Source organism: Leptospira sp. GIMC2001, from assembly GCF_028462125.1.
Lineage (GTDB): Bacteria > Spirochaetota > Leptospiria > Leptospirales > Leptospiraceae.
The window spans coordinates 1,771,768-1,828,483 of the sequence record NZ_CP115468.1 but is presented as its reverse complement, the minus strand read 5'-3'; the positions used below and the strand labels follow the sequence as shown (position 1 = coordinate 1,828,483).

At 36.7% G+C, this 56,716-nt stretch carries 71 protein-coding genes and 2 tRNA genes (1 of these 73 cut by a window edge); 26 read left to right on the top strand and 47 right to left on the bottom strand.

The genetic code is table 11. The features are described from left to right. Positions 1-138 precede the first annotated feature (138 nt). The 45 genes from rplQ to O4O04_RS09700 all read right to left on the bottom strand — a co-directional run bounded on the left by rplQ (position 139) and on the right by O4O04_RS09700 (position 30,699). Positions 139-633: a 50S ribosomal protein L17 gene (gene rplQ / locus O4O04_RS09920; protein ID WP_272535762.1), complete on the bottom strand. Its 495-nt coding sequence runs from the start codon at positions 631-633 to the stop codon at positions 139-141. A gap of 1 nt (position 634) precedes the next feature. Further along, positions 635-1,612 (bottom strand): DNA-directed RNA polymerase subunit alpha, encoded by a 978-nt coding sequence (locus O4O04_RS09915; protein WP_272535760.1) that lies wholly within the window; start codon positions 1,610-1,612, stop codon positions 635-637. 27 nt (positions 1,613-1,639) lie between these two features. After that, positions 1,640-2,272 carry a 30S ribosomal protein S4 gene (gene rpsD, locus O4O04_RS09910; protein WP_272535759.1) on the bottom strand — a complete coding sequence of 211 codons (633 nt, stop codon included), beginning with the start codon at positions 2,270-2,272 and terminating at the stop codon, positions 1,640-1,642. Positions 2,273-2,277: 5 nt separating this feature from the next. Continuing rightward, complete coding sequence (gene rpsK, locus O4O04_RS09905) at positions 2,278-2,685, bottom strand: 30S ribosomal protein S11 (RefSeq protein WP_272535758.1); 408 nt, start codon at positions 2,683-2,685, stop codon at positions 2,278-2,280. Positions 2,686-2,697: 12 nt separating this feature from the next. Beyond that, on the bottom strand, positions 2,698-3,078 hold the full coding sequence (gene rpsM / locus O4O04_RS09900) for a 30S ribosomal protein S13 (protein ID WP_272535757.1): 381 nt from the start codon (positions 3,076-3,078) through the stop codon (positions 2,698-2,700). Positions 3,079-3,081: 3 nt separating this feature from the next. Beyond that, positions 3,082-3,195, bottom strand: a complete 114-nt coding sequence (gene rpmJ / locus O4O04_RS09895) for a 50S ribosomal protein L36 (protein ID WP_272535755.1) — start codon at positions 3,193-3,195, stop codon at positions 3,082-3,084. Positions 3,196-3,204: 9 nt separating this feature from the next. Further along, a complete protein-coding gene (gene infA / locus O4O04_RS09890) occupies positions 3,205-3,423 on the bottom strand; it encodes a translation initiation factor IF-1 (protein ID WP_272535754.1) in 219 nt (72 codons plus the stop codon). A 3-nt stretch (positions 3,424-3,426) separates the two neighbouring features. Continuing rightward, positions 3,427-3,990, bottom strand: a complete 564-nt coding sequence (locus tag O4O04_RS09885; RefSeq protein ID WP_272536059.1) for an adenylate kinase — start codon at positions 3,988-3,990, stop codon at positions 3,427-3,429. 3 nt (positions 3,991-3,993) lie between these two features. After that, positions 3,994-5,370 carry a preprotein translocase subunit SecY gene (gene secY, locus O4O04_RS09880; RefSeq protein WP_272535753.1) on the bottom strand — a complete coding sequence of 459 codons (1,377 nt, stop codon included), beginning with the start codon at positions 5,368-5,370 and terminating at the stop codon, positions 3,994-3,996. A gap of 11 nt (positions 5,371-5,381) precedes the next feature. Then, positions 5,382-5,915 carry a 50S ribosomal protein L15 gene (rplO, locus tag O4O04_RS09875; protein ID WP_272535752.1) on the bottom strand — a complete coding sequence of 178 codons (534 nt, stop codon included), beginning with the start codon at positions 5,913-5,915 and terminating at the stop codon, positions 5,382-5,384. Between the two features lies 1 nt (position 5,916). Then, positions 5,917-6,099, bottom strand: coding sequence for a 50S ribosomal protein L30 (rpmD, locus tag O4O04_RS09870; RefSeq protein ID WP_272535750.1), 183 nt, complete (start codon positions 6,097-6,099; stop codon positions 5,917-5,919). Between the two features lie 3 nt (positions 6,100-6,102). After that, positions 6,103-6,606 carry a 30S ribosomal protein S5 gene (rpsE, locus tag O4O04_RS09865; protein WP_272535749.1) on the bottom strand — a complete coding sequence of 168 codons (504 nt, stop codon included), beginning with the start codon at positions 6,604-6,606 and terminating at the stop codon, positions 6,103-6,105. A gap of 1 nt (position 6,607) precedes the next feature. Next, complete coding sequence (gene rplR, locus O4O04_RS09860) at positions 6,608-6,976, bottom strand: 50S ribosomal protein L18 (RefSeq protein WP_272535748.1); 369 nt, start codon at positions 6,974-6,976, stop codon at positions 6,608-6,610. 3 nt (positions 6,977-6,979) lie between these two features. Then, positions 6,980-7,519, bottom strand: coding sequence for a 50S ribosomal protein L6 (gene rplF / locus O4O04_RS09855; protein ID WP_272535746.1), 540 nt, complete (start codon positions 7,517-7,519; stop codon positions 6,980-6,982). A 20-nt stretch (positions 7,520-7,539) separates the two neighbouring features. Then, a complete protein-coding gene (rpsH, locus tag O4O04_RS09850; protein ID WP_272535744.1) occupies positions 7,540-7,938 on the bottom strand; it encodes a 30S ribosomal protein S8 in 399 nt (132 codons plus the stop codon). A gap of 19 nt (positions 7,939-7,957) precedes the next feature. Then, positions 7,958-8,143, bottom strand: a complete 186-nt coding sequence (locus O4O04_RS09845; protein ID WP_272535742.1) for a type Z 30S ribosomal protein S14 — start codon at positions 8,141-8,143, stop codon at positions 7,958-7,960. A gap of 12 nt (positions 8,144-8,155) precedes the next feature. Continuing rightward, on the bottom strand, positions 8,156-8,707 hold the full coding sequence (gene rplE, locus O4O04_RS09840) for a 50S ribosomal protein L5 (RefSeq protein ID WP_272535741.1): 552 nt from the start codon (positions 8,705-8,707) through the stop codon (positions 8,156-8,158). 1 nt (position 8,708) lies between these two features. Then, on the bottom strand, positions 8,709-9,065 hold the full coding sequence (gene rplX / locus O4O04_RS09835) for a 50S ribosomal protein L24 (protein ID WP_272535740.1): 357 nt from the start codon (positions 9,063-9,065) through the stop codon (positions 8,709-8,711). Continuing rightward, on the bottom strand, positions 9,065-9,457 hold the full coding sequence (rplN, locus tag O4O04_RS09830) for a 50S ribosomal protein L14 (RefSeq protein WP_272535739.1): 393 nt from the start codon (positions 9,455-9,457) through the stop codon (positions 9,065-9,067). Before rplN ends, rplX begins: the two co-directional genes overlap by 1 nt. Then, positions 9,454-9,723, bottom strand: a complete 270-nt coding sequence (gene rpsQ, locus O4O04_RS09825) for a 30S ribosomal protein S17 (protein WP_272535738.1) — start codon at positions 9,721-9,723, stop codon at positions 9,454-9,456. Before rpsQ ends, rplN begins: the two co-directional genes overlap by 4 nt. Before the next feature lie 5 nt (positions 9,724-9,728). Then, positions 9,729-9,935: a 50S ribosomal protein L29 gene (rpmC, locus tag O4O04_RS09820; protein ID WP_272535737.1), complete on the bottom strand. Its 207-nt coding sequence runs from the start codon at positions 9,933-9,935 to the stop codon at positions 9,729-9,731. Beyond that, a complete protein-coding gene (gene rplP / locus O4O04_RS09815) occupies positions 9,932-10,345 on the bottom strand; it encodes a 50S ribosomal protein L16 (RefSeq protein WP_272535735.1) in 414 nt (137 codons plus the stop codon). Before rplP ends, rpmC begins: the two co-directional genes overlap by 4 nt. A gap of 12 nt (positions 10,346-10,357) precedes the next feature. Next, a complete protein-coding gene (gene rpsC / locus O4O04_RS09810) occupies positions 10,358-11,035 on the bottom strand; it encodes a 30S ribosomal protein S3 (RefSeq protein WP_272535734.1) in 678 nt (225 codons plus the stop codon). A gap of 1 nt (position 11,036) precedes the next feature. Further along, positions 11,037-11,393, bottom strand: coding sequence for a 50S ribosomal protein L22 (gene rplV / locus O4O04_RS09805; RefSeq protein ID WP_272535732.1), 357 nt, complete (start codon positions 11,391-11,393; stop codon positions 11,037-11,039). Positions 11,394-11,399: 6 nt separating this feature from the next. Further along, positions 11,400-11,678: a 30S ribosomal protein S19 gene (gene rpsS / locus O4O04_RS09800; protein WP_272535731.1), complete on the bottom strand. Its 279-nt coding sequence runs from the start codon at positions 11,676-11,678 to the stop codon at positions 11,400-11,402. Between the two features lie 10 nt (positions 11,679-11,688). Continuing rightward, positions 11,689-12,525, bottom strand: a complete 837-nt coding sequence (gene rplB / locus O4O04_RS09795) for a 50S ribosomal protein L2 (protein ID WP_272535730.1) — start codon at positions 12,523-12,525, stop codon at positions 11,689-11,691. Between the two features lie 2 nt (positions 12,526-12,527). Beyond that, positions 12,528-12,869, bottom strand: a complete 342-nt coding sequence (rplW, locus tag O4O04_RS09790) for a 50S ribosomal protein L23 (protein WP_272535728.1) — start codon at positions 12,867-12,869, stop codon at positions 12,528-12,530. Further along, a complete protein-coding gene (gene rplD / locus O4O04_RS09785) occupies positions 12,869-13,510 on the bottom strand; it encodes a 50S ribosomal protein L4 (RefSeq protein ID WP_272535727.1) in 642 nt (213 codons plus the stop codon). The genes rplW and rplD overlap by 1 nt, the downstream gene beginning before the upstream one ends. Before the next feature lie 12 nt (positions 13,511-13,522). After that, a complete protein-coding gene (gene rplC, locus O4O04_RS09780; protein ID WP_272535726.1) occupies positions 13,523-14,146 on the bottom strand; it encodes a 50S ribosomal protein L3 in 624 nt (207 codons plus the stop codon). Positions 14,147-14,157: 11 nt separating this feature from the next. Further along, positions 14,158-14,466, bottom strand: a complete 309-nt coding sequence (gene rpsJ / locus O4O04_RS09775) for a 30S ribosomal protein S10 (RefSeq protein ID WP_272535725.1) — start codon at positions 14,464-14,466, stop codon at positions 14,158-14,160. A 9-nt stretch (positions 14,467-14,475) separates the two neighbouring features. Continuing rightward, positions 14,476-15,681, bottom strand: coding sequence for an elongation factor Tu (gene tuf / locus O4O04_RS09770; RefSeq protein WP_272535723.1), 1,206 nt, complete (start codon positions 15,679-15,681; stop codon positions 14,476-14,478). Between the two features lie 35 nt (positions 15,682-15,716). Then, positions 15,717-17,555: a GTP-binding protein gene (locus O4O04_RS09765; protein ID WP_272535721.1), complete on the bottom strand. Its 1,839-nt coding sequence runs from the start codon at positions 17,553-17,555 to the stop codon at positions 15,717-15,719. 107 nt (positions 17,556-17,662) lie between these two features. Next, positions 17,663-18,136, bottom strand: a complete 474-nt coding sequence (gene rpsG / locus O4O04_RS09760; RefSeq protein WP_272535719.1) for a 30S ribosomal protein S7 — start codon at positions 18,134-18,136, stop codon at positions 17,663-17,665. A gap of 11 nt (positions 18,137-18,147) precedes the next feature. Beyond that, the gene (gene rpsL, locus O4O04_RS09755; RefSeq protein WP_272535717.1) at positions 18,148-18,522 is read right to left on the bottom strand and encodes a 30S ribosomal protein S12; all 375 of its coding nucleotides are present in this window, start codon (positions 18,520-18,522) and stop codon (positions 18,148-18,150) included. A gap of 78 nt (positions 18,523-18,600) precedes the next feature. Continuing rightward, a complete protein-coding gene (gene rpoC, locus O4O04_RS09750) occupies positions 18,601-22,965 on the bottom strand; it encodes a DNA-directed RNA polymerase subunit beta' (RefSeq protein ID WP_272535714.1) in 4,365 nt (1,454 codons plus the stop codon). Positions 22,966-22,975: 10 nt separating this feature from the next. Then, on the bottom strand, positions 22,976-26,653 hold the full coding sequence (gene rpoB / locus O4O04_RS09745) for a DNA-directed RNA polymerase subunit beta (protein WP_272535712.1): 3,678 nt from the start codon (positions 26,651-26,653) through the stop codon (positions 22,976-22,978). 130 nt (positions 26,654-26,783) lie between these two features. Then, the gene (gene rplL, locus O4O04_RS09740) at positions 26,784-27,155 is read right to left on the bottom strand and encodes a 50S ribosomal protein L7/L12 (RefSeq protein WP_272535711.1); all 372 of its coding nucleotides are present in this window, start codon (positions 27,153-27,155) and stop codon (positions 26,784-26,786) included. Between the two features lie 71 nt (positions 27,156-27,226). Then, positions 27,227-27,757, bottom strand: coding sequence for a 50S ribosomal protein L10 (rplJ, locus tag O4O04_RS09735; protein WP_272535709.1), 531 nt, complete (start codon positions 27,755-27,757; stop codon positions 27,227-27,229). 12 nt (positions 27,758-27,769) lie between these two features. Next, complete coding sequence (rplA, locus tag O4O04_RS09730) at positions 27,770-28,462, bottom strand: 50S ribosomal protein L1 (RefSeq protein ID WP_272535707.1); 693 nt, start codon at positions 28,460-28,462, stop codon at positions 27,770-27,772. 1 nt (position 28,463) lies between these two features. Then, on the bottom strand, positions 28,464-28,895 hold the full coding sequence (gene rplK / locus O4O04_RS09725) for a 50S ribosomal protein L11 (protein WP_272535705.1): 432 nt from the start codon (positions 28,893-28,895) through the stop codon (positions 28,464-28,466). Positions 28,896-28,935: 40 nt separating this feature from the next. Beyond that, on the bottom strand, positions 28,936-29,487 hold the full coding sequence (gene nusG / locus O4O04_RS09720) for a transcription termination/antitermination protein NusG (RefSeq protein ID WP_272535704.1): 552 nt from the start codon (positions 29,485-29,487) through the stop codon (positions 28,936-28,938). Between the two features lie 6 nt (positions 29,488-29,493). Next, complete coding sequence (gene secE / locus O4O04_RS09715; RefSeq protein ID WP_272535702.1) at positions 29,494-29,682, bottom strand: preprotein translocase subunit SecE; 189 nt, start codon at positions 29,680-29,682, stop codon at positions 29,494-29,496. Between the two features lie 47 nt (positions 29,683-29,729). Beyond that, positions 29,730-29,803: transfer RNA gene (locus tag O4O04_RS09710), tRNA-Trp, on the bottom strand. Between the two features lie 8 nt (positions 29,804-29,811). After that, positions 29,812-29,883: transfer RNA gene (locus tag O4O04_RS09705), tRNA-Thr, on the bottom strand. A gap of 48 nt (positions 29,884-29,931) precedes the next feature. After that, on the bottom strand, positions 29,932-30,699 hold the full coding sequence (locus tag O4O04_RS09700; RefSeq protein WP_272535700.1) for an HAD-IA family hydrolase: 768 nt from the start codon (positions 30,697-30,699) through the stop codon (positions 29,932-29,934). A 44-nt stretch (positions 30,700-30,743) separates the two neighbouring features. Here O4O04_RS09700 and O4O04_RS09695 point away from each other — a divergent pair, with 44 nt between their 5' ends. The 3 genes from O4O04_RS09695 (at position 30,744) to O4O04_RS09685 (ending at position 32,640) form a co-directional block, all read left to right on the top strand. Continuing rightward, positions 30,744-31,451, top strand: a complete 708-nt coding sequence (locus tag O4O04_RS09695; RefSeq protein ID WP_272535699.1) for a histidine kinase — start codon at positions 30,744-30,746, stop codon at positions 31,449-31,451. Continuing rightward, a complete protein-coding gene (locus O4O04_RS09690; RefSeq protein WP_272535697.1) occupies positions 31,448-32,215 on the top strand; it encodes an SDR family NAD(P)-dependent oxidoreductase in 768 nt (255 codons plus the stop codon). Before O4O04_RS09695 ends, O4O04_RS09690 begins: the two co-directional genes overlap by 4 nt. Before the next feature lie 125 nt (positions 32,216-32,340). Further along, complete coding sequence (locus O4O04_RS09685) at positions 32,341-32,640, top strand: ArsR/SmtB family transcription factor (RefSeq protein WP_272535695.1); 300 nt, start codon at positions 32,341-32,343, stop codon at positions 32,638-32,640. Between the two features lie 53 nt (positions 32,641-32,693). On the opposite strand, the gene O4O04_RS09680 is transcribed toward O4O04_RS09685, so the two are convergent. Both O4O04_RS09680 and O4O04_RS09675 read right to left on the bottom strand, forming a co-directional pair. Beyond that, on the bottom strand, positions 32,694-33,185 hold the full coding sequence (locus tag O4O04_RS09680) for a VOC family protein (protein ID WP_336297498.1): 492 nt from the start codon (positions 33,183-33,185) through the stop codon (positions 32,694-32,696). Continuing rightward, positions 33,161-34,510: a transposase gene (locus O4O04_RS09675; RefSeq protein WP_272535693.1), complete on the bottom strand. Its 1,350-nt coding sequence runs from the start codon at positions 34,508-34,510 to the stop codon at positions 33,161-33,163. The genes O4O04_RS09680 and O4O04_RS09675 overlap by 25 nt, the downstream gene beginning before the upstream one ends. 518 nt (positions 34,511-35,028) lie before the next feature. Here O4O04_RS09675 and O4O04_RS09670 point away from each other — a divergent pair. The 23 genes from O4O04_RS09670 to O4O04_RS09560 form a co-directional block, all read left to right on the top strand. Further along, positions 35,029-36,042: a tyrosine-type recombinase/integrase gene (locus O4O04_RS09670; protein ID WP_272535692.1), complete on the top strand. Its 1,014-nt coding sequence runs from the start codon at positions 35,029-35,031 to the stop codon at positions 36,040-36,042. A 176-nt stretch (positions 36,043-36,218) separates the two neighbouring features. Then, the gene (locus O4O04_RS09665) at positions 36,219-37,109 is read left to right on the top strand and encodes a hypothetical protein (RefSeq protein ID WP_272535691.1); all 891 of its coding nucleotides are present in this window, start codon (positions 36,219-36,221) and stop codon (positions 37,107-37,109) included. 212 nt (positions 37,110-37,321) lie between these two features. After that, complete coding sequence (locus O4O04_RS09660; RefSeq protein ID WP_272535690.1) at positions 37,322-38,215, top strand: hypothetical protein; 894 nt, start codon at positions 37,322-37,324, stop codon at positions 38,213-38,215. A 196-nt stretch (positions 38,216-38,411) separates the two neighbouring features. Beyond that, complete coding sequence (locus tag O4O04_RS09655) at positions 38,412-39,377, top strand: hypothetical protein (RefSeq protein WP_272535688.1); 966 nt, start codon at positions 38,412-38,414, stop codon at positions 39,375-39,377. A 229-nt stretch (positions 39,378-39,606) separates the two neighbouring features. Then, the gene (locus tag O4O04_RS09650) at positions 39,607-40,386 is read left to right on the top strand and encodes a DUF2971 domain-containing protein (protein WP_272535687.1); all 780 of its coding nucleotides are present in this window, start codon (positions 39,607-39,609) and stop codon (positions 40,384-40,386) included. A gap of 277 nt (positions 40,387-40,663) precedes the next feature. After that, a complete protein-coding gene (locus tag O4O04_RS09645; protein WP_272535686.1) occupies positions 40,664-41,056 on the top strand; it encodes a type II toxin-antitoxin system RelE/ParE family toxin in 393 nt (130 codons plus the stop codon). Then, positions 41,016-41,345 (top strand): helix-turn-helix domain-containing protein, encoded by a 330-nt coding sequence (locus tag O4O04_RS09640; protein ID WP_272535685.1) that lies wholly within the window; start codon positions 41,016-41,018, stop codon positions 41,343-41,345. The genes O4O04_RS09645 and O4O04_RS09640 overlap by 41 nt, the downstream gene beginning before the upstream one ends. A 447-nt stretch (positions 41,346-41,792) precedes the next feature. Then, positions 41,793-42,032, top strand: coding sequence for a type II toxin-antitoxin system Phd/YefM family antitoxin (locus tag O4O04_RS09635; RefSeq protein ID WP_272535259.1), 240 nt, complete (start codon positions 41,793-41,795; stop codon positions 42,030-42,032). Between the two features lie 7 nt (positions 42,033-42,039). Continuing rightward, entirely contained in the window at positions 42,040-42,438 is a 399-nt protein-coding gene (locus O4O04_RS09630) for a type II toxin-antitoxin system VapC family toxin (protein WP_272535258.1), read from the top strand. 327 nt (positions 42,439-42,765) lie between these two features. Beyond that, positions 42,766-43,422 carry a hypothetical protein gene (locus tag O4O04_RS09625; RefSeq protein ID WP_272535684.1) on the top strand — a complete coding sequence of 219 codons (657 nt, stop codon included), beginning with the start codon at positions 42,766-42,768 and terminating at the stop codon, positions 43,420-43,422. A 290-nt stretch (positions 43,423-43,712) separates the two neighbouring features. Then, on the top strand, positions 43,713-44,030 hold the full coding sequence (locus tag O4O04_RS09620; RefSeq protein WP_272535234.1) for a type II toxin-antitoxin system MqsR family toxin: 318 nt from the start codon (positions 43,713-43,715) through the stop codon (positions 44,028-44,030). Then, positions 44,020-44,409 (top strand): hypothetical protein, encoded by a 390-nt coding sequence (locus O4O04_RS09615; RefSeq protein ID WP_272535233.1) that lies wholly within the window; start codon positions 44,020-44,022, stop codon positions 44,407-44,409. The genes O4O04_RS09620 and O4O04_RS09615 overlap by 11 nt, the downstream gene beginning before the upstream one ends. A 524-nt stretch (positions 44,410-44,933) precedes the next feature. Continuing rightward, the gene (locus tag O4O04_RS09610; protein WP_272535683.1) at positions 44,934-46,166 is read left to right on the top strand and encodes a DUF5677 domain-containing protein; all 1,233 of its coding nucleotides are present in this window, start codon (positions 44,934-44,936) and stop codon (positions 46,164-46,166) included. A gap of 312 nt (positions 46,167-46,478) precedes the next feature. Further along, the gene (locus O4O04_RS09605; protein WP_272535682.1) at positions 46,479-47,357 is read left to right on the top strand and encodes a DNA-methyltransferase; all 879 of its coding nucleotides are present in this window, start codon (positions 46,479-46,481) and stop codon (positions 47,355-47,357) included. Between the two features lies 1 nt (position 47,358). Continuing rightward, complete coding sequence (locus tag O4O04_RS09600; protein WP_272535680.1) at positions 47,359-47,967, top strand: BglII/BstYI family type II restriction endonuclease; 609 nt, start codon at positions 47,359-47,361, stop codon at positions 47,965-47,967. A 208-nt stretch (positions 47,968-48,175) separates the two neighbouring features. Continuing rightward, a complete protein-coding gene (locus O4O04_RS09595; RefSeq protein ID WP_272535679.1) occupies positions 48,176-49,156 on the top strand; it encodes an FRG domain-containing protein in 981 nt (326 codons plus the stop codon). Positions 49,157-49,506: 350 nt separating this feature from the next. Further along, entirely contained in the window at positions 49,507-50,280 is a 774-nt protein-coding gene (locus O4O04_RS09590; RefSeq protein ID WP_272535678.1) for a hypothetical protein, read from the top strand. Positions 50,281-50,517: 237 nt separating this feature from the next. Continuing rightward, the gene (locus O4O04_RS09585; protein WP_272535677.1) at positions 50,518-50,970 is read left to right on the top strand and encodes a DUF6678 family protein; all 453 of its coding nucleotides are present in this window, start codon (positions 50,518-50,520) and stop codon (positions 50,968-50,970) included. A gap of 779 nt (positions 50,971-51,749) precedes the next feature. Continuing rightward, the gene (locus O4O04_RS09580; protein WP_272535676.1) at positions 51,750-52,271 is read left to right on the top strand and encodes an Imm63 family immunity protein; all 522 of its coding nucleotides are present in this window, start codon (positions 51,750-51,752) and stop codon (positions 52,269-52,271) included. Between the two features lie 1,239 nt (positions 52,272-53,510). Next, positions 53,511-54,056, top strand: a complete 546-nt coding sequence (locus O4O04_RS09575) for a hypothetical protein (protein WP_272535674.1) — start codon at positions 53,511-53,513, stop codon at positions 54,054-54,056. 492 nt (positions 54,057-54,548) lie between these two features. After that, a complete protein-coding gene (locus tag O4O04_RS09570; RefSeq protein WP_272535673.1) occupies positions 54,549-55,379 on the top strand; it encodes an SH3 domain-containing protein in 831 nt (276 codons plus the stop codon). 262 nt (positions 55,380-55,641) lie between these two features. Beyond that, positions 55,642-56,208: a hypothetical protein gene (locus O4O04_RS09565; RefSeq protein WP_272535672.1), complete on the top strand. Its 567-nt coding sequence runs from the start codon at positions 55,642-55,644 to the stop codon at positions 56,206-56,208. Between the two features lie 196 nt (positions 56,209-56,404). Continuing rightward, positions 56,405-56,716, top strand: the 5' portion of a protein-coding gene (locus tag O4O04_RS09560; RefSeq protein WP_272535671.1) for a hypothetical protein. It continues 405 nt past the right edge of the window; only the first 312 of its 717 coding nucleotides appear in the window; the start codon lies at positions 56,405-56,407; the stop codon falls past the right edge of the window.

Below are 56,716 nucleotides of genomic sequence, written 5' to 3'. Positions count from 1 at the left end.
ATAATAAAAGTGATAAATTTCTAAATTTTCTACTAAAGTAAGAATGTAAAGGAAAGATATCTCTCCTTTACATTCATCTTACCTTTACTTTAAGAAATTAATTGAATAAAAAAAATGAAAAATACTCAAGAAGTCGGATTATTTGCTTTTCTTTTCTTTCTTTTCCTTTTTCTCTTTAGAATCTTTTGCAGGAGCTGCCTTTTTAGGTTTTCTCTTCGCAATAGCCTCTTCTTTTAGAACCGCTTTTTCTTTCTTCTCAACCAATTCTAAAATAGACATCTCGGAGTTGTCAGACTGTCTGTTAACAAGTTTATAAATTCTTGTATATCCACCTGCTCTTTCAGAGAAGCGACCCGCAATATCATCGATGAGCTTATCAACAACCATAGGGTTCGTGATTTTTTTCATTATCTCTCTTCTGTTATGAAGTTTAGATTCTGGCTTCGCATCAGGTGCCAAATTCTTCTTAGCACGAGTGATAAGTTTCTCAGCAAAAGACCTTGCAACTTTAATTTTTGCACTAGTAGATTCAATTCTCTCGTGCATAAAAAAACTAGTAACAAGATTGTTGATCATAGAGTTTCTGTGATCTGCAGCTTTATTTAAATGTTTAACTTTATTTCTTTTATTCATTTTAGAAATCTCTCATCCCGAAATTCAAACCAAGTGTATTCAGTTTTTGTTTCATTTCTTCCAAAGACTGATCACTATAGTGTTTGGACTTGGTCATCTCATCTTCAGTTCTTTTTACCAGATCACCCACAAAGTCAATTTCTAGACTTCTCAGCACATTCAAAGAACGAACAGAGAGTTCTAATTCTTCTACATGTCTAGACAATGATGCTTTGAGTTTTTCATCTGCTTCATCAAGTTCATCCACTTCTTCTTCCACTTCTTCTTCGAAGTTAATGAATACAGTTAGATGTTCTTTGAGAATTTTTGCAGCTTGAGCGAGCGCATCTTCCGGAGAGATTGAACCATCAGTCCAAATTTCCATTGTTAGCTTCTCATAATCAGATCGTTGTCCGATTCTTGCTTCACCAATATCAAATATTACTCGTTTAACAGGAGAAAAAATTGAGTCTAGAGGAATTGTTCCCAAAACTTCTATATCTTTTTTCTTATCTTCTGCAGGGATAAAACCTTTTCCTCGTTGAATCTCAAGATCCATGACAAGGTTTGCATCTTCATTCAAAGTCGCAATATGAAGATCAGGATTCATTACTTCTATCGAAGAATCAACGGCTAGATCGCCTGCTTTGAAATAACCCGCTCCTTTCATTTCGAAATGGATTACTTTATTTTGATCTTTATCTTCTGGTTCATATTTGATACGAACTTGTTTTAAATTCAAAATAATCCGAGTTACGTCTTCAACAACCCCTTCAATATAAGAAAACTCATGGTTCACACCCTCGATTCGAATCGCAGATATAGCCGCGCCTTCAATTGAGGACATTAGTGTTCTACGAAGAGCATTACCTAAAGTAGTACCGAAGCCTCTTTCAAAAGGCTCAGCAACAAACTTTCCGTAGTTTGGATTGTTGACTTCAGTTACGAAATCGATTTTTTTAGGTCTTTTAAAACCTTTTAGCAGATTCTTCGGAGACAATGCCTTATCCTTACCTTCAAAATTTGGTTACTTAGAATACAATTCCACAATGACTTGTTCTTTCACTGGGATTTCTATATCCTCTCTTGCCGGCATGCCGGTAATTTCCCCTGTCAAATTGGCAAAATCCACATTCAACCAAGCAGGAGTTCTATTCAATGATTGAGCTAATTTAATATTTTCTTCCAAGAAAGAAGAGCTACGAAATTTATCGCGGATCTCAATTTTGTCACCAATACTAACTCTGTAAGAAGGAATATCCACTCTCACACCATTGACTAGAATATGTCTATGAGCGATAAAATTTCTAGCCTGACGTCTAGTCACTGCGAATCCTAGACGATAGACAACACTGTCCAATCTTCTCTCTAGGAATTGCAAAAGAGTCTCCCCTGTTATACCAGGAACTCTGTTTGCTTCTTCAAAATATCTACGAAATTGCTTTTCTAGAACACCATAGACTCTTTTAACTTTTTGTTTCTCTCTGAGCTGCACACCGTATTCAGAAAGTTTTGGCTTTCTTTTGGGTGGTGGACCAGGGGGATATTTTCTTTTCTCAAAACTAGATTTCTCTTTGTTAAAATTATGACTTGATTTTAAAAGAAGGTTAACCCCTTCTCTTCTACTGAGCTTTACAACCGGACCGCGATATCTTGCCATTTAGGTTAAACTCTCCTTCTCTTTCTAGGTCTACAGCCATTGTGTGGCAATGGAGTAACATCTTTTATAAATTTCACGTTTAAACCCTTTGCAGCTAGTGAACGAATCGCTGATTCACGACCAATTCCTGGACCTGATACCAATACATCAATTTCAGCTAAGCCAGCAATTTCGATTGCCTTTTCTGCAGCATTGGATGCAGCAATTTGAGCCGCATAAGGTGTAGATTTTTTAGAACCACGAAATCCCATCATTCCGGATGACGACCAAGAGATCACATTTCCAGCCATATCTGTAATAGAAACAATCGTATTATTGAAAGAAGCCTGAATGTAAACTTTTCCTTTCGGAATATTCTTTTTCTCTTTCTTTTTTTGCTTCTTTTCTTTCTTGTTTTTAGAGTCTTTTTCCATTATATACTAATCCTACTTGGTAGCTTTCTTCTTGTTAGCCACAGTTTTCTTTCCACCCTTTCTGGTTCTTGCATTCGTTTTCGTTTTTTGACCACGAACGGGAAGTCCTTTTCTGTGACGTAAACCACGATAGCAGCCAATATCCATCAAACGCTTGATATTCAGGTTTACTTCTCCACGAAGATCTCCTTCCACTCTTACGTTTTCTTCATCAATCACTCGACGAATTGCTGCTTCTTGGTCATCAGAAATATCTTTTACTCGAATGGTTTCATCAATTCCAGCAGTAGCCAGAATTTTTTTAGAAGTCGCTGGTCCAATTCCGAATACATAAGTTAAACCTACGATGATTCTTTTTTCTTTAGGAAGATCTACTCCCGCAATACGTGCCATATATTATCTCTGCCTCTGTTTATGCTTCGGATTGGTGCAAATCACTCGGATAACGCCTTTTCTGCGGATCACCTTGCAACTGGAACAAATTTTCTTAACTGAACTGCGTACTTTCATCTGATTCCTTTATTTCTTTCTGTAAGTAATTCGACCTTTGGAAAGATCATACGGAGAAAGTTCTACTGTTACTTTATCTCCCGGTAGAATTCGAATGTAATGCATTCTCATCTTTCCGGAAATGTGAGCGAGAACCTTGTGGCCATTCTCTAACTCTACCTTAAACATCGCGTTTGGTAGAGGTTCAATTACCACTCCGTCAATCGTAATAGCTTCTTCCTTAGCCAAATATTACCCCAATATTCCCATTATTTCTTTTGTTATATCATCCATTGAACCAACCCCGTTTACTTCTTTGAGGATTCCCTCTTTTTTATAGTAATCAATTAGGGGGTAAGTCTTGGAATTATAATTCGATAGACGATTCTTAATCGTCTCCTCATTATCGTCCGCTCTTCCTTCTTTTTCCGCTCTTTTGAGAAGTCGTCCAACAAGTTCTGCGTCTGGAACAGCCAAATTCACAACGGCGTCCAATTCCATATGCATTTCTTTGAGAATTTTATCCAAAGCCCCAGCCTGCTCAACAGTTCTAGGAAATCCGTCTAAAATAAAACCCTTTGCACAGTCCGCTTCCGCTAAACGGTCGCGAATAATACCTATAACTACAACATCTGGAACGAGGTCCCCGGCGTCCATGAATTTTTTAGCTTCTAAACCCATTGCAGTAGAATTTTTTACAGCTTCTCTTAGAATTTCTCCAGTGGAAATCTGCGGGATATGAAATTTATCCTTAACGATGTCTGCTTGAGTCCCTTTTCCAGCACCTGGTGGACCCATAAATATCAGTCGCTTCATCATCTACCTGCCTTTGATCCTAGATTTTTTCATGAAACCTTCGTAATTTCTCATTAACAATTGTGCTTCAATCTGTTTCAAAGTTTCGAGTGCAACACCCACCATGATCAATAGGGATGTTCCACCGAAGGTATAAACCAGAGCTCCACCACCAGTATTATTGCCTAAATTCAAAAATTTAATAATTAAATAAGGAGCAAGTGCAAGACCTGCAAGAAACATAGCGCCCGGTAAAGTAATTCTATTCAAAACTTTTTCAATATAATCTTTGGTTGGTCCACCCTGACGAATACCAGGAATCGATCCACCGAACTTTTTCAAATTGTCTGCTAATTCTTGAGGGTTGAATTGAATCGCAGTATAGAAATATGCAAAGAAAACAATAAGCCCAGTATAGATAAGATAGTAAAAACCAGCTCTATACCAGATTTGGGAGAATGGATTGAAAAAATCCATCACAACTGCCCAACCAGCCCATCCTTCAAAGTTAGAAGAAAAATACTGGATAATAGTCTGAGGAAAAAGGATCAATGACGATGCAAAAATAATAGGCATCACATTTGCGCCGTTCACTTTGAACGGAATGGATTGACTCTTAGCTTGAACCATCCTTCTTCCAACCATCTGTTTACCATACTGTAGAGGAACTTTTCTTACACCTTGCGTAAGAATAACAGTAAAAGATATCAAAACTACGAATATAAGAAGTAAAATTAATATTGAAAGAGCATCCGATGTATCTGTCGTAAACATTGAGATCATAGCTTCAGGCATACGACCAATGATACCGGCAAAAATAAGTAAAGAGATTCCATTTCCAATTCCACGTTCTGTTATCTGTTCACCCATCCAAACAAGAAGGATTGTCCCTGTTGTAATCGATAACAAACCAAGAAAGAAGAAATACGGTTCGACAGATGGATTGATCAGTCCTGGATATTTGGCTGCAGCTGCATCTGTTCCCGTTGACCAAGATTTCGCAAGATGGATTACTGCAAGAGATTGAACAGCGCAAAGCAAAATAGTTCCATATTTAGTATACTGCTGAATCTTCTTTCTTCCTTCATCCCCTTCCTTTTGCAATTTTTGCAAAGATGGAATCAATACCATAACAAGCTGCATGATAATAGATGAAGAAATGTAAGGCATAATGCCCAGAGCAAAAATAGAAAATTTGAGAAGAGCGCCCCCAGCAAACAGATCCACCATATTCAAGAAACCTTCACCTGGCTCAGAGGAAATTCCCGACACAATCAATGAATTGATACCTGGAATGGAAACATGGGTTCCCATTCGAAACAACAACAACATAAATAGCGTAAATAGTATCTTACTTCTGAGCTCTGGTATCTTGAATATATTGGCGATCGTATTTAACAAAAGATACTCCTTTATTTCTCTTTCTTCTCAACTGTCTTGAGAATAGCCTTTCCACCTGCTTTTTCGATTTTCTCTTTGGCAGAAGCAGAAAATCCGTCAGCTGTGATTTCAATAGCAACATTGATTTCACCTGTTCCCAGGATTTTGATCAATTTGTTTTCGTCTTTGATTAGGTTTTTGGCTTTCAATTCCGCAGCACCGATCACACCAGAAATTCCAGCTTTAGTGATCGCAAGTAAGTTAACTGCCTGAAAATCTAAGTGGTTTCTGCTAGTAAAACCTCGTTTTGGAAGTCGTCTGTGAAGTGGAAGTTGTCCACCTTCGAAACCTCGTCTAACAGTATTACGTGCTTTTTGACCTTTACTTCCTCTTGTGGAAGTTTTACCCATTCCGGATCCTGGTCCTTGACCTACTCTTTTTTTGCTAGTCTTTGCACCTTTTGCAATGGGAATAGAATTTGAATTTCCAGTTGAAGTTGATTTTTTGGTTCTTTTTTTGCCAAAAGCCCGAGCTGAATCAACTCTTGTATTTTTATTCTCTGACATTTTACTTTACCTTCTCAACAGTAACAAGGTGGGTTACACTTCGTAACATTCCTTGTATCTGCGGAGTGAGTTTGTGTTTACGGGACGCACCTTTTTTCTTAAGCCCAAGAGCAATCAATGTCTTTCTATGGGCAGGGTTTGTTCCGATCGAACTTTTAGATTGGGTAACTAATACATCTTCCATGTCTTATTCCTTACCAAAAAGTTTGCTAATGCTAATGCCTCTTCTCTTCAAGGCCATTGAGGGAGTCTGTAATTGAGTTAGAGCGTCTAATGTAGCCTTAACAATATTCATAGAGTTTCCAGAACCATAGGTCTTAGAAAGCAAATCTTGAACACCGATTCTCTCAACTACTGATCTCACATGAGCTCCAGCGATAATTCCAGTTCCCGCAGAAGCTGGCTTTAGAAGCACTCTAGCAGATTTGAACTTTCCTATCACTTCATGAGGGATAGTATGCCCAATATATTGGATATCTACAAGGTTTTTCTTTGCACTTTCGATAGACTTACGAATTGCGTCAGGGACTTCGTTTGCTTTCCCAAATCCGATTCCGACTCGGCCTTTTCCATCACCCACAACTGACAATGCATTGAAGGAAAATCTACGACCACCCTTCACAACTTTTGCAACGCGGTCGATCTTTACAACCTTCTCAGTAAATTCTTTTTGTTCTTCTTCGATAATCATATTAGAACTCTAATCCCCCTTCTCTTGCAGAATCAGCAAAAGCAGCAATCACACCATGGTAGAGCATTCCTGATCTATCCATCATCACTTTAACCACGCCTGCTTTCTTTGCTCTTTCCGAGACAATTTTGCCAAGAGCGACTGCAGCAGATTTACTTTTTTTGCTATTCTCATGTGAAGGAAAATCCTTCTCCAAGGTAGTTGCAGAAACCAAGGTTTTGCCTTGGACATCATCAATGATCTGAACTGCAAGATACTTGTTCGATTTATTGATGACCAACCTAGGTCGGTCACCGTTTTTCTTAAGCTTATATCTTGCGCGATCCGAACGTCTCTGTTGATTGATTTTCTTCTTCGTCTTGTTAATCATGACTTATTTCTTACCTGTCTTACCAGCTTTACGCTTGATAGTTTCATCAGAGTATTTGATTCCTTTGCCTTTATATGGCTCTGGAGGTCTCTTAGAACGGATATCAGCAGCAACTTGACCAACAAGTTGTCTATTGATTCCTTTGATCTTAATCTTAAGCTGATCTGCTACTTCAATTTTGATTCCTTGAGGCATTGGGAAAACTACATCATGGGAATAACCTAGATTCATAACAAGATCATTGCCTTTGATCTGAGCTCTGTAACCCACACCGGTAATCTCGAGGTTCTTTTCCCAACCTTCACTAACGCCTTTTACGGAATTCGAAAATAAAGCTCTTACCAATCCATGAAGTGCAAGAGTATTCTTAGATTCATTGCTTCTTACAAAGCTAATGGTTCCGTCGGATAACTCCATCTTGATTCCTTCAAAAATCGGGGTTTCAAGTTCCCCTAAAGGACCTTTAACCTGGATCTTGTCGCCTAATTCTTTAACTTCTACCTTTGCTGGTAGCTTTACAATTGCTTTTCCTACTCTGGACATGGTCTTGATCTTTCATAAGGTTAGAACACCTTACAAATGACTTCCCCTCCTATCTTGAGTTGTCGGGCTTTCTTGCCAGTCATAACACCTTGAGAAGTTGATATAATCAAAGTTCCTAAGTTATTTCTGAATGGACGAATGTCAGCTGACTGAATATAAATTCTACGACCTGGTTTTGAAACTTTTTGAATAAGTTTTATAACCGGTTGTTTGTTTGTATCATATTTCAATTTAACTTGATAATCATCAAAGTTCCCAGTTTTTACCGAGTTGAAATCAGAAATATATCCTTCTTCTTTCAATAAATCAAGTATGTTCTTTTTGATTTTGGATCCAGGAATAACGCAAGACTCGTGCTTAGCACGTTGCGCATTTCTGATTCTTGTTAACATGTCCGCTATTGGATCTGAGAGACTCATATATACCTCTTTCCTTTAATTACCAGGAAGCCTTAACGACGCCTGGGATCTGACCTTTACTTGCCAGATCGCGGAAGCAAATCCTGCACATATCAAACCGTCTAAGGTATCCGTGAACCCGTCCGCAGAGAGGGCATCTATTGTATTCACGCACTGAAAATTTCTTTTTCTTAGCATGACGTTCCATCATTGACTTTTTAGCCATTGTAATCTCCTGTTAATTCTTGTTTCGATAGGGCATTCCGAACCCCTCGAACAGGTTATACGCTTCTTCGTCCTTTTCCGCAGAAGTAACGAATGTTATATTGATACCGTATATATTATTGATTTTATCGAATTGGATCTCTGGAAAAATAATCTGCTCTCTAACAGAAATATTATAGTTCCCTCTTCCATCGAAACCTTTTGGATTCACGCCCTTGAAGTCACGAACCCTCGGCAATGCAACATTGATCAATCTATCAAGAAACTCATACATATAGTTACCGCGAAGTGTAACTTTACATCCAAGAACCATCCCTTCTCTCACTTTAAATCCAGCTATAGATTTCTTCGCGATAGTTTTGACAGCTTTCTGACCAGTGATCAAACCCAATTCATCAAGTGCAGCTTCCATCATTTTTGGATTGGCATGAGCTTCACCCATACCAACGTTCAAAACAATTTTCTCTAATCGAGGCACTCTCATAACTGACTTGAATCCAAATTTCTTTTGGATATTCGGACGAATCTCTTGTAAATATTTCTCTTTTAATCTAGGGAATTTCATTCTAGATCTCCCTTCCTTCTGGTTTCGTTACACGAACCTTCTTTCCTTTTACTTCAGCAGAACCCAAACGAACGCCTTTCTTCTTTTTAGAATCAAAGAACATTACATTGGAAATATGAAGAGGAAATTCGATTTCAATTTGTCCGCCCTGTGGGTTTTCTTGAGTCGGACGAACAAATCTTTTTCTTTTGTTAACGCCTTCAATGAAAACTCGGTCTCTTTTTTTGTCTAGAGCTAGGATTTTTCCTTTCTTACCTTTGTCTTTTCCAGCAATTACAACCACTTCATCGTCTTTGTGTAATTTTACTTTCTTGAACTTGGTTGGCTCTGAACCTTTATAAATTGCTTTAGCTGGCATTATAATACCTCCGGAGCAAGAGATACAATTTTCATATATTTCTTATCTCTTAGTTCTTTAGCGACAGGCCCAAAAATACGAGTTCCTTTCGGATTGCCCTTATCATCGATGATTGCAACAGCGTTGTCATCAAATCTGATATAGGATCCATCTGGTCTTCTGATTTCTTTCTTGGTTCTCACGACAACCGCTCTCTGAACAGCTTTTCCGTGAACCTTCTTGCCTTGTCCATCACGCAAGCCGTAACCTGGTTGAGAAGACTTCACTGCAACAATGATCTCGTCTCCGATTGTTGCGTATCTTTTTTTGGATCCACCCAAAACTTTGATACACATAACCTTTTTTATTCCAGAGTTATCAGCAACTTGTAGTATAGTTTCTTGCTGGATCATACCAATTTAGCCTTATCAATAATTTTTACTAACTTGTGACGCTTATCCCTTGAAAGAGGTCTTGTCTCAACAGCTAGAATTGTATCGCCAACATTACATTCATTCTTCTCATCATGCACTTTGATCTTAGATGTGCTTGTTGTAATTTTCTTAAACAACGGATGCATGCTCTTTGTAAGTGACTCTATAACAACTGTCTTGTTCATAGCATTGGAAACTACTTTGCCTTGAACGGTCAGAGATTTTCTTTGTTCTGCGTGTTCCATAATTACTATCCTTGTCGAACCTTAGCTAAATCTCGTTCCCTTTGTATGGTCAAAATTCTAGCAATTTTTTTCTTGGTATCACGAATCTTCTTCGGATTTTCCAAATTCTTTTCCACAGCAAATTTGAACCTTTGAGAACGAATTTCTTCGCGAGCTTCCCCTAACTGGTTCTTTAGATCTGCATCATTTAATTCATGAAGTTTGTTTTTCATAACAAATTCCTTTTAACAAATACGGTTTGCAGAGGAAGCTTAAAGGAAGCAAGTTCCAAAGCCTTTTTCGCAGTCGCTTCGTCAATTCCACTCATTTCAAATAATACTCTTCCTGGTCGGATCTCTGCGATCCAGAATTCTGGGTTACCTTTACCTTTACCCATCCGAGTTTCGGCTGGTTTCTTGGTAATTGGAACATGCGGAAAAATACGAATCCATAATTTTCCACCACGTTTCACTTGACGATTGATTGTAACTCTCGCTGCTTCAATCTGTCTTGCAGTCAAGCGACCAGATGTAATTGCTTTAAGACCAAATTCTCCGAAAGAAACTTTAGAGCCTCTTTCGTCCATGCCCTTAAGTCTTCCTCTCTGTCTTTTTCTAAATTTAACTCTTTTCGGGGATAACATCAGGAACTCCTATTAGCTGGTCCTTCGCTTAACGGCGTATTTGTCGTCTTCTGACTCTTCTTTTGTTGGGAAATAATCACCAGTGTAAGTCCATACTTTCACTCCGATCTGTCCGTAAGTAGTAAGAGCTTCTTTGAATCCATAATCAATTTTTGCTCGTAATGTGTGTAGAGGAACTCGACCTTCCATATACTTCTCAACACGAGCCATATCAGCCCCGTTAAGACGTCCGGAAATTTGGATCTTGATTCCTTCAACACCACCTCTCATCGCACGACGAAGCTCTTGCTTCATTACTCGACGAAATGGCATACGTTGTTCAATCTGAACCGCAATTGTCTCAGCCACTGCTTGAGCAACAATCTCCGGTTTCTTCACTTCGATAATATTCAAACTAATTGGCTTTTCAGCCATTGTTCTCAATTCAGTTTTTATAGCCTCAATGTTGTTACCTTTCTGTCCAATAACAACACCAGGTTTAGAAGTATGAATATTTACATTTATTTTCTCAGGAAATCTCTCAACGATCACCTTAACTACACCAGCGTTCTTCAATTTTTTTAGAAGAAACCGACGAATCTTGAGATCCTCATGAAGATTTTTTTTGTATTCCATCTTAGAAAACCAAATGGAATCCCAAGTTCTAGTAATGCCTAATCTTAGGCCAATTGGATTAACTTTTTGTCCCATACTATCCTTCCGATCCTACTGGTGCCTTGTCCGAAAGAACAAGAGTTATATGACTGAGTCTTTTTCGAATTCGAGAAGCTCTTCCTCTTGCACGAGGTCTGTATCTCTTCATAATTGGGCCATCATCAACATATATTTTAGAAATATAAAGACTCTCTGGCATAACATTCTCATCAGCTTGGATTGCATTCGCAACCGCTGAATTCAAAAGATCAATAATCATATCGGACGCTTTCTTATTGGTAAAACGAAGAATGTCCATGGCTTCTTGATAACCATAACCTCTTACTTCATTCGCAACCAGTCTTGCTTTTCTGGCTGAAATTCTCACGTGCATTGCTACTGCTTTGGCTTCCATTATAACCTACTTTTTAACGGCTTTTTTGTCGCCGGAGTGACCACGAAACGTTCTAGAAGGTGCAAATTCACCTAACTTGTGACCGATCATATTATCGTTAATAAAAACAGGAACAAAAACCTTGCCATTGTGCACCATAACAGTGTGACCAATCATATCAGGATAGATGGTGCTTCTGCGAGACCATGTCTTGAAGGGCTTCTTAATTCCTTCAGAGGTCATCTTAGTAATTTTTTTCATCAAGTGGTCATCGATGAAGGGTCCTTTCTTTAAACTTCTCGCCATTGAATCCTACCTATCTATTCCTGTTTCTCTTTCTCTTCTGAACAATGAATTTGTTCGTAGAGGAATTCTTTCTTGTTTTATATCCTTTAGTTGGTTGACCCCATGGAGAAACTGGATGTCTTCCCCCTGATGTTCTACCTTCACCACCACCATGAGGGTGATCTACAGGGTTCATTACTACCCCACGCACGGAAGGACGTATACCTTTCCAACGATTTCTACCCGCTTTACCAACGGACACTAGGTTATGATCTTTATTACTCAGTTCACCAATTGTAGCCAAACATTCTTTACGAACTTTTCTAACTTCAGAAGAAGGCAATTTTAAGCTAACATAGTCTCCATCTTTCGCTGCAATTACAGCAAATGATCCTGCAGTTCTTGCAATTTGTGCACCTTTTCCAGGTTGCAATTCAATACAATGGACGTTAGTGCCAGGAGGGATTTTGCTCAGAGGTAAAGTATTACCCGGCTTGATCTCTGCAGTTTCAGAAGTCATGACTTTGTCACCGACTTTCAAGCCAGTAGGAGCTAAGATATATCTGTATTCCCCGTCCGCATAGCACAACAACGCGATAAAAGAAGTTCTATTCGGATCGTATTCAACTGTTTTAACAGTTGCAGGAACATTCATTTTTCGACGTTTAAAATCGATAACTCTATATTTCCTTTTGATTCTTCCACCTTTATGGCGAACAGAAATCTTTCCACCGTCTCCGCGACCTGCTTTATAATTGACACTTGAAGTTAAACTCTTCTTAGGCTTTTCAGCCGTAATAGAAGAGAAGTCAGCAACCGATTGAGTTCTAGTGCTTGCTGTATATGGTTTTAGTTTCTTGATAGCCATTATTAAACCTTAACTATGTCCAATGTTGTTCCATCATGGAAAGTGACAATTGCCTTCTTCCAGTGTGCTTTTGGAGCTGCAACATATCTGAACTTTTTGATTTTGCCTCTATAAACTTGCATATTAACAGATGCAGGTTTAACATTGAAAATTTTCTCAATAGCTTCTTTTACTTGGATCTTATTTGCATCAACATGAACTTTGAAGCTGTATTTCGTAATTTTCTTGCCATTGCTCGCACGTCTTGAATTCTTTCTCTTTTCTTCAATTCTTTCGTGAATAGCTTCCAATTCCTGTGATTTCTCAGTAATGAGAGGGGCGATAATTATCTGATCCGCAACCATTATTTGGATTCTCCTTTACCATACTGAGCAAGCATATCATTTAGAGCTGACTCAGAAATAACCAAACTATTGTTATAGAGAATATCTCTACAAACAACTCGTTTAGCATTTACATACTTTAAGAAAGGAATATTTCTTGTTGATCTTTTTAGAAATTGATTTTCGCCAGTTACAACAAATCCAACATTTCCTTTGTCGGAAATTTCCATATTCTTCAATATGTTAAAGATCGTTTTTGTAGAATAAGCCTCAGGAGTGATATCCTCTATGATCTTGATTCTAGATTCGTCTGCTTTTTTGTTTAATATTGAAAGCACTGCTTTCTTCTTAACATTGCTGGATAGGTTTGAAGAATAATCTCTTGGCTTTGGTCCATGGATTATACCACCACCGACCCAATGAGGAGCACGCGAAGATCCTTGTCTAGCACGACCGGTTCCTTTTTGAGCCCAAGGCTTTTTACCACCACCACGAACTTCACTCTTGTCTTTAGTCGAATGAGTTCCTTGTCTGGCATTCGCATTTTCTGCCTTGATTGCATCATATATCGCACCAGAGGAGACTCCGGTAGCGAACAAACCGTCCGGTAAGTTAACTTCACCGATTAGCTTGCCTTCTTTTGAATACTTTTGTGCTTTCATTCTGATTAAACCTTATATCTTTTCGATCGTTACGATTGAGGTGTCGCTGCCTGGAACATTTCCAGAAACAAAAACTAGATTGTCTGCCTCGATGATCCTAACAATTTTTGCATTTCGAATTGTAGCCTGGTCTTGACCCATTCTACCACCCATCTTCATCCCTTTAAATACTCTTGATGGAGTCGAACCCGCACCAATCGAACCAGGATGTTTTTGGAATCTTGAACCGTGTGTTTTTGGACCACCGGCGAAACCATGTCTTTTGACAACACCTTGAAAACCTTTACCTTTGGAAAGACCTACAACCTTAACGTTATCATTGAGCTGAAATACGTCTGACGCACTCAGTTCTTTTCCCAATGAAACTTCTTCACCAAAGTTTCTGAATTCTCGGAATACTTTTCTAAGAGCAGTGATTCCTGCTTTTGCAAGATGGCCTTTTATAGCTTTACCAATAGATTTCTCTTTTACGGTTCCAAAGCTTAGCTGAACGGCATCATATCCATCATTGGCAACTGTTTTCACTTGTGAAACTCCACAAGGTCCAACACGAAGAACAGTCACAGGTATAACTTTTCCTTCTTCATTGAAGATTTGAGTCATTCCTATTTTTTCTGCTATTAGTCCTTTCGCCATTTCCGTTATCCTTACGACTTGATATCTACAGAAACACCAGCAGGAAGTTGAAGTTTCATTAGAGCCTCAACTGTGTCCTCGTTAGTGTTAAGTATATCGATCAGCCTTTTATGCGTTCTCATTTCAAACTGCTCTCTCGCTTTTTTATTTACGTGAGGGGATCGCAGTACTGTATAAATTTCTTTCTTTGTAGGCAAAGGAATTGGACCAGAGACAGATGCCCCAGTCCTTTTCGCAGTCGCTACAATCTCATAGGTTGATTGGTCAATCAACCTATGATCAAATGCTTTTAACTTTACTCTGATTCTTTGGCCAGTCATTCTTTACTCTTATTCCACGATCTGAGCAACTACGCCGGAACCAATTGTTCTTCCACCTTCACGAATCGCGAATTTAAGACCTTGGTCCATCGCAATCGGGTGAATAAGTTCAATTGACATAGTGACGTTGTCACCAGGCATAACCATCTCAGCACCATCTGGCAAATTACAAACTCCAGTAATATCAGTAGTTCTGAAGTAAAACTGTGGTCGGTAATTATTGAAGAAAGGAGTATGACGTCCACCTTCATCTTTAGTAAGAACGTAAACTTCTGCTTTAAATTTCTTATGAGGAGTAATTGATCCTGGCTTAGCTAAAACTTGGCCTCTTTCAATATCTTCTTTTTTAGTTCCACGAAGAAGAGCACCAATATTGTCTCCAGCTTTCGCGTCATCAAGAAGCTTACGGAACATTTCGATTCCAGTTACAACTGTTTTTGTTGTATCACGGATACCAACGATTTCGATCTCGTCGTTGATTTTTAGAATTCCTTGCTCTACTCTTCCTGTTGCAACTGTTCCACGACCAGTGATAGAGAATACATCCTCTACTGGCATTAGGAAAGGTTTGTCAAGAATACGAGTAGGATCTGGAACATAAGTATCAACAGCTTCCATCAATTTTACAATTGAATTCATTCCTAGATCTGAATCATCGCCTTCAAGTGCTTTCAATGCAGAACCAGAAACGAAAGGAGTTTTATCACCTGGGAAATTGTATTTATTCAAAAGATCTTTGATCTCTTCTTTTACCATTTCAACCATGTCTTCTCTTTCGTCTTCAGCCAACATGTCAGCTTTGTTAAGATAAACTACGATGTAAGGAACACCAACTTGGCGAGCAAGAAGGATATGTTCTTTAGTTTGAGGCATAGCACCATCAGTTGCAGAAACTACAAGAATAGCTGCATCCATCTGAGCTGCACCAGTAATCATGTTTTTAACATAGTCAGCGTGACCTGGACAATCTACGTGTGCATAATGTCTTTTTTCGGTTTCATACTCTTGATGCGATGTTGCAATTGTTATACCACGAGCTTTTTCTTCGGGTGCGTTATCGATCTGATCGTATGCAATAGCCTTATTACTTCCACCAAGCTTTTTCGCTAGTGTAGTTGTAATTGCAGCCGTTAAGGTAGTCTTGCCATGGTCAACGTGTCCGATTGTACCGATGTTCAAGTGTGGTTTTGTTCTGTCGAATTTTGCTTTTGCCATGCTCTATTCAATTCCCCTAAGATAATTAGCAGTCCCTAACGGGCCTTTCTTTCATTTAGAACGTTGTAATTTTCGGGGCTAAAGGTATTTCTTTGGAAAGAAATACCTGTCCCTTTGGTCATATTTCTAAGAGCCCCCGAAAAGCCAAGTAGGTTTTCTGTGCCTACTCGCGCCAGGATTTGAGATTTATCAGAAAATCTCTTCCTTATGTCAATAATATGCGCTGATCTTTTTTGCAGAAGGGACAGCACATTCCCTACATAAGTATCATCTACAAATACTTCCAAATCAGAAACAGGACCAATGAGTTCTGTCTGATCTTGAAGCGCTTGCCTGACTCCACTCAGTAAGGCCACTTTTAGCAAGGATGGAGTAAACTCTGTCCCCGCCTCCGGAGGTTCATAGGACACAATGGTTAATTGGGCGCCTAACACCTCTAAGTGGTAATTCCCTTGAGACAACGCCTCAAAGAAACCGGTTGAAATCGCATTGTGTATCTTTTCCGAAAGACTTACCTCGAAGGCTATATGCTTCGAAAATCCGGCAGTATCTTCCAGAATGGCTACGAGCTTGCCGCTTGAGTTTTTAGATTCAAAGGCCGTGTGCTCTAATGCTAGCTTTTTTACCATCGTTTTACAACGTTCATACCTTGCAACTTGTAATTCGCCTACCGCAAAGTTTTTGAGACATAATTCTCTGAATCGAGAAATTGCGATTTCAAGATGAAGCTCACCTCGCCCGTACAATTGATAAGATCCGGTGCTAGAGTCTTCTTTGAGTATATAAGATGGGTCTTCCCAGGAAAGCTCACTCAATGCATTCCAAATTTCTATTCGGTCTTGAGATTGCTCAGCTTCAATGATTGCAACAAACGGAGAGTCGTAAACTGGAGCAATTGATTTCAAATTATTCAGGTCAGGCGATGCAAAGATGTCCCCAGCTTGAATTTTATTGATAGATATAGCCTTATCACCTAGCAAATGATAAGCTTGTGTGATTGGAATATTTTGACCTTGGCAACCAAGCATGTCGCCGCAAGAAAAGTCACGCAATGTGCGAGCAAGAGTCAAATGCCCTAATTCAGAATGATTGATTCGTTTGGATAATATAATCTCTGCACCGGTAACTGGTACGGGGATCGGAAAATTTAGAAGCCCAATAAAATCTAAGAGCTCCCGAACACCTTGTCCAAAATAAGCAGATCCTCCAAATACTGGTGTAAGCTTACTTTTTTCTAAGCCAGTTAATAAACCTAGGCGGGATATTTCGTACAATTTGTTCGGATTAGATAGATACTCACCTACCAATTCTTCATTCCATTCAATTAATTCTAGGTGCGTTCTCTCCGAGAACTTATCTGGTTGAATCCAAATATAATTATAACTTCCTTCAATAAAAACAATTGGCGGAGTTTTCTTGAGAAGCTCCTCTAAAGATACGAGTGATTCAGGTAGAAAATCTTCAGCACGGTCCAATTTATTTATAAAGAAAATTTCTGGAATATTTTTCTCAGACAACGCCTCGTGAAGCATGATTGTCTGGCTCTCAACACCCCGACTTCCATCGATTAGAACAACTGCTAAATCAATCGAATCCAAAACAGATTCCACTTGCGTCCGAAAATCTAAATGTCCTGGAGTGTCGAGTAGATTGATTCTAAAAGGCTGATCAAAATTTTTGCATTCAAACTGCATCAATGAAGATAGAACCGATATTCCTCTTTCTATCTCAACGATAAGAGTATCGGATTCTGTCGTGCCCTCTTCTATTGTTCCAACCGATGGTAAAATTCCAGCTATATGGAGTATCTGCTCAGTTAAGGTAGTCTTACCTGCATCGATATGGGCAAAAATTCCAAGGTTGATCGTTTTCATAGGTATAAAAAACAAAAGACCGGGGTTTCCCACCGGTCCATTCCAAATAAATAAAGGTAAAAGCTTCTATTTCGCTTTAAAGCATAGAAAAATTTAAAGTCAGTAAATTACCAACGATAGTGACTGAATGCTTTGTTGGCATCCGCCATTTTCCTAATATCTTCTTTCTTCTTGATGGAAGAACCTGTTCCTTTCTGAGCTTCCATTAACTCGAATGCAAGTTTTGATTTCATAGATTTTTCGTTTCTTGATCTTGAATATCGAATCAACCAACGAATTCCTAATGCCATCCTTCTTTCTGGACGAACTTCAATAGGAACTTGATACGTTACACCACCAACACGACGAGATTTAACCTCAACTTGTGGCTTCGCATTTTCTAACGCTTCATTAAATACAACGAACGGATCCAATCCAGTTTTTTGCTGAATCAACTCAAGTGCATCATAGAATACTTTCTGAGCTGTGCTTTTTTTACCATCAACCATAAGACAATTGATGAATTTCGCAACTATCTTATCGTTAAATTTTGGATCGCCTTCCATAAGGCGTGGTTCAACTTTTCCTCTTCTTCTAGACATATCTGTATTCCTTAAGCCTTAGGTCTCTTAGCGCCGTATTTAGATCTACTTTTTCTTCTTTTGTCAACGCCTAGCGTATCCAAAGTTCCTCGAACGATATGATAACGAACTCCAGGTAAATCTTTTACCCTTCCACCACGAATCAAAACAACGTTATGTTCCTGAAGGTTGTGACCTTCTCCTGGAATATACGCAGTTACTTCGATTCCTGTTGTCAATCTCACCCGAGCAACCTTTCTCAGAGCTGAGTTTGGTTTCTTTGGTGTAAATGTCATAACACGAGTACAAACTCCTCTTCTTTGAGGAGAGCTCTTAAGAGCAGGTGATTTAGTTCTTTTTTTCTGTAATTTTCGCCCGTGGCGAATCAATTGATTAATTGTTGGCATTTCTGTCTTTTACCTTTTGTGACTTTTACTAAACTTTTGGAATGAGGTGTATTGTAAAGATATTTTCATCAATAAACCTCAATCCTCTTTTTTATCAAGATCTTCATCTTCTTCTTTGTCTGATCCCTTGACCAATTCATCCACGTTGTAGTCGGATTCTAGTTCTTCACCAAGATCGTCATCATCATCTTCCTCAGAATCATCCTCATAAACAGGAGTCAATGTAGCAACTGCTGTGGAGCCATCTTCATTTTCCTCGATCGGATCATCTTCGCCTTCTTCATTTTCGATTAGATCCCAATCCAAATCTCCAGGAATATCTTTGAAAGCATCTACATCTCTATAGTGTTTCATTCCAGTTCCTGCAGGAATCATATGTCCAATGATTACGTTTTCTTTGAGTCCCATGAGATTATCAGTCTTACCCTTAATCGCTGCATCGGTCAGAACTTTTGTGGTTTCTTGGAAAGATGCCGCAGAGAAGAAAGATTCTGTATTCAAAGAAGCTTTTGTCAAACCAAGTAAAATAGGTTGGCAACTAGCTGGGCTACCACCTTCCAATTCAACTCGTCTGTTCTCTTCATCAAATTGAAATTTATCAACTTGTTGTTGGTTCACAAATATCGTATCACCTGGATCCGTGATTGTTACTTTTCGAAGCATCTGTCTAATCACGACTTCAATATGTTTATCATTGATATGAACACCTTGAAGACGATAAACTTCTTGCACTTCTTGTACTAAGTAGACATGCAAAGCATTCGTTCCACGAATAGCCAAAATATCATGTGGATCCAGATTACCATCATCTAGCTGATCGCCTTGCTTCACATAATCTCCGTTTCTTACGCGGATTTGCTTACCGATTGGAATCGATACTTTAACTTTTTCCGATTCATCAGAATCTGGAACAATGTAGATTATACGTTTTTCTTTTACTATCTCGCCACGATCTTCAATCTTACCGTCAATTTCAGCTAAGTTACAAGGATCTTTTGGTCTTCTCGCTTCGAATAATTCATCAACTCGAGGTAGACCACCAGTAATATCTCTAGTTTTCTCAGCGATAGTCGGGATTTTGTATAGAATATCACCTTGATTGACTTTATCACCATTCTGAACTGCAAGAAGAGCATCTACTGGAACAGTGATCTCTTCAACGCCATCAGCACCTGTGATGATTAATCTAGGGTTTAATCTTTCTTTTTTCTGTTCGATTACTTTTAGAATTATATTCGAAGTCTTGGGGTCAACGTCACGTCTTACGTTTTTTCCAACTTCCAAATCTACCCAACTCACAGTTCCGGCTTTTTCCACTAGTCCCAATTCGTTATAAGGATCGAATTCTGCCATAGCTTGATTGGCTGCAATCAATTGGTTCTCTTCAGATTTAACAATAGTTCCTGCTTTAACAGGAATTACTACTTCATCTCCCATGATTCGGAAACGACCGTCGACAATATGAGCTGTTCCTGGCATCTCAGCAGTTATCAGTTGATCACCAGCCAAGTTGGAAGCAAATACTTCCCCTTTTTCAACTCGACTTCCATCTTCAACACGAATATTTGAGATCTCATTCGTAGGATAGTCTTGAATCAAACGCTTTAAGTAGATGGATCCTCTTCTAGAAAATACACTCTGTCCGGAAGAATTCACAACAATTCTTCCATTTATGCTTTGTAGAATTGCAGGATACGGTAGCTTATGTTCTTTTTCTTGAATTGTCGCGGATGCCGCTCCACCAATATGAAAAGTTCTCATTGTCAACTGAGTTCCTGGTTGTCCGATGGATTGTGCTGCAATAGTTCCAACAGCTTCACCGATCTCAACCGGAACGAGTCTCGCAATGTCCATACCGTAACAGCTTGTACAAATTCCGTATCTAGCTTGGCAGGTGAGTGGCGATCTTACTCGAATTTTTTCATAACCTAAGTTCTCAATTTTTTGTCCAACCGCTCTTGTTACAAGAGTGTTCTTAGGTAGAATCAATTCGTTATTAACTGGATCAAGAATATCTTCTGCTGTATATCTTCCGAACAATCTGTCCGCAAGAGATACGATGATATTTTCACCTTCTTTTACAACTCCCAATCGAATTGAATCCTTAGTTCCACAATCTGGTTCAGAAACAATCACATCTTGGGAAATGTCCACCAAACGTCGAGTCAGGTAACCGGCATCAGCTGTTTTAAGAGCAGTATCCGCAAGACCTTTCCGCGCACCATGGGTAGAAATAAAGAATTCTAAGATTCCGAGACCTTCACGGAAGTTTGATCGAATTGCAAGTTCGATGATCTCACCAGATGGTTTTGCCATAAGACCACGCATTCCAGCCAACTGACGAATCTGTTGCTTGGATCCACGCGCACCGGAAGCTGCCATAACGTAAACAGGATTGAAACCATCTCTATCTTTTTCTAGTTCCTTGAACATCCCCTCTGTGATTGAGTCATTGGTTTTAGTCCAGATTTCGATTACTTTTTTATATCTTTCTTCATTCGTGATAATACCTTTTCGGTATTCACTGTCAGCTTTCTCAACTTCTTTGTTTGCATCATTTACGAGGCTTTCTTTAGCAGGAGATACTCGAATGTCTTCAATAGAAATTGTTGGAGAGAAAACAGTTGCGTAATGGTAACCCATTTTCTTGATCTCATCAAGCATAACAACAGTTGCGCCTGGACCAAATTTCTCATAAACATCAGCAATGATTTTGTTGGTTTCTTTATCACCCAAAGTACGATTCACATAATCGTAACCTTTTGGAAATGCAGTATTGAATATCAATCGACCTGAAGTTGTCTCAATGATTTTACCTTGATGTAAAACAGAAATCTTAGATCTTAAATCAACAACACCGCGATCAACAGCGTATTCAACTTCATCCAGTGAACTAAAAAATTTCCCTTCTCCCTTACCGGCTTTAACCTCGGAAGTGAGATAGTAGATTCCAAGAACGATATCTTGTGTCGGTCCACAAATTGGGTGACCGTTCGCTGGGTTTAATATGTTATGCGGAGATAGCATAAGCATCCATGTTTCCAACTGAGCCTTAGGAGCTAGAGGAACGTGAATTGCCATCTGGTCACCGTCGAAGTCAGCGTTGAATGCATGACATACAAGTGGATGGAGTTTGATTGCTTTACCATCAACCAATTTAGGAATAAATGCTTGAATTCCCAATCTATGCAATGTTGGAGCACGGTTTAGAAGAACTGGATGTTCTCTTACCACTACTTCCAATACATCATATACATCTTTTTCTTCTGCTTCAATCTTCTTCTTCGCACTTTTAATATTTGGTGCTAGATCAAGATCTACCAATCGCTTCATGATAAATGGCTTGAAAAGTTCCAGAGCCATTTTTCTAGGAAGACCCATTTGGTGGTATTTGAGTTCAGGACCCACAACGATAACGGAACGACCAGAATAATCCACACGTTTTCCAAGAAGGTTCTGTCTAAAACGACCTTGCTTTCCTTTCAACATGTCTGATATAGATTTTAGAGGTCTGTTTCCTTTTCCCTTAACCGTTCTCTTTCTTCTAGAGTTGTCAAAAAGTGCATCGACAGCTTCTTGCAACATACGCTTCTCGTTACGAACGATGATCTCGGGTGCTTTGAGTGCTAATAGTCTTTTCAATCGATTGTTACGATTGATGACTCTTCTATATAAATCATTTAGATCAGAAGTAGCAAACCTTCCACCTTCTAGCTGAACCATTGGTCTGAGTTCAGGAGGTATAACAGGTACAATATCAAGAACCATCCACTCAGGGCGGTTACCGGAATCACGAAATGCTTCTAAGACTTCTAGTCTCTTGAGAATTCGTTTATCAGTGATTTTGTTTTTATCTTGGATTTTTTGGCGAATAGCTCTTGCTTCTGCATCCACATCGATTCGGGAGAGCAATTCTTTTACAGCATCTCCACCAATACCCGCAACAAATTTATCACCATATTCATCTAGAAAATTATGATATTCATCTTCATCTATCAACTCACCACGAACTCGACCAGAATCAGCTGGATCGATGATCACGTATTTTTCAAAATACAATACTGACTTCAATTGATTGATTGTCATGTCTAGTAGAAGACCCATTCTTGACGGAACCGATCTGTAATACCAGATATGAGAAACTGGAGCTGCAAGTTCAATATGCCCCATTCTCTCACGGCGAACTTTGGAGTGCGTTACTTCCACTCCGCATTTATCACATACAACACCTTTGTAGCGGATCGATTTAAACTTTCCGCAATAACATTCCCAATCCTTCGTTGTTCCAAAAATTTTCTCACAGAAAAGACCATCTCGTTCTGGCTTCAAAGTTCTGTAATTGATAGTCTCTGGCTTTTTGACTTCACCGTATGACCATTCCTTAATCCTTTCAGGAGAGGCTAGTCGGATGGTAATTGAATCAAAGTTATTGTAATTTCTCATAGAACCTCAGTTAGTTGTTTTCGATAGATTCGAATTTTATTGCCTTATTAGGTCTAGAAAATTCGTCTTCGTAATCGGAGATGTCAATTGTATTGCCTTCCACATCGTGGATGATAATATCAAGAGCCAAACCTCTTAATTCTTGAACCAATACGTTAAAGGATTCTGGAATTCCAGGTTTAATGGAATGAATACCTTTGACAATTGCTTCGTAAATTCTCGCTCTACCCAACATGTCATCCGATTTGATGGTCAATAGTTCTTGAAGGGTATGACTTGCACCATAAGCCTCAAGAGCCCATACTTCCATCTCACCCAAACGCTGACCACCGAACTGAGCTTTTCCACCCAGAGGTTGTTGAGTTACAAGTGAGTATGGTCCAGTAGACCTTGCATGGATCTTATCATCCACCAAATGCGCTAGTTTCAACATATAGATGTATCCACAGAATACTCTGTTCAGAAATGGTTCTCCATTTCTTCCATCATAGAGTTGAAATTTAGAACTTTCTGGTAGACCTGCTTGCTTGCAGAAATCCATGATATCCGCTTCATCAGCGCCATCAAATACAGGAGTCTCAAAATTTATATTTAATTTACTTGCAGCAAAACCAAGTTGTGTCTCAAGAATCTGTCCCAAGTTCATACGAGAAGGAACACCTAATGGATTGAGTACGATATCAACTGGAGTTCCATCTTCCATATATGGCATGTCTTCTTCTGCCATAATTCGAGCTACAACCCCTTTGTTACCGTGACGTCCAGCCATCTTATCACCCACAAGAAGTTTTCTCTTGCGCGCAACATAGACTTTTACCATCTCTTCTACACCAGCAGACAATTCGTCACCATTCTCTCTTGAGAAAATTTTGACATCAACTACAGTTCCTTCGAAACCATTAGGCATCCTAAGAGATGAATCTCTTACTTCTTTGGCTTTCTCGCCAAAAATAGAATGCAACAATTTGTATTCTGGAGTAAGATCAGTCTCCCCTTTAGGTGTAACCATTCCAACAAGAATGTCACCAGGTTTAACTTCAGCACCGACTCGAATCACACCACCCTCATCTAAATCGCGAAATGCTTTATCAGATAGGTTTGGAATATCTCGAGTAATCTGCTCTTGTCCAAGTTTTGTTTCTCTAGCTTGGATTTGGAATTCTTCAATATGAATAGATGTGAAGACATCATCTTTGATTACTCTTTCAGAGAGAAGGATCGCATCCTCAAAGTTGTAACCTTCCCATGGCATAAAAGCAACGAGAACGTTTTTACCAAGAGCGAGAGTTCCCTTATCAACAGAAGGTCCGTCAGCAAGGACAGTTCCTTTTTGAGTGATATTTCCCATTGAATCGATCTTCTCGCCATAGACAAGTTGTCCCGCAAGAAGAGTGCCCTTTTCAACGGAATCCCCTTCTTTGGCAACTGGGGAAAATTCTTTAGAATGAGTTTTTAGATCATAATTCTTCACAGAACCATCATTATACGTTACTTCAACTACATCTTTAGTAATTTTTGTAACTTTACCATTGCCTTCTCCATAATGAATAGAGACTGAAGGCTTCTGAGTAAAGCAAGTGCCTTGGTTCGTTTTCTTGAATTTTGTGAGTCTATAAATTGTAGGTTCTTTGACCCCGTCTTCTTTTACAGATACGTATTCTGCATCAACTTTTACAACGACTCCATTTTTCTGAGCTACAATGCAGATTCCAGAATCATAGGCAGCTCGCTCTTCCATTCCAGTTCCTACATAAGGAGCTTCTTCTTTTAGAAGAGGAACCGCTTGACGTTGCATGTTCGAACCCATCAAAGCTCTGTTCGCATCGTCATGTTCCAAGAATGGAATCAAGGAAGTTGACACCGATACAACCTGTAAGGGAGCCAAATCCATATATTGAATTTCATTTGGATTTCTAAATGGGAAGTCTGATCTATGACGAGTAGATATCAGCTTTCCTTTGAAATCACCCTTCTCATCAACGGCAGCTGAAGCTTGCGCAATATAGTGATATTCTTCTTTATCAGCAGTTAAATATTCGACTTGCTTAGTTGTTTTTCCATTTTTTACAACTCGGTAAGGAGTTTCCAGAAATCCATAATCATTGACTCGAGCAAAGGAAGACATGGATAGAATCAGACCAATGTTCGGACCTTCTGGAGTCTCAATCGGACACATACGACCATAATGAGAGTAGTGAACGTCACGAACTTCAAAACCTGCTCTATCACGAGAGAGTCCACCTGGACCGAGTGCGTTCAATCTTCTCTTATGAGTAAGTTCAGCCAAAGGATTCGTCTGATCCATATATTGAGATAGTTGAGAAGATCCAAAGAATTCATTGATAACGGCTGTGATTGGTTTGATCGAAATCAATATTTGAGGAGTTTGTTGCTCAGGTTCTTGAACTGTCATTCTCTCTTTGATCACTCGTTCAACTCGTGAAAATCCAAGCTTCAATTGGTTAGCAATTAACTCGCCAACAGAACGAACACGTCTATTGCCTAAATGGTCAATATCATCTGGGAAATAGTTTTCCACATCACTCATAAGCATAACAAGATATCGAACTGTTTCTATAATATCTTCTTTTCTTAATGTACGATCTTCATTTTGTGAAAATATCTTAGGATTATGATATTCAAACTTACTATTGATCTTGTAACGACCCACATGTCCTAAATCAAAAGTTTTAGGATTGAAAAACAATCGGTGCAATTCCACTTCAGCATTTTCTAATGTCGAAGGTTCACCTGGTCTCATGATAGAATGAAATTTTCTGATTGCTTCCTCGTAATCATTCACCCCGTCTTTTTCGAGACAGTTGATGATAACCGGGTTATCTTTATTTTTCGGGAAGTCAATTGTCTCAACTTCCTTTACTTTCATTTCTTTTAATATTGTAATGTTATCTTCATTGATCTTGGAGCCAGCCTCTAGCATGACTTCACCAGTTTCAAAATTGATGATATCACAAATGGTTCTCTTACCAATCAATTTCTTGAGTTCTTTCGGAGTTCCACCAGCGATTCTCATCTTGGTAGAAGAATAAAAAATTCTAAGAACTTCTTCGTTCGTTCCAACCTGTAGAGATTTTATAAGTAGAGTAGCTGGGAATTTTTTCTTACGGTCAATTTTTGCAACAAGGATTCCCTTATTGTCCATTTCAAATTCCAACCAAGATCCACGGTAAGGAATTACTCTCGCTGAGAACGTACTTTTTGCATCGTCATAAGAAAAGAAAATACCAGGAGATCTATGTAACTGACTAACTACAACTCTTTCGGCACCATTAATAACAAAGGTTCCTTGATCTGTCATGATGGGAATATCACCCATATAAACAGTGTTTTCTACTACTTCATAATTTTCTTTTTTTACTAAGCGTATAACCGCTTTCAATGGAATGGCATAAGAAGTGTCTGTCTCTTTGCATTCTAAAGGAGTTCTCTTGGGTTCTCCCAAAATATAATGGTCATATTCCATGACCATATCGTTGTTCGGACTTTCAATCGGAAAGGATTCTCTAAAAACCGCTTCTAGCCCTTGATTAGCTCTCTTGTGAGGATCAATGTCTCTCTGAAGAAACCATTCAAAGGATTTTTTCTGAACATAAATTAAATTGGGTAATAGATTTAAGTCGGTGATTTTACCAAAATTCACCCTTTTTCTTTCCGTTTGTCCGTACATACGTCGTTCTCCCTAGTTCAACACTGGATCTGAGGTTGAGTAAAAAATAAAAAATTCGGTAGTGAGAAGGTACAACCTCCCCCTACCGTTTTGTAAGGTCGTGGGCTTTCGAAATGATCCCAGGTAATCCTTAGGCGATTTCGACAACGGCTCCGACAGCCTCGAGCTTCTTCTTAAGTTCAGCAGCTTCTTCTTTAGAAACTTCTTCTTTAATAGTTTTGCCACCAGCTTCAACCAGGTCTTTTGCTTCTTTCAAGCCTAGGCCAGTAATTTCTCGGACTAGTTTGATTACGTCAATCTTCTTGTCACCATGTGACTTGAGGATTACGTTAACAGCAGCAGGCTCTTCAGCGGCAGCAGCTCCGCCACCAGCAGCAACTGCAACAGCCGCAACTGGAGCAGCAGCAGAAATGCCAAACTTCTCTTCCATTTTTTTTACCAATTCTGAGGCTTGAACCAGGGATAAATTCCCTATTTGCTCTAGTAGTGCATCTACAGACATCTTTTTGTATCTCCTTAACTTTAACTTACAGGTTTATAAGTCCTAAATATTTTTAATAAGAAAAACGGCGATTAACCGTTCTTCTCTCCAATCTTTTGAATAGCACGTGCAAGACTTGCCATAATCTGATTCATACCGCTTGCAATTTGTTGCGTTGGTGCATTTAAACCACGAGCAATTTGCGATAGCAATTCAGACTTGGAAGGTAGACCAGCAATTGCATCTACGTTTTTGCCATCCAAAACTTGACCATCCAGATATCCCAGTTTAACAACTAGGTTCTGCTTATCTTTTGCGAAATCTTTACAAAGTTTTGCAATGCTAGGAAGACCATCTTCCGAAAATATTGCAGCTAATGGACCTTTGTATTCATCACCGAAATCAATTGCGTGATCTTTGTGACGAGATGATTCTTTGAGAGCTCTCAAAAACAGATTGTTCTTGATCACTTTCAATTCTGAATTTTCCGCACTTAGTTTAGCTCGAAGATTACTAAGATCTTCAACAGTGAGTCCACTGTAGCTTGCTAGAATGAAATTGGAACGATTCTCTAACTTAGTTTTTAATTCTAAAACTGCGTCTTTTTTACCTTGGTTAGCCATGATTATTCCTTATTAGTTTAGAGCGTTAACAAGCTCTTTAACGTCCACTTTCACACCGTGGCCCATAGTAGCTGAAACTGCTAATCCTTTTAGATATTCACCTTTTGCATCAGAAGGTTTGTCTTTCATAAGACCTGCGACAACTGAGTTCACATTGTCCAAGATTTGCTCATCAGTGAAGGATACCTTACCAATTCCCAAATGGACGACGCCACCTTTGTCTGGTCTGTATTCTAGACGACCGCTCTTCACTTCTTTTACTGCTTTCGCAACGTCTACAGTAACAGTTCCCGCTTTAGGTTTAGGCATAAGACCCTTACGACCAAGGATTGGACCAAGTTTACCAACTTCCTTCATCATATCTGGAGTTGCAATACAAGCATCAAAATCCGTCCAGCCACCTTGAACTTTTTCTATCATGTCCATTTCGCCGACAAAGTCTGCACCCGCGTCTTTTGCTTCTTGTTGTTTAGCACCTTTGCAAAATACCAAAACGCGAATATCTTTTCCTGTTCCGTGAGGAAGAGAAACCGTTCCCCTTACGTTTTGAAGACTTTTATAATTCACTTTTGTAGAAACTTCAATCGTTCCATCAAATTTGGTGTAAGAAGTTTCCTTCGCAAGCTTAATTGCATCTAACAAAGAGTAAACCTTTGTACGATCGATCTTGCCAAGATTGGCTTTGTATTTCTTGCCTCTATTCATATTATAACCCTTCTACGTTAACGCCCATAGATCGACATGTTCCAGCTATAATGTTTACAGCCATGTCCAGATCATTTGCGTTTAGATCGTTCATTTTCGTTTTAGCAATGTCTTCTAGTTGTGCCTTGGAAATTGTTCCTACTTTCACGGTATGTGGAGTAGCAGAACCGGATTCCAAGCCCAAAGCTTTCTTTACTAACAAAGCTGCAGGAGGCGACTTTGTTATAAAAGTAAAACTTCTATCGGAAAAAACTGTAATTACTACCGGAAGTTTTAATCCGATCTGTGCCTTGGTCTTTTCATTGAATTGTTTACAGAATTCCATGATGTTGAGACCAGCCTGTCCAAGTGCTGGACCTACGGGTGGTGCTGGATTCGCTTTACCAGCTTCAACCTGGAGCTTAATTTGTTTGACTACTTTTTTAGCCGCCATTTGATTCCCTTTCTTCCCTTAATTCCTAAATATTATAATATCAGCCTTCAGATTTCACTTGAAGGTAATCGAGTTCAACTGGAGTTGATCTTCCAAAAATCTCAACCTTAACTCTAAGGCGACCCTTGTCTGGAAAAATCTCATCTACTACACCGCTAAAGTTAGCAAAGGGACCATCTACAATCTTCAAAGTCTCACCAACTTTGTAGAAGAATCTAGGTCTTGCCGCTACTTCTTCGGATTCAACACTTGCAACATCCGCAAAAATATTCTTAATCTCATCCAATTCTAAAGGTTGAGGTCCTTCTTGAGATCCTACAAATGTAGAAACTGAAGGAAGACTTGTTAGAAGAAAACGAATGTCTTCATTCATTGCCATCTCAACCAAAATATATCCTGGCATCAATTTCTTCTTTGTTACCTTTTTCTTGCCGTTTTTCATTTCGGCAACATCCATGGTTGGGATCTTTACTTGAGAAACAATGTCTTCCAGTTTCTTCTGGATGACCAATTTCTCAATACTGATCTTGACTTTGTTCTCGTGACCAGAATAGGTCTGAAGAACATACCATTTTTTTTCTGAAGATGCCATCGACTATTAGGCTCCCAATCTCCAAAACCATTTTAAGAGATTAATAAAGAATTGATCTGCCAAAGACAGAAAAACTGAAAAGATGACCACTGTAATCAATACAACTATCGTAGAGTTGATCACTTCTTCTCTTGTGGGCCATTGAACCTTTTCTAGTTCGGCTTTGCATTCCTGTATGAATGTCTGTGCTTTCATGTATAATTCCTTATTCTAGCTACAATTTTGCCCATAGCCGCTTTATGTGGCAGGGCCGGATGGAATCGAACCACCACCAAGGACTTTGGAGATCCTTGTTCTACCACTAAACTACGGCCCTCTGTTACAAGCCCTCTACCAGGCTTGAACTGGTGACCCCTTCCTTACCATGGAAGTGCTCTACCACTGAGCTAAGAGGGCAAAATTCGACTTTTCTTTTATGAAAAGGCTAGAAATATACAATATTTTTTAAGGCTGTTTATCGTCAATATAATTCATACTCATCCCGGGTACTTCGTCCAATTTTCCGATTATGTCACCTTCAAAACCGTCTAAAAAGCCTTTTTTTGTCTGATTTTCGAGTTGCCATTGCCTTTTAAAAAGGAAAGATTTCCAGCCTAATTTTTGACTAGGTCTATAGTCCATCTCTACTTTGTCACCCGTATAAAGAATTTTTTCTCCGCTCAAACCCGCCCTTCTCTCAGCTTCTTGGAAAATCCTAGGGGAAGGTTTCTCCCAGCCAAATTCTCCAGAAATGACCATTTCCGAAAAATACTGAAAAATACCTAAGTTTTCTAATATAATTCTCAATCGCGAATCCCAATTCGAAAGAACTCCGAGCGATATTTTCCTTTGCTGAGAGAGTTCTACAAGATCAAAAAAGCTTGGTTCGACGAACCAGACTTCTTTTGTCTCAAAAGTCTTGTATATTTCCATTTTTTCGTTATTGGTAATATCTTGAATCTGCAATTTTTGACAGAATCTTTCGATTAGCTCGAACCAAAATCCAATCGAGCCATTTTTGTGCTTTCTATACCGATCTGCAAAGTCTTCCGTCGCATACAATCTGTCCATTTCCTTCCACGCATTCAAAAATGACTCGTTTGCTCTGCCCTTCTCAATACCAGATAAGTCTTTGCCGAAACTAATAAATAGATCTAGGTATAATTCTCCTGGTTTCTTTTTTAAATGAATAACTGTATCACCGATATCGAGATAGATAAAATGATTTTGCATTTTATGGTTCTTGTATTAGTATATGGTATTAAAGGCAGCTAATAATGGCAAAAAGTTTTCAAAAATTAGAAAATGATATTCCCGAACTGGTTAAAGGTTCTAGAAAATTTTCCATCCGATCTTCTAGAATGAGCTCGAAATTAGAAAAATATGTTTTAAAAGTAATAACGGAAATACTGAGCTTTGTCGGGCATGATAGGTATGTGGAAATGCTTTATACCATTACCAAAGAACTAGCGATCAATGGAGTCAAAGCCAACCAGAAAAGGGTTTTCTTCGAAGATGAAGGACTCGATATCATGAACGCAAAAGACTACCAAATCGGAATCGAAAACTATAAAAAGAAATTCTCTGAGAAAATGGCAGAAGAATATGGAAAAAGATGCCTTGCCCGAGGAGTTTTTGTCAATATACGATTTCACTACTGCGAAGATGGTATGTATGTGGAAGTGAAAAACAATACACCTGTTATCAAAGATGAAGAACAAAGAATGCGAGAAAAAATGAAAAAGGCTATGGGTTATAATGACATTGCTGAATTCTATATGGATAATATGGATAATACGGAAGGAGCTGGACTCGGTATTGCTCTAATCATGATTCTAATGAAGAACGAAGACATAGATCCTAATCTTTTTAGAATCATTACAACTCCAAGCCATACAATAGCAAGAGTTGAAATTCCCTTTAATGATAAATACAATAGTATAAGAAACAAAGAAAATATGGAGAGAGAAAAAGAAGTAGCATGATTCTAAAAGATAAAACTGTTTTAGTAACGGGTTCTGCAGGTGGTTTGGGTAAGGCTATGGCTTTGCGATTCGGAAAACAAGGATCGAAGATCGTCCTATCAGATATACAAGAAGATAAGCTGAATGAAACCGTAGAAGAGTTCAAAAAGTTGGGCATCAACACAATTGGAATCCAAGCCAATGTAGCCAAAGAAGAAGACGCCGTCCGTTTAATGGAAGGTGCCGTGAAAGAATTCGGTAGTTTGGATGTCGCGATTTTGAACGCCGGAATCCTTCGTGATGGACTTTTGATTAGAACAGATAAAGAAACTGGCGAAATAAAGGCTAAAATGTCTATCGAACAGTGGCAAAGTGTAATTGATGTAAATTTAACGGGAGTTTTTCTAACGGGTCGAGAAGCTGCCTGCGTGATGGCCAAGCAAAAGTCAGGTGTAATCATTCCAATTGCTTCCATTGCAATGCATGGCAATTCTGGACAGACTAATTATAGTGCCGCAAAGGCTGGTGTTGCAGCTCTAACCGTTACTTGGTCCAAAGAATTAGCAAGACATGGCATTCGGGTTGCAGGTATAGCACCAGGATTTATTGGAACTGAAATGGTTCTAAAAGATATGAATGCAGAAGCATTGGAAAAATGGAAAAAAATTATCCCTGTCGGTCGCTTAGGTGAGCCTGATGAAATAGCTACTACTGCTCAATTTATTGTGGAGAATGATTTAGTGACAGGAGTAATTTTAGAAATTTCTGGCGGAGTTAGAATATAACTTTTTTTCTGGTTAGTAAATTTTTTTCTTGAGTGAAAGAAGCTATATCAAGGATTCTGCATTAATAATATACTTTAGTTGACTAAAGTAAAACGGAGGATACTTAATAAGTATCAGACCAACGCATGAAACTAAAAACAGAATTAACAAAAGTCCAGCTTGACCAAGCCATAAAGGGAATTCAGGGAATCGCTCATCCGATTCGTTTATTGATCCTTTATGCGCTTGCGAAAGAAGAAAAGTCAGTTGGTGATCTAGTAACCTTGCTAGGAACTAGCCAATCAGCTGCTTCGCAACACCTAAGTAAAATGAAGAATAATGGAATTCTTGAATCGAGAAAGAAATCTAACCAGGTTTTCTACTCTCTAAAAGATCCTAAATTTAAAGAATTGATCAGCACAATCGTTCGTATCTACAAAAAATAAAAACCTTCAATCGCTAGGATGGTAGGAAACTACCATCCTTTTAGTATATTAAATTACCCTAAAGCAGCTTTTACATCATCTGGAGCTTGAACAAGCTCGACTAAAACGCCTTCAGAGCACAAAGGAAACTCTTCGTTCCCTTTTGGATGAATAAAACATACATCATAGCCTGCAGCACCTTTTCTTATTCCACCTGGGGTAAATCGAACACCTTGCTCAGTTAACCAACTTACTGCCAGTGCTAAATCATCTATCCATAGACCAATATGATTGAGCTTGGGTTCATGAACTTTTGGACTCTTAGTTGCATCAATGGGCTGCATAATATCAATTTCCACAGCATTAACTCCCTTCCCCATAGAAAGAATGTCTTCATCAACATTCTCTTTTTCCGAGCGAAAACTAGAAACTTTTGCCAAACCCATAATATCAATCCAAAACTTGGCTAGTTTAGATTTATCTTCCCCACCGATGGCAATCTGCTGAATTCCTAATACTTTAAATGGTCTAGACAATGTTTTTACTCCCTTATCTTTTTTCCGCAATTTTTTGATGTATCTCCAATTCCAAATATAACATTCTTCTCTACATCAAAGAAGCGTATATTCTTACCTACTGCATACTCATTCAAATACAATTGACTATATTTACAATTGAACCAGTTGTATTGCTTCATAGCTTTCTTAAGAATTCCATTTGATCCTTCTACTACATTACTATGAACTCCGTCCTTACTCCATCTCTCCCTTGAGAATACATGTATCTTTTTATTCGCCCGTCGACTATGATTGATAGTTCGAATATTTCTATAATGACCAAACAATCCTTGGTAAGCTTCATCTGCCATCAATACATTCTCGGGTGTTATTACTTTCTCAAGATGACTAAGAGCGTAATCAGTATTAGTCAAAGGATGGGATTCATAAAAACTAAGTGATCCTTTAATAGTAATATTGCTTGCAAGAGTTCCAACTTGTGCCCCACCAACTTTCGCCGATTGATAGATTGATGAAGTTATTCCTCCATGTCTATATCTACTTCTAAACTTATTTGCTCTAACTCCGACTGAGAATATAGCCAAGGTATCAACGTTAGTAATTATCCTACCTTTGATTGAATCAGATACATCTCCACTAAATGGCATTTTCGATCCCATATTCATTGATGCTTCTTGAGATAGAGCTTCCTTAGTTTGTTCCATCATAGAATCATTTAAATGAGTCATGAATATTTGAATTCGTTTCTTAAGTAGCCACGCTGAACTATAACTTTTGAGAACTAGTTTCTTTTGAATCGCTTTAGCAGTTAGAACACTAGGATATGCAATCAGTATCTCTTGAAGTATGTAAGAGAAGTAACTCATAGGAAGATGAAGGTTCATCAGTGGAGTTCCTTTAGCTAGTGACTTCTGAGCTTTACAGATAGGACACTGACCCATCAGTTGTCTACCCTTGATCTTACCCGGCGTTAACAAAGTAGATGTATGAGTGTTACAATATGTAGGATAAAATGCTTCAAGTATTCTATAAGTTAAGCCTGTATAGTGTTCCTTTATCTGTTTGTTGGATGATATAAGGTTAACCTGTAAAAGTTGCTCCTTGTTGATTGTAGAAGGATTTAGAAGGTTATCTAGGAGCTTACGCGGAAAATTCGGGGAAATTGATAAAGGAGGTAAAAACAGGGAAGTATCCTGTCTGGGATGCCCATGATCTGAGGCTGAGGAAGCGTTAGCTGAGTCTGGCTCAGATAGCGGGCTTTTGTGGTTTGTGGATATGCGCCTTGGGGAAGTAAGCTTCTTTCCTCTAGTTTGTGTAGGTTTGCCAGTAAATGCCTTTTTGGGAGTTTTTTTAGCTGAAAATTGACCAGACATAATTAAGAATTCTTAGGGTGATATTGGATTTGTAAAGGAGAAAATGCCTGATTCCCTTGGAAATAGATCTGAACGATCCAAGATTACTCTTAATGGAGTTAAAAAAATATTACTAATTGATCATATTTTTGACAAAATAGGCAATTAAATTGAATTCGTGGATTTACCTTATTGAAAAATACTTCATATATTTGATTAAGTTAGGCTACAAACAAATTGAAATTTAATAATGCTATGATATTAAATTATCCTAATTTTTTACTTTAACTTCCTAATTTTAGTATTAATCACTTGCAATTATTCAACCTATCTCCAATTTTATGGATACTTTGAAAAAAGTATGGGACTCAGGCGGCGGAGCTATGTCCGATTAAAATACTATACATTTATTTAGTTGCTTTTTTTGGACCGCTTGGTACAACTTCCCCATGCCAAGCTCCCGAGACAATTTACCTCACCTATACCTTGAAAAAGGTATAACCTATTTAAAGTTTCCCTACCCTGAAAGAATTGACCTCTTGTCAACTGTTCTAAAGCTCCCGCATCGAGAATTTGATCGAGTCCGAAAGTGCTGGTATTTTACGATTCTCATTAAGAATCACCCAGACTGGATTCAATTCCTCAAGTCAGAAAAAATTTGTGTAGATCCGGATATTTTACACGAACTTGTTCCTCTCTTTGGTAAATTAATCGCACAAATCGAACTTCGAAATTATTCCCGTCGAACAAAGAAAACCTACCTTTTCTGGAACAAAAAAGCTCTCCAATTCATCCAATGCCAACCTCAGTTTGTAACAGAGGAAGATTTATTAGATTTTCTGCTATATTTGAAAGAAGAAAGAGATGTTAGCGGAATTACCCTACTTTCAGCACAATCGTCTCTACTCTTCTATTACAAGGAAGCCACTGGGTTTCTGCCCAAATTAAAGTTTCCATCGGTTCGCAAGGAAAAAGTTCTTCCCGATATCTTGTCCTTCGAAGAAGTGCAAAATCTTCTTACGCTAACGCAAAATATCAAACATAGAATTTTATTAGAAGTCGCTTATTCCGCAGGTCTTCGAGTCAGTGAAGCCGTGAATCTAAAACCTTCGGATCTAGATTCTACTCGAAAAACTCTTCGTGTAACACAAGGCAAAGGGAAAAAAGATCGCTACTCCATTCTCTCTGATCGTGTTTTTGAACATGTATCAAGTTACTTAGATAGTTTTCCCATTTTCCCAAAATGGTTATTCCCTTCTGGCACAAAAACTCATATGCCCATTAGTATTCGCACTGCCGAAAAAGTATTCGAACAAGCCAAGCAACGTGCCAAAATCTTAAAAAAAGTATCTTTCCATTCCCTTCGCCATGCCTTCGCTACGCATCTACTAGAATTAGGAACAGATATTCGCTATATTCAATCTTTATTAGGCCATGAATCCCTTCGAACTACACAAATCTATACGCGAGTCACTTTGCAAAAATTGCACACAATCCGTAGCCCATACGATCAACTCATAGATCGCCAAAATTCTTTTCCGTCTGCCAAATGAGGCAGACATTTATAGGAATTAAATCTTATTCAACACATACGACTTACTAAAGATATTTGTTGTTTTAACGCAATTCGACAATCCAGTTATCTCATAAGATGTAACGCAATTTTATATCGACTTTACATCATTCCAGAAAATATTTATACAAAGCGCCTTTAGGTATTGAGTTTCTTATGCGACAAGAAAGCGTTAGCCGAAATGAATTGTTTGAAGAAAAAGAAGGATCCATGAAATTAGAAAAACTAAATTTAGATATTAATGAATTAAGAAGCTTAATACTAGAAGCATTAAAAAATAAACATGAAACACAATATTTAACAATATGCAGTCATGTAGCAGCACTGTCAGTCCAAAAATATAATCTTAAACCAGATAGCAGAATTATATCTTTGGATGAAACTACTTATTACCTTCACCAGGATGATGAAGATCTTATTAGGGAATTAATCTGGAATTTAATTATAGAAAGAGTACTAACGATTGGAATTAATAGCTCTAATGCAGAGTGGCCATTCTTGAAAGTAACTGCTTACGGAGAAAAGGTTTTAAATTCTAACGAACCAATTCCGCATGATCCAAGTGGTTATATTTTGCGTGTAACTAAAAAAATTCCTTCTATTGATAACATAATTATTAGATACTTGACAGAAAGTATCGAAACATATAATATTAATATGCTTTTGTCTTCCACAATTGCGCTGGGTTGTGCTTCTGAAAAAGCAATGCTTCTTCTTATTGAAACATTTTCCGATTCTATCGATAAAGAAGATGAAAGAATTAAGTTTAAAAAAAAGATTGAGAATACTTTCATAAAAACCAAATTCGAAGCTTTTAAAACCGAATATACTTTAAAAAAATCTAATTTCCCAAAAAATCTGAACGAAGGTTTCGAAACCACTTTCATTGGAATTTTTGAATTGATAAGAGCAAATCGAAATGATGCAGGTCATCCGAACGGAAAAGAGTTCACAAAAGAACATTTATATGCAAATCTGCAGGTTATTATTCCGTATCTCGAAAAAATTTACGAAATGCTGAAATATTTCAAGGAAACCAAAATATAAAGAACATTCACTTCGGCTAACTTTCGCTTGCCGCATCGCCGGAATACCGGCTCGGTCTTCGACACATTCCTCTCCGTCACGCTTCTTGCAAAGCAAGAAGACGCGCCGACGCTAACGCCTCCTCTGGAGGCTCAGCTACGAGGAACGTCGGCAAGCTCATTCGTTATACGCAATTTTTAAAAAATTCTAAAGAGAGATTTCAGTTACTAATTATGAATAAAGGTGAAAAATGTATCTATTTAACAAATAAATACCTCCCAAAGAAAATTATTGCATATTTTTTATATGATGGCGGAGAAAATTTTCAACCTTATCATAAAGCGTTAATAACCACAAACGAGAGATTGGCTTTGACTATTAATAGTCACCAAGAAGCGATTGATTACTATAATAAAAATCCTGGAAAGATAAATGAAATAATCTTTGTAGACTATTTGTGTTATCTTTATCCATACTCACAAAAAAAAGATATTGATTTTGATGAACGCATAAAATATTATAATGATAGAAGAGAATATTTAATTGATGACTATTTTTTTTACTATGAAATAGGAGAAAAAATTCTTTTAGATACTATTACATTAAATGAAATTAAGTCAGAATATAGAAAGAAATATAGGAATTTATTATGGCTAAAATTTAAACGTTTTACACTGAAGCCATTATTCGGTATTTTTTTCTATGACTTGATGAATCTCTGGAAATGGTATAGAGAGTTTTACGAAGTTGAGGATAAATTAATAAATCTTAAGAGTTCATTAAAGAATGTTGATCAAGAAATGTGGATTCATAGAAAATCAAAAGCTGAGGTTTCTAGAGAATACAAAATTGAAATTGATGAAACAAATGAAAAATTGATTAAAAAAGAAGCGCAAATACTTAGTGCTAATAAAAATTTGCTTTCATTAATAGTAACTATTATAACAGTTTTAATAGCTGCCCTTTCATTTGTTATAAATTCTTGGGTAAATGAAAATCGGCGAATAGATTTAGTTGAAGCAGTTAAAGATGAAAAAAATAAGGTAATGAGGCTAGAAGAAGAAAATTTAAAATTAAAAAAAGAGAATAAAAGCTTATCGGAAAAGTTTATACAATTAAAAAAGTAAAAACAGCGTATAACTCCGCGTGCTCGGAAACGTCCTCGCTCCTTTGTCTTGGTGTAGAGGAGCTTCAGACCCATTCGGGTGTCACTGCGATTGCTTCATCGCTTTGCTCAGGCAATCTCGTGCCAACGCTAACGTCTCTGCGAGACTCAGCTATCCCGAACGGCGAGCACGCTCCTCGTTAGCCGCCATGAATTAAATGCTATTTCAAATATCAAAAGAAAATTTCCATCGAGATTACATTTCGCTTCTACCAGATTTCGAAAGGTATTTTTCTCTAATTAATGATAGTTTGAAATTGCTGGAACCGAAAATATCAAAAAAGCAGAAAAATACTATACTTTCTTCTAAGCTCCAAGCTAATACTGTGAGACTCGATTTGGATCAATTAATTCAGAATCTCTGTGAATTAGATATATCTAGCCATTTCTCAAGTCACTTTATCGAAACATTTATATATGAACCCAAGTTAAACAACTTTAATAACACGGATGTTGACTTTTCATTTTCCGATGGAAATTATAAATTCAACGTTGAAATTAAGTGTCCCCGAATCAGCCACAGACACCAACTTAATCAAAAAAGTGAAATCAAAGTAAAAGCGTTTGAACGATTTGATAAATTCTTCGAAGCGTTAAAAACTTTGCAAAGTATCGATACTTCTTTAAATTTCATAGATGGTAAACGGGAAGATAATTCAATTAAAGATTTTCTTATCAGTGCTAATAATAAATTTCCGATCCAATCATCAGATAACGAAATAAATATTCTAATCATCTGCTGTGATGATGTTCATCACCTTCAGGAAATTTATTCATATTTTGGAGGGAATACTGGTTTTTTCACAGAAAACTCTTACACTGACAAAGATTTATATAAATCAGTTGATTTGGTTTATCTCGTAAACACTCTATATTATCATAATCCCTATAATAAAATACATGGCAAGAAAGCGTTTCACTTTCCAGAATCGTTTGGATTGGGTTTAGTCAATTCGAATCGAAAAATAAAATATTCAGGGATTTCCAAATTCTTTGAATTAGTTCCTAATTACAATGTAGCTCTCCGAGAATTTAAAGAACGCGGAGATGCGTCCGATCCTATTCACGACGAAGTCTTCATTATTAAATTTGTAAAAAATGTGGAAGAGCTTAATATTTATTAAAAATAATTCACAGCGGCTAACTCCGCGTTGCTGGAAACGTCTTCGCTCCTTTGGTTTGAGTGAAGAGGAGCTTCAGACCCATTCGGGTGTCACTACGATTGCTCCATCGCTTCGCTCAGGCAATCTCGTGCCAACGCTAACGTCTCCTTTGGAGACTCAGCTATCCCGAACGGCAGTAACGCTCCTCGTTAGTCACAATAGCAGTAATCTTTTACAAAAATGAGTTAAAATGTATAAATATTTTCCTTTTTCACATAATGCTCTAGATAGTCTTAAAAATAATTATCTATATTTTAATGATCCGAGTCAATTTAACGATCCTTTCGATTGTCAAGTTAATATTTATTTTAAGTATCCAGATACAAAATATCCAAAACTAAATGCTGATGAGATTAACAATTTTGGATTAAATCGCTCAATAATAAAAAAAGGGATTGAAGCTGATAAGACTCAGCAAAGTAAATTTAATTTGAATCATCGAATTTGTTGTTTTTCTTACATTAATACTAATTTACTAATGTGGAGTCATTATGCAGAAAGTCATTTTGGATATTGTTTAGAATTTGAAGTCGAGAAAGCAGAAGATAATGTTTATAAGTTAGAAATAGAACCAAATCAATTACTTTTAAATAATAGCGACTACAATAATAATATTTTTATAAAAAAGGTTACATATAGTAATCGTAAATCTAATTATTTTAACGGGCTATCATCAGAGTATAATAAATTAGCCGATATCTTTATGAAAAAAAGTAAAGATTGGAAATATGAGGAGGAATTTCGATCAATTTATCAAAAGAGCTCCTTTGCTTGCGATGAGCGAAAAATATATTACAAAAAGAATAAATTGAGAGCTATCTATTTTGGTATTAATATGATTGATTGCAATAAAAGTAAAATAATTCAAATATTTAAAGAAAATACTATTGAGAAATTACCGATATTTTATTCTGCATATAGATCTGAAGAAAGCTATAAAATTATATTTCTTGAAGAAAATATTAAGTAACAGTGCTACTGTGACTAACTCCGCGTTACTGGAAACGTCTTCGCTCCTTTGCCCTTTAAGAAAAGGAGCTTCAGACCCATTCGGGTGTCACTACGATTGCTCTGCTCTCTTCGTTCACCGCAATCTCGTGCCAACGCCAACGTCTCCTTTGGAGACTCGGCTATCCCGAACGGCAGTAACGCTCCTCGTTATTCGAAAGCCTCAGAAAATGATTTCTAATATAAATTTAAGTGAATATTCACTTGACTGAATAATTATCTCAATTAGAATTGCAATTGTGTGGGAAATCGAGTCTACTGCTGAGTTTGATTTATGGCTTCTAAAGCTAGAATCCCACATTCAAGAAGATATTTTAGCTCATTTTTATATTTTGCGAGAAAAGGGTCCTCAACTTGGAAGACCATTTGCAGACTCAATTCAAGGTTCAAAGATTAAGAATTTAAAAGAGTTAAGAATTCAAGTTAAACAGAAAGTAATTCGTATTTTTTTTGTTTTTACTGAAAACAGAATTGGATTACTTCTCGCTGGTGGAGATAAACGAGGAAATGATAAACTATTTTATAATCAAATGATCCCGATTGTTGAAAAAATTTATCGCAAATGGCTGAATGATAATAAGGAGAATTTTGATGAAAATAAAAGTAAAAAGAAATCCGATAGAAAATCTTGAAAAGTTACTTTCCCCAGAAAGCATTACGAGGGCAAAAAATAAAGCTGAAAAAATGCTTTTCCAAATAAATCTCGCAGATTTAAGAAAACAAGTAGGTTTGAGACAAGAAGATATTACCAATTTTTCACAGTCTGGGTTATCAAAACTTGAATCAAGAAAGGATATGAAAATTTCAACTTTGATTGATTATTTAGATAGTCTTGGAATGGATTTAGAAATTAAAGCAAAGGTAAGAAGAAAAAAAGATGGAAAATCAAAGAAGGAATACATTCTTCTTAAAGCATCTTGACAATTAATTCAAGAGACTTAGCAAAATAAAAGAGGCCTTCGAATAACTCCGCGTGCTCGGAAACGTCTTCGCTCCTTTGCCTTGGGTGAAGAGGAGCTTCAGACCCATTCGGGTGTCACTGCGATTGCTTCTTCGCTTTGCTCAGGCAATCTCGTGCCAACGCTAACGTCTCCTACGGAGACTCAGCTACCCCGAACGGCGAGCACGCTCCTCGTTAGCCGCCATGATTGAAAGACAATAATCTATGACGAACTTGAATACATTTATTATTTTAATATATTTCTACAATGTTTATGTTTGTGATTTATACAGTTATTAATATCTACATTCTTAAGTTATTGCAGGTTCGCCATAGGAATACATATGTTTCGTTATTTTAGTAAATTTGATTTAAATGATAGCAAAATTTTACTTGACAAGTAGTCAAATACAAAGGATTGTGAAATCATGAAGGCTTTTCCAATTGGTGAATTAAAGAGTAATTTTTCTAGTATACTTGAATTAGTTAAGAATGGGGAAGAGGTAAAAATACTATTCGGTAAAAATAAAAAGCCAGTAGCTAAGATTGTGCCTTTGAAAGAGATTAAAGGAGGAAAAAGAGCAATAGGCATTCTTAAAGGAAAGTCGAAAGTCGCTTTCTCAAATAACTTCAAGATGACTGAAGAAGAATTATTGAATTTAAATTGAATTTAAATTGAATTATTTAATTGATACTCATTGTATTCTTTGGAGCATTTCAAATCCTGAAAAGCTTAGTAAGAATGTTCAAAGAATTTTAGAAAATCCAAACAATGGTATATTTGTAACAAGTCTTTCTTTATGGGAAATTGCCCTAAAAATTCGGCTGAAAAAATTGACAATTTCAGGATTCAAATCAGAAGAAATTCCAAAACTTTTAAATCAAATGAGCATTGAAATAATAGATTTATCCAGCGAAGAAGCAATAAATTTTTCAATGTTTGATTTAATTGGACATAAAGACCCATTTGATTTATTTTTAGTTTACCTTGCGATTAAAAGAAATTTTATTTTGATTTCTAAAGATGCAATTATTTCTAAATTAAAGATTAAAGGACTTAGAACGACCTGGTAAATTATAAATCACAGCGGCTAACTTTCGCTTGCCGCATCGCCGGACTACCGGCTCGGTCTTCGACAAATTCCTCTTCGTCACGCTTCTTGCAGGGCAAGAAGACGCGCCGACGCTAACGCCTCCTTTGGAGGCTCAGCTACGAGGAACGTCGGCAAGCTCATTCGTTAATCGCAATCATCAAAAAAATATAAAAAAAAATATTTTAATAATAAGCGAATTCAACCCATAAGTGCAACAAAATGACTGGTTGAATCTAGTATACATTAAAAAAATATAATTTGAGTGAAATGTAAATAATGATATGTTTATCGTATGGAGAAAAGATTTATGATAACAGCGTTCTTTAGACTATTGATTATAATATTTGAAAAAATAATTAAAAGTTGGAAGGTTAAATCTGTCTCATTAGAATTCCAAGAATATTTATACTTAACATTAAAGAATAAAATTAACAGTATAGAAGAAAAAGATATAAAGGATATTTATGCGCTCTCTTTTTATATTAATGATGAAGATGACGATCCAAGATTTCCTAATCTAATTTTAGGGTTTAACACAATAAAAAATATGAAAATTGAAATAAAAAATGCATCAAGTAAATCCGAGGCTAAATGGAATTATGCATATTGGTTACAAAATGAATTAGCCGCTATTTGTTCGGAAGATGATATAAAAGGTCGTAATTTATGGATAAATTTGTTAAAAATAAAAAGACTTCATGTATCTAATTATGAAATTGAAGTTGACTATAGTGAAATAATTGAAAATAAATTAGATCTTATAAAAAAACATTTCGTAAATTTAGCGATAGAATGTTCTAAAAGGATACACGAAGAAGGGATAATAAGGAATAAATTCAATTCTGATATACCAATTATTGTTCATGAACTTGAATATTATGATGAAATAGCTGACCAAACTAAACTAGCAAATCCTCCAAAAATTGCTGATGAATTTGTTAAATATGTGAATGATAATACTTAAGCATTTGATAACTGCGATTAACTCCGCGTTACTGGAAACGTCTTCGCTCCTTTGACCTGAGTGAAGAGGAGCTTCAGACCCATTCGGGTGTCACTACGATTGCTTATTCGCTTACGCTCAGGCAATCTCGTGCCAACGCCAACGTCTCCTTTGGAGACTCGGCTATCCCGAACGGCAGCAACGCTCCTCGTTATACGGCATACCCAAAATCTCTACACAAGAGAATTGACTTTTACATCCGATCGATCTAAATGGTTGACAATGTACACTATTTAAATATAGTGTAATAAGTGGAGAAAAAACGTGCTCATTATTCTTTGAAGGTAATTAAAGATCTTATACGAAGTGGTAGTGTATTTATTACAAAGAAAGCACAATTAACAGCCCTTGAAAGTTTCGGTTTTGATTATGAAGGAATAGTCAGTAATGTTCTAGAGTTAAGTCACGAAAATTTTTATAAATCAATGACGTCACATCAAAATGTAAAGCTTTGGCATGATGTTTACAAAATGAGAATTCAAGAAAAGCATATATATATTAAATTACAAATTTTAGAAGAGGATGCTCTTATTATTTCTTTTAAAGAGGATAGCAACTATGAAAGATAAAGTATGGAAAGATTGCCCATCGTGCGGATCTCAAGGATCAATGAAGAAAAAGTTAAATTTGAAGACTAATTTTATAGTAAAAGATTATGGAAAAGAAATGGTCAATGGTCTGGAAGGTTACGAGTGTAATAAATGTGGAGATGCAATATTTTCCAAGAGAAGTCAATCAAAGATTAATGCGACAATTGCAGAATTGAAAGCAAAGGTGGACTCGGATAAAGTTGTCGCATCACAATTAGCAAGCGTTGATGAAATGGCGAAGAAATATAAAATTACAAGACAAGCGATTCACAAAATGATGAACAATGGAAAGATCAGATATGTTTTTGTTGGTGATATACGCCTACCATTAAAAGATCAGAATATTCAAGTGAAATAGCTTTAGAAATTTAAAAATGGGTACGCCGTATAACTTTCGCTTGCCGCAGCGCCGGAATACCGGCTTGGTCTTCGACACATAGATCCTAGTCACGATTCTTGCAAGAGCAAGAATGCGTGCCAACGGTAACGCCTCCTTTGGAGGCTCACCTAGGATCTACGTCGGCAAGCTCATTCGTTATGTGCCATAAGTGAAATTGAATTTATATGAAAAACAAAAAAATAATTCTTAAAGGTCACATCCAAGAAAGGAAAATATTTACACCAGAGTTTGTTAAAAAATTCCCGATCAAAGAAATTAACTATATTGACGATTTACTTCCAGAAATTATCTGGCTTGGACTCCCTATCTTGGAGTTTGGGTTAGAGAAGGGTTCCGAATTGAGCCTTAAATTCCTATCTCTTTGCTACACTAGTATTCATGATTCGGAGCGATTCCCTTTTCATTTTATCTCAAGTTTTAATAAACTGGAATCATCGACTGTCAAATTATTGCAAAACAATTTAAATAATTCAGAAATGAAATTGGATTTCGTAAAATCGATTCAACAATTTATAGCTTTTTACCCAGAAAATAATCCTTTTAAAGTTATTTTTGGTGATATTGATCATCAAATCGAAAAGGATAAATCCACATTAAAAAAACTTATTCAATTAACCTTTAATCGAAGATCAGATTTCTCAACAGTCATTCAATCTATAATTTGCATTTCAGATTATGAAAATGGATTATCCCATTTTCCAGATAATAATTCGGTTCCTAATTTTAGGTTAATTATCGAAAATCCAGAATCTTACGAATCCCAACAATTACATGGTAGAATTAGAAATCATGTTAATTCTTCATACATGAATATTCAAGATGAATTGGGAAGCTCTTGGTCTGAATATTTTTGGAGAAACGGAATTTCAATAGAAAAAATTCAGATTCCTATCGATATAATTGACACAGATCCAAATATTAATCATCCTATAATTGTATTTGCTAATAATTTTAGAAACCACACACATTCAATAGTAAATGACATATGGACTAGCCTACCTATAGACACATATGATTCTTCTGAATATGAAGTAGTTGGATCCTTAATTAACCGTCAAAGCAATATCGCAATAAAAATGTCAAAAAATCCAGACATTTGGGATGTCCATATTGCACCTATATTATTGAGATCGATGATCGATTGTCACATAACGCTCGCTTGGATATTGAAATCTCCCAAACTCAGATCAAAGCTATATATTTCATACGGACTTGGACAACTAAAACTTCAGATTGAACATATTAAAAACCAAATCACGGATGAAATGGATAATGAAGAAAAGGAGGCCATGCATGATCTTATCGAAAATTTACAAAATTGGATTAATTCACAACACTACATTTTTTTACAGGATGTAAATATTGGGAATTGGTCTGGAATTAGCACTCGCAAAATGGCGGAGGAGGCGGAAATATTAAATACTTATAACGCCTTATACATACCGTTTTCTTCAGCGACTCATAGCATGTGGAATCATACGGGGAGAATTGACTCGGTTCCCTACAATAGTCCTTTCCATAAATATATACGCTCTCCAATTTTTATTAAATCGACTTTTGAGTTTGACCAAATGTATAATGCGACAAAGTATCTTTCAAAATCTTTAAACACCGTGATTGATCATTATAGCCTTAAAATAAATATTGATCTTCCAGATACATGGTTCGAAAATAACATTCAAATATTAATTAATGGGCTTAATGACAATCCGTAGCAACACTTACGGCACATAACTCCGCGTTGCTGGAAACGTCCTCGCTCCTTCGATCTGAAGGAAGAGGAGCTTCAGACCCATTCGGGTGTCACTGCGATTGCTTCTTCGCTTTCGCTCAAGCAATCTCGTGCCAACGCCAACGTCTCTTTTGGAGACTCAGCTATCCCGAACGGCAGCAACGCTCCCCGTTATTCGAAATGAGCTAAGCCTTATATCTAAATTAGATAATATTTTACATCACATTATTTCTTCCTTTTTCCTTCGATAAGTTTTAGCTTGAAAATAATCTTATGTCTCAAATTATGTTGAGTAATGGGAAGATCTGCGCAACTTAAACTAATCCACCCGACATCAACATTTGATTGGGAACTTCTTTTTAATGAAATTCCAAAACCATATTTTGAATCAGATTTAGGAACTCTTTTTGATCAGGATTGTATGAAAATTCTTCCAAAGATCAAGGAGAATTCTATTGATACTATATTTGCGGACCCACCTTTTAATATTGGAAAAATATATAGAAAGAACACTGATGATAAAAGACCTGAGCATGAATACATTGAATGGTCAAAGCAATGGATAAGAGAGTGTGTTCGAATAATAAAACCGGGTGGGGCATTTTTCCTTTATAATTTACCTAAATGGAATATACTCTTAGGTTCTTATCTTAATGAACTTGGAATGGATTTTAGACATTGGATTGCAATAGAGTTAAACATGTTACTTCCAATTCAAGGGAGACTATATCCAAGCCATTATAGTCTACTTTATTATACTAAAGGTAAACCAAAAACATTTAGAAAAATTAGGACACCAATTGAATTATGCAGGCATTGCCATCGTGAAATTAAAGATTACGGAGGTCATAGAAAAGCTATGAATCCTCTTGGAGTAAATCTTAAAGATGTTTGGACAGATGTTCCACCTGTCAGACACAGGAAATTTAAATCTGAAAATAGAAAAGCCAACGCACTTTCAACTAAAATTACTGATAGAATAATAGAAATGAGCACTTTGCCTGGCGATATAGTTTTAGATCCATTTGGTGGAAGTGGAACTACGTTTATCTCCTGTGAAAATAAACACCGTCACTGGATTGGTATTGAAATTGACTATGCAGATGATATAAAAGATCGGTTCGAGTCTGATGATGTCCATGCACATAAAAATACAGACCATGTAGAAGGATAGATTGAAAGTAGTTCATATAGAAACTCTAATTGAAAAAGGAAATTATTCAAAATCTATAGACTGGAAAATTATACGAGATGGAATAATTGAAGAAGTTAAGGAAGTTGACTGGCCACCAGGTAGCGGAAAATTTACTATTTATCCAGAAAGTGGTAAGAAGCGCGGTGAAGGAAATGGAGTAAAGCCCATAAAAGACACTTTTGTTAAAAGATTGGTCGTTAAAGGCTGGGAGGCAGAAAAACCCCTTGATATTGCTTCCCGAAAAAAACCAGGCAACCTAGATTTAATATTAGAAACTGATAATAGAAAAATTGCAATTGAATGGGAAACTGGAAATATATCTTCAACTCATCGAGCATTGAATAAAATGGCGCTTGGATTAATAAAAGGTATTTTAGATGCTGGGGTTCTTGTTTTGCCATCTAGGAATTTATATAAATTCTTAACGGATAGAATCGGAAATTTTGACGAGATTGAACCATATATTGATTTGTGGAAGACTTTAAATTTAGAATCGGGCATCTTACTAATAATCGTTATCGAGCATGATGAGGAAAGTAAAGAGGTAATAAAAATACCTAAAGGTACTGATGGCAGGGCTATTAATTGATAGTAGCTCACTTCGAATAACTCCGCTCAATCGGAAACCCCCTGCGCCCTTTGTTTTCAATGAAGAGGGCTTGGGGCAATTGTCGTGTCACTTCGATTGCTTTTTCGCTTTGTTCAAGCAATCTCGTGCCAACGCTAACGTCTCCTTCGGAGACTCAGCTATCGACAACTGCGATTGAGCTCCTCGTTATGCGTAATGCCGGAAAATTATGAAATTTTATAAATACAAATTATTAACATTAAGAGATTTATCAGACCTAACAGTCGCGATAGCAACATCAAAAAGCTCATATATTTTCAGAGGAGTCCCGAAAGAAGTGTACGGTATACAATCTTCTATTGAGAGAGCGTACGACGAAAGCGAATTATCAACCAGAGGGTATTCAATTGAAGAATCAATTATTCAATCCAAAATATATAAAATCATTCATAATTTTGGAGATGAATGGAACTGTGATCAGAATAGTTTATTAGAGCTTTGGTCAAATATTCAACATTATGGTGGGAGATCAAGATTGGTAGACTTTACTTATTCATTTTCTGTAGCTTTGTATTTTGCTTTTTGTGATTTAATAAAAGATTTTAACCCAACAATTTTTTGTTTAAATCGGGATTTTTTAGACCAATCTTTAAAAACTCAGCTGATAAATATTGAAAGAAATATTCAGGATTTTAAAAAATGGACAGACCCAATAAATCCAGATAGTCGCGAAAAATATAAAACTGAGAATTTAGTTGATGATCAAAAATTAAATATTGCCCTGAATACACTACTGAAATACAGTTTAAAGACATTTTTTGGAAGTAAAATGCCCAAGATACCAAGACTCGTTGTAAGGGTAGACCCGCCTAGAAGAAATAAAAGAATAACAATGCAAAATGGTTGCTTCTTGTTACCTATAAATTCTTATACAAATACTAAAAATAATATAATTGGGCTTTCAACACTCGATGAAAAAATAACTGACTATGAAATAGTCGAAGAAAAACCTAGTCTAGAAAGTTTCACAAATAGAATAGGCTCACATGCAAATATTATCGTAAACTTAAAACAAATTAATGTACAAGATGTAACTTTTTACTTAGAGCAATTGAATCTATCGGGATTAAATCTTTTTCCCGATTATCAAGGATGGTTAAGAGAATCTACAAAATTCGGCTTTATTCCGTCCCACCTTATAAAACCATAGGCACTACGCATAACACCGCGTGCTCGGAGACGTCTTCGCTCCTTTGTCCTTAATGTAGAGGAGCTTCAGACCCATTCGAGTGTCACTGCGATTGCTCTGTTCACTTCGTTCACTGCAATCTCGTGCCAGCGCTAACATCTCCTTCGGAGATTCAGCTATCCCGAACGGCGAGCACGCTCCTCGTTATTCGTCATTTAAATTTTTAAAGATTAAGATGAATAGAAATTCGTTTTCATTTATAAAATTATCTATAAAGAATTATTTTTAATATTTCAAGTTTTAGAGAGTAAAAACCATTTATAATGTATTAAAATGCTTTTCAAAAAATATCCTTTAATTAAAATGCGTATATGACTAAATATATTTACTTTTTTCTTTTTTTTCTATTATTTTCATGTAAACCCAATGACAATACTGAAAATGAAGATATAACTAACATTCTTTTACTCCAGCAATTAGCAAATGGTGCAAGTGCTAGTTCAAACTCAGCATCAACCGATCGTACATTTACGTCATTGACACTTGGAACACAAGTAACTAGTACTACAAAGCGAGGTTCACCAGCTTATTTTAGATTTTCAACTGGTACTGGATCTACTTACTATTTTGGTGGTTTTGGAAAATCAAACTCCGGTGTAATAAATATTAAATTATTTAATTCGCCAACCGTATTGGACGCTTCTACTCAAATATCTTCTATTTCTTCCTCATCAAGTTTTTCCGACGGAACGGCATCGAGTATTTCTTTAGATGCAAACAAAGAATATGCTTTTGAAGTTTCAACTGAAAATTTTTCTGATATTAGCTTTCAGTTTGTAGTATTAAAGGATCATGTCTCAGGAAAGGGAAGCTGCAAATTTTCTATTAACACCCAATGTATTGATTTCCCAACTGGAAGTACGATTTCCTCATGTCCGCTTGGTTATACTGACTATAATGCTTCCTCTTGTGCCGCACGATTTGCTGCTAAAACGATAGTCGGGAAGTGCACCTGGTTGTTTGCTGAGGGCGCAAATACTGCATACACTCAAACTTATTACGATGACAGTACGTATTCCACTACTGGTGCTGCTCAAACTAATTGCTTAAGCGCTGCAAAAGCTAAATTCTTCACTTCCAATTAAACTTCGTCGTGTCCATTAACGACGAATAACTCCGCGTGCTCGGAAACGTCCTCGCTCCTTTACCCTTAAAGTAGAGGAGCTTCAGACCCATTCGGGTGTCACTGCGATTGCTTCTTCGCATACGCTCAGGCAATCTCGTGCCAACGCTAACGTCTCTTCGAGACTCAGCTATCCCGAACGGCGAGCACGCTCCTCGTTATTCGCCAGCACATAAATTAAAATTAGTAAATGAATCTAATGGATAATTATTGGTTAAAAAAACAAAAAGAATTCGATATCAGCGAGCATGAAGATAGGATTGATAAATTAATTTCAAAAATATTTAATCATTCATTCATGTCAAATTCTAAATGGAAAAAGCTTTTCACTGCTTTAGATAATGAAGATATAGTATTGAATCAAATTAATTTGAAACTAGTAGATAGAGATATTCCGTTTTTATCATACATGCCCAAATCGGAAGATTTAGAAGAATTCTGGATTTCCGAGGGAACTAATAGTTATAATTATTTCTATAAAGAAATAGAATGGTTGGAATTAACTTGGGTCGGAAAAATAGAAGGTTATAAGTCTATTCCTTTTAAACATTATCATCAAGACATTGAAAAAGCAATTGAATTAGTAAAAACTATTGGAAGTTTTAGATATGAATTGCTTTCTACAGGATTACGAATTTATGGATATGAATGAATTTATTAGAATTTAGGATTGAAAATATGATTATTGGAATACGATTTTTCATATTTACCATCGAGTGAATATAGATTTTTTCTTTTTTCAATTAAATCATATAAAAAATTAAAGGCGATTCTTCAAAAACCATCAATTTAATATTTTGACCTCCATAAAACACTGTGAAACAATGGTTTCAAGAAAGTTCTTTGAAGAAAATCGACTTTTTGCAGGATCGTCAATAATAGATCATAGAAAAAAATGTTAAATTGTATTAATAGAAATATTTTTTTAGGGAAATTCAGTGCCAGCGAATAACTCCGCGTGCTCGGAGACGTCTTCGCTCCTTTGTCTTGAGTGAAGAGGAGCTTCAGACCCATTCGGGTGTCACTGCGATTGCTTATACTCAGCTTCGCTTCGTAGCAATCGCGTGCCAACGCTAACGTCCAGCACCATTCTTAACGTTCGCATAGCTCACTGAATGGTGCTGGACTCAGCTATCCCGAACGGCGAGCACGCTCCTCGTTATACGGCATGCCGAAAAGCTCACTTTAAGAAAGGTTTTCGCTTTATAAAAAATATTTTTAAAAAAATATATTATTACCTTAAGAAATGTTTTAATTAGATCGAATCGAGATAATGTCTAATGTGAATTTTGCCAATGATTTTGATGTTTTAGATTAGTTACATTTGTAGAATTTTGTCCCAAAATTAAATAGATAGATGTTTTTTATTTTGAAGAAAAAAACTGAAAAGAAAAGTAAAACATTAGCAATTTTAATTTGAATAACAAGACTTTGAAATATTCAATCCAGAAAATAAAGAAAATAGTAACTAAGTTATCGAATAGAATAAACGCATCAAAGAATCTATTACCTACTTTTGGATATTCTAAGGATTTTGCACATCCACATATTGAGGTTGATGTAAATGGATTCATGCATTTCGTAGTTGTAGAACGCGGTCATGAAATTAGAAGAAAAACTACAAAAGATTTAGATGAATTACTTTATTGGATTTTTGAAGACATAACCTATGCAATGTCTACTAATTTTGAGCTAGAAAATCGAGGAGAAAACAAAGATGGTCGTCGAAAAATTTTTGAAAGACAAGAGTATTTGCTTGCAAAGCTCAATTATAGATGGAAAGAAATAATAAGAGAAAAGAATCAAAATGAAGTAGAAAAATTTCCTTTTGATGATTTAGCATTGCTTAGAGCTTTATATTGTAGGCAATTACGAGCTGAGGGAAAATCTGAATTAGATATAAATAAATTAGCTTATAAAAAATATCCTACAGGAAATAATAATGACTTTTAAATTTTATAATAAATGGAAATATAACTTATAATTCCATTTAGCTATCGAAATATTTTTGGGATTTGACTAACTAAATATTTTCTAAATGAAAAAAATCAATATCAGGAAGGTTAAATTCGGCACGTCCGTATAACTCCGCGTTGCTGGAAACGTCTTCGCTCCTTTATCATTAAGGTAAGGGAGCTTCAGACCCATTCGGGTGTCACTGCGATTGCTTCTTCGCTTTGCTCAGGCAATCTCGTGCCACCGCTAACGTCCAGCACCATTCTTATCGCTCGAGGTCTCGCTGAATGGTGCTGGACTCAGCTATCCCGAACGGCAGCAACGCTCCTCTTTAGCCATCATCGCCTGTAAGAGCGGACATCCTGTCCGCTATTTTATTCATAAAGAATTAATAAATAACCAGACATTATAAAAACTCATGAAATCTAATAATAATGTGATAGCCGATTCCAATTAATTCGGTTCGAGATAATTTGTTTAAATTGTCAATTTTAGATTTTTAAGGATGAAAGAATATAACTACGTGTTTAATTTTTATAATTTACACTATTTAAAATAATCGATGAATAAATCCATTCATTTCGAAGGTATAAAAAGGATTAGAAAGTTTAATACTCTCTATAAATTCCTGAGTGTTATTCTAATATTTTTAACGAATTTTTAAAAATAGTGAAATTAAAATATCTAAAAACAAATCAATGCGTTTAAGTTCGATACAATTAAATTTAAAAAGTATTAAACATCATCAAGATTCTTGATTTCATATAATCTTGAAAATGTATTTGAACGAGATTTAAGAAATAATGTTTAATACACTTTTTATTGATTTCCGTGCCCTACCCTGTTTTGTTGAAATGTTTTATGTATGTTCGAAATCTAAGAACGTCAATTAACACTTTTTCAAATGAAAGACTCGGATACGAAAGCTGATTTTGATTTACAAATTTAATTTAAAATTGAATTAAGAATCGCATTTAGGAAGATATAAAAGGTTGCAGCGTAATTTGTCGGCGTCCATGCCTCAATGAAGGCGACGGACGGCTAACACCAACTATCCGCTGCGCCTGAAATACAGGCTTGGTCTTCGACACATAAATCCTAGTCACGATTCTTGCAAGGCAAGAATTCGTGCCAACGCTAACGTCTCTTCGAGACTCAGCTAGTATTTACGTCGGATAGTCAGACCGTTAAGCGAAATTGATAAATAAATACAAAAAATTAAGAAAAGGAATCAACATGCTCTATTTTAAAGGGATCACTATATTTTTATTACTGCTATTTCTTTTATTGCTCTTACCATTTTTTGCGATCCTATTTGTGCTTTATCCGGATTTGATTGGTTTTGAAATTCCCGGTTATTTATTAAGCTTCTTCGTTTCGATTGTTTTTTTGATCTATATAGAAATTAATATACAACTATTAAAATATATTAAAAACAAAATTATGTTAATAATATCTCTATCTATTCTAATTTTAATTTTGATAATGCATTTATCTTTTTTAAATCTTAGCCCTGAATATTTAATGTATATTTTTGAAGAAAGCATACTATTTAAAAACCTTATTTATTATTCATTGCTCTATTTGCAATTAATTGCTATTTTTATAATATCGTATGGTGTTAATGTTATAAAAATGAAGAATGAGAAAAAGAAAGTTAACATATTTGATGTTCTCATTGATGCTTTTTTGATTTATTTCTACATACCATTCGGAGTATTTCTAATTCATGATAAATTGAATAAATTATTTTATAAAGAAGAAAGAAGTATAAATAATTAGTTATGATATATCAAATTTATCAATTATATCATTCATAGAATAATAAAAAAAGAGAAGTTTAACAAACGGAAAATAATGTCTTGAGTATTTAATATAAAATTAGTCAATATTTACACGATAGCTTTTCTAGTTAGTTTATAATCATAATTGAAGGAATTTTTGGACTAGATAGTTTAGTGATATTTATTAAATTTAAATGCTTCCAATAAATAATACTTGCATTAAATAAATCATCTGTTTAGATTGATTTATCTTAATGCTGCTGAAATTGATTTTCAGTATAATGGATGATTTGTAACAGAATATCCAACTTCGCTTAACTCCGAATTGCCACTTCGCCGGACTACCGGCTCGGTCTTCGACACATTGGCCTTAGTCACGATTCTTGCTAGGCAAGAATACGTGCCAACGGTAACGTGTCCTTCGGACACTCACCTACGACCAACGTCGGCAATTCTCCTCGTTATACGCAATGCAAAAATTGGAAAAAAAATGAAAAAGAATACGCTCATAATTTGCTTTATGATATTACTTTGCAAAGATAAAATACAAACCAGTGATGAGAAAAAGACTTTTGATTTTTCACGCTCAAACAACTACATTAGTTCATCAGATTTCAAAAGGGTAAAAGTAGAAACATATTTAAATCTTAGGAAAGAGCCTTCTATAAAAAGTAAAGCAATTACTCAGCTTTTTAATGGAACAGTTGTTTATATGTTTAAAGATAATGAGGTAAATGATAAAATTAATGGAATTCAAGGAAACTGGAACAAAGTTAGAAAAGGAAAATTCGAAGGTTGGGTATTTGGCCAATACTTGCATGACTTGCCAAAAAATATTTCAGATGAAGGATTAATAGCTTCTTCTTTTAGAAGTACCGAAGCTAGTCACGTTGCAGATACTACCGAATATATACTAAAATTAGAAAATGAAGAAGAATGTCTTTATTCTGAAAGTGTCGACTATTTTTATTCATTCGATAAAGAAGAGTTTAGAGGAACTTGTCTCTTTTTTGACAATGAAATTACTTTTAAGTCCTACAAACTTCATGGAGAATATAAAGAGAAAGAATTTGAAAACCAAATTAAACCGGTCGAAATAGTTGATAAAGAATTTGAGTTAAATATTAAATTAATTTTTTATCAAGAGTATGATGGATATTTGTCCACAGAAATTATAGATTTAATGAAAAAGAATAAAATTGTAAAAGAAAACCTTACTTCTAGTTATGAGACGAAATATGATATTATAATTGTTTTTCCAGATGATAGAGACACGAATGGTATATATCATAGAACATTGAAGGTTAATCCCTTCAGGTAAAAATTGCACTGCGTATAACAGCGCCTTAACGCTTCGCTTCGGGTCTTCGCCCTCGCTCGGTCTGCGACACATTCCTCTCCGTCACGATTCTTGCTACGCAAGAATACGTGCCGAAGCTAACGCCTACTCCGTAGGCTCAGCTCCGAGGAACGTCGTTAAGGCTATTTCGTTATTCGCCATTTCGTCAATGAACAAATTCATCTTATTATTATCATTACTCTCACAATTTTCGTGCATTACAGGAATTTCCCGTTGGAAAGTAATGGAACGCAAGGATCCAGAACAGTATCTCAGCGTTCATTGTGAATATTTTTCAAAGGGAGAATTTGAGCCTTATCCAGTATGGAAAGAAAAATGGGGCATGTACGTAATGCTAGGCTCTTTGCTCGCTGATGTAGGAATCTTGTATGGACTTGCTGTGGCAAATGGCTGGTATGCCTTTGGCTATTTTTCTATCGGATATCCCCTTGCCGCCGCGGAAAGGTTCCCCTTAAATCCTCAAGGTTTTGGCTCTTGGTGCGGAAAACCAGATGCACCTCTCACACCACCTGCCGATTACTATTACGCTACTTCCATCCCAAAAGAAGATACTTGTGAACCTTGGGATGATTCCTCCTTACGAAAAATTCTCCGCCAAGCTTTAATCGATCCCGATATTTACTCCATCCACGATGACGAGATTCAACGAATTATAACAAATCAAGAAATATCGCTCCATATCGAATTTCTTCCCAGCAATAAACGCTGCCTTCATACCTTGTATGTGAAGGGTGGTCACGATTCCCTTCGAGAAATTTTCAAAGCCAAGAAAAGACTCAACGGCGACTAACTCCGCGTTGCTGGAAGCGTCCTCGCTCCTTTGTTCTTAAAGTAGAGGAGCTTCAGACCCATTCGGGTGTCACTGCGATTGCTTCTTCGCGTTGCTCAGGCAATCTCGTGCCAACGCCAACGTCTCCTTTGGAGACTCGGCTATCCCGAACGGCAGCAACGCTCCCCGTTATATGCCACTTTAGGATGACACAACAATGAAAGTAAACTTCGACATAAAAGACAATCACGCTATTGAAATTGCAGGACGTCATATCGACCTACATAACAATTTCGACTTCGTTGGTTTTGACTACAATGTTGCTGACAGAGAAATTAAACTTCATTGGAAAAAAGCAAGTGGTGAATGGGTTGACAAAAAAGAATTTTCAAGTTTGGTTTTGACACATAAAGGTGTGACCTTTTTGAAAGTTATTGAACAAGATGAAAAAAGCGTTTATGAAGACGATTGTTGTTTAGGAGAAATTACCTTTTTTCCATCGACAGCAAGAGAAGTTAATGACAGCATT

Excerpts from the sequence above, each read along its gene's own strand:
- rplQ (WP_272535762.1), bottom strand. The coding sequence starts at position 633 with ATGAATAAAAGAAATAAAGTTAAACATTTAAATAAAGCTGCAGATCAC.
- rpsD (WP_272535759.1), bottom strand. The coding sequence starts at position 2,272 with ATGGCAAGATATCGCGGTCCGGTTGTAAAGCTCAGTAGAAGAGAAGGG.
- rpsK (WP_272535758.1), bottom strand. The coding sequence starts at position 2,685 with ATGGAAAAAGACTCTAAAAACAAGAAAGAAAAGAAGCAAAAAAAGAAA.
- rpsM (WP_272535757.1), bottom strand. The coding sequence starts at position 3,078 with ATGGCACGTATTGCGGGAGTAGATCTTCCTAAAGAAAAAAGAATCATC.
- rpmJ (WP_272535755.1), bottom strand. The coding sequence starts at position 3,195 with ATGAAAGTACGCAGTTCAGTTAAGAAAATTTGTTCCAGTTGCAAGGTG.
- O4O04_RS09885 (WP_272536059.1), bottom strand. The coding sequence starts at position 3,990 with ATGAAGCGACTGATATTTATGGGTCCACCAGGTGCTGGAAAAGGGACT.
- rplO (WP_272535752.1), bottom strand. The coding sequence starts at position 5,915 with ATGTCAGAGAATAAAAATACAAGAGTTGATTCAGCTCGGGCTTTTGGC.
- rpmD (WP_272535750.1), bottom strand. The coding sequence starts at position 6,099 with ATGGAAGATGTATTAGTTACCCAATCTAAAAGTTCGATCGGAACAAAC.
- rpsE (WP_272535749.1), bottom strand. The coding sequence starts at position 6,606 with ATGATTATCGAAGAAGAACAAAAAGAATTTACTGAGAAGGTTGTAAAG.
- rplR (WP_272535748.1), bottom strand. The coding sequence starts at position 6,976 with ATGATTAACAAGACGAAGAAGAAAATCAATCAACAGAGACGTTCGGAT.
- rplF (WP_272535746.1), bottom strand. The coding sequence starts at position 7,519 with ATGTCCAGAGTAGGAAAAGCAATTGTAAAGCTACCAGCAAAGGTAGAA.
- rpsH (WP_272535744.1), bottom strand. The coding sequence starts at position 7,938 with ATGAGTCTCTCAGATCCAATAGCGGACATGTTAACAAGAATCAGAAAT.
- O4O04_RS09845 (WP_272535742.1), bottom strand. The coding sequence starts at position 8,143 with ATGGCTAAAAAGTCAATGATGGAACGTCATGCTAAGAAAAAGAAATTT.
- rplE (WP_272535741.1), bottom strand. The coding sequence starts at position 8,707 with ATGAAATTCCCTAGATTAAAAGAGAAATATTTACAAGAGATTCGTCCG.
- rplX (WP_272535740.1), bottom strand. The coding sequence starts at position 9,065 with ATGCCAGCTAAAGCAATTTATAAAGGTTCAGAGCCAACCAAGTTCAAG.
- rplN (WP_272535739.1), bottom strand. The coding sequence starts at position 9,457 with ATGATCCAGCAAGAAACTATACTACAAGTTGCTGATAACTCTGGAATA.
- rpsQ (WP_272535738.1), bottom strand. The coding sequence starts at position 9,723 with ATGGAACACGCAGAACAAAGAAAATCTCTGACCGTTCAAGGCAAAGTA.
- rpmC (WP_272535737.1), bottom strand. The coding sequence starts at position 9,935 with ATGAAAAACAAACTTCATGAATTAAATGATGCAGATCTAAAGAACCAG.
- rplP (WP_272535735.1), bottom strand. The coding sequence starts at position 10,345 with ATGTTATCCCCGAAAAGAGTTAAATTTAGAAAAAGACAGAGAGGAAGA.
- rpsC (WP_272535734.1), bottom strand. The coding sequence starts at position 11,035 with ATGGGACAAAAAGTTAATCCAATTGGCCTAAGATTAGGCATTACTAGA.
- rplV (WP_272535732.1), bottom strand. The coding sequence starts at position 11,393 with ATGGAAGCCAAAGCAGTAGCAATGCACGTGAGAATTTCAGCCAGAAAA.
- rpsS (WP_272535731.1), bottom strand. The coding sequence starts at position 11,678 with ATGGCGAGAAGTTTAAAGAAAGGACCCTTCATCGATGACCACTTGATG.
- rplB (WP_272535730.1), bottom strand. The coding sequence starts at position 12,525 with ATGGCTATCAAGAAACTAAAACCATATACAGCAAGCACTAGAACTCAA.
- rplW (WP_272535728.1), bottom strand. The coding sequence starts at position 12,869 with ATGGTTGCGGATCAGATAATTATCGCCCCTCTCATTACTGAGAAATCA.
- rplD (WP_272535727.1), bottom strand. The coding sequence starts at position 13,510 with ATGAAAGCACAAAAGTATTCAAAAGAAGGCAAGCTAATCGGTGAAGTT.
- rplC (WP_272535726.1), bottom strand. The coding sequence starts at position 14,146 with ATGGCGAAAGGACTAATAGCAGAAAAAATAGGAATGACTCAAATCTTC.
- rpsJ (WP_272535725.1), bottom strand. The coding sequence starts at position 14,466 with ATGACTGGCCAAAGAATCAGAGTAAAGTTAAAAGCATTTGATCATAGG.
- tuf (WP_272535723.1), bottom strand. The coding sequence starts at position 15,681 with ATGGCAAAAGCAAAATTCGACAGAACAAAACCACACTTGAACATCGGT.
- O4O04_RS09765 (WP_272535721.1), bottom strand. The coding sequence starts at position 17,555 with ATGAAAACGATCAACCTTGGAATTTTTGCCCATATCGATGCAGGTAAG.
- rpsG (WP_272535719.1), bottom strand. The coding sequence starts at position 18,136 with ATGTCTAGAAGAAGAGGAAAAGTTGAACCACGCCTTATGGAAGGCGAT.
- rpsL (WP_272535717.1), bottom strand. The coding sequence starts at position 18,522 with ATGCCAACAATTAATCAATTGATTCGCCACGGGCGAAAATTACAGAAA.
- rpoC (WP_272535714.1), bottom strand. The coding sequence starts at position 22,965 with ATGAGAAATTACAATAACTTTGATTCAATTACCATCCGACTAGCCTCT.
- rpoB (WP_272535712.1), bottom strand. The coding sequence starts at position 26,653 with ATGTACGGACAAACGGAAAGAAAAAGGGTGAATTTTGGTAAAATCACC.
- rplL (WP_272535711.1), bottom strand. The coding sequence starts at position 27,155 with ATGTCTGTAGATGCACTACTAGAGCAAATAGGGAATTTATCCCTGGTT.
- rplJ (WP_272535709.1), bottom strand. The coding sequence starts at position 27,757 with ATGGCTAACCAAGGTAAAAAAGACGCAGTTTTAGAATTAAAAACTAAG.
- rplA (WP_272535707.1), bottom strand. The coding sequence starts at position 28,462 with ATGAATAGAGGCAAGAAATACAAAGCCAATCTTGGCAAGATCGATCGT.
- rplK (WP_272535705.1), bottom strand. The coding sequence starts at position 28,895 with ATGGCGGCTAAAAAAGTAGTCAAACAAATTAAGCTCCAGGTTGAAGCT.
- nusG (WP_272535704.1), bottom strand. The coding sequence starts at position 29,487 with ATGGCATCTTCAGAAAAAAAATGGTATGTTCTTCAGACCTATTCTGGT.
- secE (WP_272535702.1), bottom strand. The coding sequence starts at position 29,682 with ATGAAAGCACAGACATTCATACAGGAATGCAAAGCCGAACTAGAAAAG.
- O4O04_RS09700 (WP_272535700.1), bottom strand. The coding sequence starts at position 30,699 with ATGCAAAATCATTTTATCTATCTCGATATCGGTGATACAGTTATTCAT.
- O4O04_RS09695 (WP_272535699.1), top strand. The coding sequence starts at position 30,744 with ATGGCAAAAAGTTTTCAAAAATTAGAAAATGATATTCCCGAACTGGTT.
- O4O04_RS09690 (WP_272535697.1), top strand. The coding sequence starts at position 31,448 with ATGATTCTAAAAGATAAAACTGTTTTAGTAACGGGTTCTGCAGGTGGT.
- O4O04_RS09685 (WP_272535695.1), top strand. The coding sequence starts at position 32,341 with ATGAAACTAAAAACAGAATTAACAAAAGTCCAGCTTGACCAAGCCATA.
- O4O04_RS09675 (WP_272535693.1), bottom strand. The coding sequence starts at position 34,510 with ATGTCTGGTCAATTTTCAGCTAAAAAAACTCCCAAAAAGGCATTTACT.
- O4O04_RS09665 (WP_272535691.1), top strand. The coding sequence starts at position 36,219 with ATGCGACAAGAAAGCGTTAGCCGAAATGAATTGTTTGAAGAAAAAGAA.
- O4O04_RS09660 (WP_272535690.1), top strand. The coding sequence starts at position 37,322 with ATGAATAAAGGTGAAAAATGTATCTATTTAACAAATAAATACCTCCCA.
- O4O04_RS09655 (WP_272535688.1), top strand. The coding sequence starts at position 38,412 with ATGCTATTTCAAATATCAAAAGAAAATTTCCATCGAGATTACATTTCG.
- O4O04_RS09650 (WP_272535687.1), top strand. The coding sequence starts at position 39,607 with ATGTATAAATATTTTCCTTTTTCACATAATGCTCTAGATAGTCTTAAA.
- O4O04_RS09640 (WP_272535685.1), top strand. The coding sequence starts at position 41,016 with ATGAAAATAAAAGTAAAAAGAAATCCGATAGAAAATCTTGAAAAGTTA.
- O4O04_RS09635 (WP_272535259.1), top strand. The coding sequence starts at position 41,793 with ATGAAGGCTTTTCCAATTGGTGAATTAAAGAGTAATTTTTCTAGTATA.
- O4O04_RS09625 (WP_272535684.1), top strand. The coding sequence starts at position 42,766 with ATGATAACAGCGTTCTTTAGACTATTGATTATAATATTTGAAAAAATA.
- O4O04_RS09615 (WP_272535233.1), top strand. The coding sequence starts at position 44,020 with ATGAAAGATAAAGTATGGAAAGATTGCCCATCGTGCGGATCTCAAGGA.
- O4O04_RS09605 (WP_272535682.1), top strand. The coding sequence starts at position 46,479 with ATGGGAAGATCTGCGCAACTTAAACTAATCCACCCGACATCAACATTT.
- O4O04_RS09595 (WP_272535679.1), top strand. The coding sequence starts at position 48,176 with ATGAAATTTTATAAATACAAATTATTAACATTAAGAGATTTATCAGAC.
- O4O04_RS09590 (WP_272535678.1), top strand. The coding sequence starts at position 49,507 with ATGACTAAATATATTTACTTTTTTCTTTTTTTTCTATTATTTTCATGT.
- O4O04_RS09585 (WP_272535677.1), top strand. The coding sequence starts at position 50,518 with ATGGATAATTATTGGTTAAAAAAACAAAAAGAATTCGATATCAGCGAG.
- O4O04_RS09575 (WP_272535674.1), top strand. The coding sequence starts at position 53,511 with ATGCTCTATTTTAAAGGGATCACTATATTTTTATTACTGCTATTTCTT.
- O4O04_RS09570 (WP_272535673.1), top strand. The coding sequence starts at position 54,549 with ATGAAAAAGAATACGCTCATAATTTGCTTTATGATATTACTTTGCAAA.
- O4O04_RS09565 (WP_272535672.1), top strand. The coding sequence starts at position 55,642 with ATGGAACGCAAGGATCCAGAACAGTATCTCAGCGTTCATTGTGAATAT.